Origin of the sequence: Moraxella porci DSM 25326 (assembly GCF_002014855.1) — a bacterium.
GTDB lineage: Bacteria > Pseudomonadota > Gammaproteobacteria > Pseudomonadales > Moraxellaceae > Moraxella > Moraxella porci.
This window is the reverse complement of record NZ_MUYV01000011.1, coordinates 230,687-285,063: the sequence shown is the minus strand read 5'-3', so window position 1 is coordinate 285,063 and position 54,377 is coordinate 230,687. Positions and strand designations below refer to the sequence as shown.

Annotated in this window: 48 protein-coding genes and 1 pseudogene (1 of these 49 cut by a window edge); 30 read left to right on the top strand and 19 right to left on the bottom strand. The window is 46.2% G+C overall.

All coding sequences use genetic code 11. The features are described 5' to 3' along the window. Positions 1 to 292: 292 nt before the first annotated feature. A complete protein-coding gene (gene tyrS / locus B0681_RS09070) occupies positions 293 to 1,501 on the bottom strand; it encodes a tyrosine--tRNA ligase (RefSeq protein WP_078318407.1) in 1,209 nt (402 codons plus the stop codon). A gap of 162 nt (positions 1,502 to 1,663) precedes the next feature. Between tyrS and B0681_RS09065 the strand changes: the two genes are divergently transcribed. The 15 genes and pseudogenes from B0681_RS09065 to B0681_RS09000 all read left to right on the top strand — a co-directional run bounded on the left by B0681_RS09065 (position 1,664) and on the right by B0681_RS09000 (position 17,188). Then, a complete protein-coding gene (locus tag B0681_RS09065; protein ID WP_078318406.1) occupies positions 1,664 to 2,893 on the top strand; it encodes an anhydro-N-acetylmuramic acid kinase in 1,230 nt (409 codons plus the stop codon). Positions 2,894 to 3,006: 113 nt separating this feature from the next. Beyond that, the gene (locus B0681_RS09060) at positions 3,007 to 3,306 is read left to right on the top strand and encodes a DUF2218 domain-containing protein (protein WP_078318405.1); all 300 of its coding nucleotides are present in this window, start codon (positions 3,007 to 3,009) and stop codon (positions 3,304 to 3,306) included. Between the two features lie 210 nt (positions 3,307 to 3,516). Beyond that, the gene (locus B0681_RS09055) at positions 3,517 to 4,464 is read left to right on the top strand and encodes a LysR family transcriptional regulator (protein ID WP_078318404.1); all 948 of its coding nucleotides are present in this window, start codon (positions 3,517 to 3,519) and stop codon (positions 4,462 to 4,464) included. Positions 4,465 to 4,723: 259 nt separating this feature from the next. Continuing rightward, on the top strand, positions 4,724 to 5,614 hold the full coding sequence (gene prpB, locus B0681_RS09050; RefSeq protein ID WP_078318403.1) for a methylisocitrate lyase: 891 nt from the start codon (positions 4,724 to 4,726) through the stop codon (positions 5,612 to 5,614). Positions 5,615 to 5,629: 15 nt separating this feature from the next. Next, on the top strand, positions 5,630 to 6,403 hold the full coding sequence (locus tag B0681_RS09045; RefSeq protein WP_078318402.1) for a sulfite exporter TauE/SafE family protein: 774 nt from the start codon (positions 5,630 to 5,632) through the stop codon (positions 6,401 to 6,403). 70 nt (positions 6,404 to 6,473) lie between these two features. Next, positions 6,474 to 7,625 carry a bifunctional 2-methylcitrate synthase/citrate synthase gene (gene prpC / locus B0681_RS09040; protein ID WP_078318401.1) on the top strand — a complete coding sequence of 384 codons (1,152 nt, stop codon included), beginning with the start codon at positions 6,474 to 6,476 and terminating at the stop codon, positions 7,623 to 7,625. Positions 7,626 to 7,747: 122 nt separating this feature from the next. Then, positions 7,748 to 8,476: a YqcI/YcgG family protein gene (locus B0681_RS09035; protein ID WP_078318400.1), complete on the top strand. Its 729-nt coding sequence runs from the start codon at positions 7,748 to 7,750 to the stop codon at positions 8,474 to 8,476. 9 nt (positions 8,477 to 8,485) lie between these two features. Further along, positions 8,486 to 9,121: a LysE family translocator gene (locus B0681_RS09030; protein WP_078318399.1), complete on the top strand. Its 636-nt coding sequence runs from the start codon at positions 8,486 to 8,488 to the stop codon at positions 9,119 to 9,121. Between the two features lie 63 nt (positions 9,122 to 9,184). Then, complete coding sequence (gene acnD, locus B0681_RS09025) at positions 9,185 to 11,782, top strand: Fe/S-dependent 2-methylisocitrate dehydratase AcnD (RefSeq protein WP_078318398.1); 2,598 nt, start codon at positions 9,185 to 9,187, stop codon at positions 11,780 to 11,782. Positions 11,783 to 11,862: 80 nt separating this feature from the next. Then, a pseudogene (locus B0681_RS10345) lies at positions 11,863 to 11,952 on the top strand (PrpF domain-containing protein); the annotation flags it as partial. Between the two features lie 62 nt (positions 11,953 to 12,014). Further along, entirely contained in the window at positions 12,015 to 12,908 is an 894-nt protein-coding gene (locus B0681_RS09020; RefSeq protein WP_078318397.1) for a DMT family transporter, read from the top strand. A gap of 45 nt (positions 12,909 to 12,953) precedes the next feature. Beyond that, entirely contained in the window at positions 12,954 to 14,120 is a 1,167-nt protein-coding gene (gene prpF / locus B0681_RS09015; RefSeq protein ID WP_078318396.1) for a 2-methylaconitate cis-trans isomerase PrpF, read from the top strand. A 198-nt stretch (positions 14,121 to 14,318) separates the two neighbouring features. Continuing rightward, on the top strand, positions 14,319 to 15,131 hold the full coding sequence (locus B0681_RS09010; protein ID WP_078318395.1) for a glycosyltransferase family 2 protein: 813 nt from the start codon (positions 14,319 to 14,321) through the stop codon (positions 15,129 to 15,131). Between the two features lie 73 nt (positions 15,132 to 15,204). Then, positions 15,205 to 15,810, top strand: a complete 606-nt coding sequence (locus B0681_RS09005) for a class I SAM-dependent methyltransferase (RefSeq protein WP_078318394.1) — start codon at positions 15,205 to 15,207, stop codon at positions 15,808 to 15,810. Positions 15,811 to 15,838: 28 nt separating this feature from the next. After that, positions 15,839 to 17,188 (top strand): deoxyguanosinetriphosphate triphosphohydrolase, encoded by a 1,350-nt coding sequence (locus B0681_RS09000; RefSeq protein ID WP_211271527.1) that lies wholly within the window; start codon positions 15,839 to 15,841, stop codon positions 17,186 to 17,188. A gap of 77 nt (positions 17,189 to 17,265) precedes the next feature. Here the strand turns inward: B0681_RS09000 and B0681_RS08995 are convergent, their stop codons facing one another. Both B0681_RS08995 and B0681_RS08990 read right to left on the bottom strand, forming a co-directional pair. Beyond that, entirely contained in the window at positions 17,266 to 17,574 is a 309-nt protein-coding gene (locus B0681_RS08995; RefSeq protein WP_078318393.1) for an autotransporter domain-containing protein, read from the bottom strand. Further along, the gene (locus B0681_RS08990) at positions 17,574 to 18,047 is read right to left on the bottom strand and encodes a type IV secretion protein Rhs (RefSeq protein ID WP_211271526.1); all 474 of its coding nucleotides are present in this window, start codon (positions 18,045 to 18,047) and stop codon (positions 17,574 to 17,576) included. Before B0681_RS08990 ends, B0681_RS08995 begins: the two co-directional genes overlap by 1 nt. Before the next feature lie 94 nt (positions 18,048 to 18,141). Here B0681_RS08990 and B0681_RS08985 point away from each other — a divergent pair, with 94 nt between their 5' ends. The 3 genes from B0681_RS08985 to B0681_RS08975 all read left to right on the top strand — a co-directional run bounded on the left by B0681_RS08985 (position 18,142) and on the right by B0681_RS08975 (position 21,023). Beyond that, the gene (locus B0681_RS08985; RefSeq protein WP_078318424.1) at positions 18,142 to 19,389 is read left to right on the top strand and encodes a replication-associated recombination protein A; all 1,248 of its coding nucleotides are present in this window, start codon (positions 18,142 to 18,144) and stop codon (positions 19,387 to 19,389) included. An 83-nt stretch (positions 19,390 to 19,472) separates the two neighbouring features. Continuing rightward, entirely contained in the window at positions 19,473 to 20,570 is a 1,098-nt protein-coding gene (gene ribBA / locus B0681_RS08980; RefSeq protein ID WP_078318392.1) for a bifunctional 3,4-dihydroxy-2-butanone-4-phosphate synthase/GTP cyclohydrolase II, read from the top strand. A 201-nt stretch (positions 20,571 to 20,771) separates the two neighbouring features. Further along, positions 20,772 to 21,023 carry a GlsB/YeaQ/YmgE family stress response membrane protein gene (locus B0681_RS08975; RefSeq protein ID WP_078318391.1) on the top strand — a complete coding sequence of 84 codons (252 nt, stop codon included), beginning with the start codon at positions 20,772 to 20,774 and terminating at the stop codon, positions 21,021 to 21,023. Positions 21,024 to 21,138: 115 nt separating this feature from the next. On the opposite strand, the gene B0681_RS08970 is transcribed toward B0681_RS08975, so the two are convergent. From B0681_RS08970 to B0681_RS08960, 3 genes are all read right to left on the bottom strand, one after another. Continuing rightward, positions 21,139 to 23,748, bottom strand: a complete 2,610-nt coding sequence (locus B0681_RS08970) for a prolyl oligopeptidase family serine peptidase (RefSeq protein WP_078318390.1) — start codon at positions 23,746 to 23,748, stop codon at positions 21,139 to 21,141. Positions 23,749 to 23,848: 100 nt separating this feature from the next. Further along, complete coding sequence (locus B0681_RS08965) at positions 23,849 to 25,069, bottom strand: porin (protein ID WP_078318389.1); 1,221 nt, start codon at positions 25,067 to 25,069, stop codon at positions 23,849 to 23,851. Positions 25,070 to 25,100: 31 nt separating this feature from the next. After that, positions 25,101 to 26,402, bottom strand: coding sequence for a porin (locus B0681_RS08960; protein WP_158077932.1), 1,302 nt, complete (start codon positions 26,400 to 26,402; stop codon positions 25,101 to 25,103). A 391-nt stretch (positions 26,403 to 26,793) separates the two neighbouring features. Here B0681_RS08960 and B0681_RS08955 point away from each other — a divergent pair, with 391 nt between their 5' ends. Next, on the top strand, positions 26,794 to 27,285 hold the full coding sequence (locus B0681_RS08955) for an Rrf2 family transcriptional regulator (protein WP_078318387.1): 492 nt from the start codon (positions 26,794 to 26,796) through the stop codon (positions 27,283 to 27,285). A 161-nt stretch (positions 27,286 to 27,446) separates the two neighbouring features. After that, a complete protein-coding gene (locus B0681_RS08950; protein ID WP_078318386.1) occupies positions 27,447 to 29,684 on the top strand; it encodes a nitric-oxide reductase large subunit in 2,238 nt (745 codons plus the stop codon). A gap of 187 nt (positions 29,685 to 29,871) precedes the next feature. Here B0681_RS08950 and B0681_RS08945 read toward each other — a convergent pair whose 3' ends face one another. From B0681_RS08945 to rpmH, 13 genes are all read right to left on the bottom strand, one after another. Next, on the bottom strand, positions 29,872 to 30,486 hold the full coding sequence (locus B0681_RS08945; protein WP_078318385.1) for an L-threonylcarbamoyladenylate synthase: 615 nt from the start codon (positions 30,484 to 30,486) through the stop codon (positions 29,872 to 29,874). After that, the gene (gene dprA, locus B0681_RS08940) at positions 30,473 to 31,654 is read right to left on the bottom strand and encodes a DNA-processing protein DprA (protein ID WP_078318384.1); all 1,182 of its coding nucleotides are present in this window, start codon (positions 31,652 to 31,654) and stop codon (positions 30,473 to 30,475) included. The genes B0681_RS08945 and dprA overlap by 14 nt, the downstream gene beginning before the upstream one ends. Positions 31,655 to 31,657: 3 nt before the next feature. After that, complete coding sequence (gene thrC / locus B0681_RS08935) at positions 31,658 to 33,073, bottom strand: threonine synthase (RefSeq protein WP_078318383.1); 1,416 nt, start codon at positions 33,071 to 33,073, stop codon at positions 31,658 to 31,660. An 84-nt stretch (positions 33,074 to 33,157) separates the two neighbouring features. Further along, positions 33,158 to 34,498 (bottom strand): 16S rRNA (cytosine(967)-C(5))-methyltransferase RsmB, encoded by a 1,341-nt coding sequence (gene rsmB, locus B0681_RS08930; RefSeq protein ID WP_078318382.1) that lies wholly within the window; start codon positions 34,496 to 34,498, stop codon positions 33,158 to 33,160. Further along, on the bottom strand, positions 34,491 to 35,504 hold the full coding sequence (fmt, locus tag B0681_RS08925) for a methionyl-tRNA formyltransferase (RefSeq protein WP_078318381.1): 1,014 nt from the start codon (positions 35,502 to 35,504) through the stop codon (positions 34,491 to 34,493). Before fmt ends, rsmB begins: the two co-directional genes overlap by 8 nt. Before the next feature lie 130 nt (positions 35,505 to 35,634). Beyond that, entirely contained in the window at positions 35,635 to 36,300 is a 666-nt protein-coding gene (locus tag B0681_RS08920; RefSeq protein WP_078318380.1) for a riboflavin synthase, read from the bottom strand. Positions 36,301 to 36,589: 289 nt separating this feature from the next. Then, a complete protein-coding gene (gene ribD / locus B0681_RS08915) occupies positions 36,590 to 37,645 on the bottom strand; it encodes a bifunctional diaminohydroxyphosphoribosylaminopyrimidine deaminase/5-amino-6-(5-phosphoribosylamino)uracil reductase RibD (protein WP_265734161.1) in 1,056 nt (351 codons plus the stop codon). Then, on the bottom strand, positions 37,642 to 38,112 hold the full coding sequence (gene nrdR / locus B0681_RS08910) for a transcriptional regulator NrdR (protein ID WP_078318379.1): 471 nt from the start codon (positions 38,110 to 38,112) through the stop codon (positions 37,642 to 37,644). Before nrdR ends, ribD begins: the two co-directional genes overlap by 4 nt. 99 nt (positions 38,113 to 38,211) lie before the next feature. Further along, positions 38,212 to 39,597: a tRNA uridine-5-carboxymethylaminomethyl(34) synthesis GTPase MnmE gene (gene mnmE, locus B0681_RS08905; RefSeq protein WP_078318378.1), complete on the bottom strand. Its 1,386-nt coding sequence runs from the start codon at positions 39,595 to 39,597 to the stop codon at positions 38,212 to 38,214. Between the two features lie 115 nt (positions 39,598 to 39,712). Beyond that, positions 39,713 to 41,362 carry a membrane protein insertase YidC gene (gene yidC, locus B0681_RS08900; protein WP_078318377.1) on the bottom strand — a complete coding sequence of 550 codons (1,650 nt, stop codon included), beginning with the start codon at positions 41,360 to 41,362 and terminating at the stop codon, positions 39,713 to 39,715. Positions 41,363 to 41,598: 236 nt separating this feature from the next. Then, positions 41,599 to 41,925: a membrane protein insertion efficiency factor YidD gene (gene yidD, locus B0681_RS08895; RefSeq protein ID WP_078318376.1), complete on the bottom strand. Its 327-nt coding sequence runs from the start codon at positions 41,923 to 41,925 to the stop codon at positions 41,599 to 41,601. Between the two features lie 17 nt (positions 41,926 to 41,942). Further along, positions 41,943 to 42,350, bottom strand: a complete 408-nt coding sequence (gene rnpA, locus B0681_RS08890; RefSeq protein ID WP_078318422.1) for a ribonuclease P protein component — start codon at positions 42,348 to 42,350, stop codon at positions 41,943 to 41,945. Positions 42,351 to 42,482: 132 nt separating this feature from the next. Continuing rightward, the gene (gene rpmH / locus B0681_RS08885) at positions 42,483 to 42,617 is read right to left on the bottom strand and encodes a 50S ribosomal protein L34 (protein ID WP_003662232.1); all 135 of its coding nucleotides are present in this window, start codon (positions 42,615 to 42,617) and stop codon (positions 42,483 to 42,485) included. 591 nt (positions 42,618 to 43,208) lie between these two features. Between rpmH and dnaA the strand changes: the two genes are divergently transcribed. The 10 genes from dnaA to B0681_RS08835 all read left to right on the top strand — a co-directional run. Next, on the top strand, positions 43,209 to 44,603 hold the full coding sequence (dnaA, locus tag B0681_RS08880; RefSeq protein ID WP_078318375.1) for a chromosomal replication initiator protein DnaA: 1,395 nt from the start codon (positions 43,209 to 43,211) through the stop codon (positions 44,601 to 44,603). 51 nt (positions 44,604 to 44,654) lie between these two features. Next, positions 44,655 to 45,812 carry a DNA polymerase III subunit beta gene (gene dnaN, locus B0681_RS08875; protein WP_078318374.1) on the top strand — a complete coding sequence of 386 codons (1,158 nt, stop codon included), beginning with the start codon at positions 44,655 to 44,657 and terminating at the stop codon, positions 45,810 to 45,812. Positions 45,813 to 45,824: 12 nt separating this feature from the next. Further along, on the top strand, positions 45,825 to 47,012 hold the full coding sequence (gene recF, locus B0681_RS08870) for a DNA replication/repair protein RecF (protein ID WP_078318373.1): 1,188 nt from the start codon (positions 45,825 to 45,827) through the stop codon (positions 47,010 to 47,012). A 200-nt stretch (positions 47,013 to 47,212) separates the two neighbouring features. Continuing rightward, complete coding sequence (gene gyrB / locus B0681_RS08865) at positions 47,213 to 49,669, top strand: DNA topoisomerase (ATP-hydrolyzing) subunit B (RefSeq protein ID WP_078318372.1); 2,457 nt, start codon at positions 47,213 to 47,215, stop codon at positions 49,667 to 49,669. 99 nt (positions 49,670 to 49,768) lie between these two features. Then, entirely contained in the window at positions 49,769 to 51,328 is a 1,560-nt protein-coding gene (guaA, locus tag B0681_RS08860) for a glutamine-hydrolyzing GMP synthase (protein WP_078318371.1), read from the top strand. 180 nt (positions 51,329 to 51,508) lie between these two features. Next, a complete protein-coding gene (locus B0681_RS08855) occupies positions 51,509 to 52,699 on the top strand; it encodes an esterase-like activity of phytase family protein (protein WP_228143897.1) in 1,191 nt (396 codons plus the stop codon). A 233-nt stretch (positions 52,700 to 52,932) separates the two neighbouring features. Then, a complete protein-coding gene (locus tag B0681_RS08850; RefSeq protein WP_078318369.1) occupies positions 52,933 to 53,421 on the top strand; it encodes a septal ring lytic transglycosylase RlpA family protein in 489 nt (162 codons plus the stop codon). Then, positions 53,418 to 53,786, top strand: a complete 369-nt coding sequence (locus B0681_RS08845; protein WP_078318368.1) for an FKBP-type peptidyl-prolyl cis-trans isomerase — start codon at positions 53,418 to 53,420, stop codon at positions 53,784 to 53,786. Before B0681_RS08850 ends, B0681_RS08845 begins: the two co-directional genes overlap by 4 nt. After that, positions 53,779 to 54,024 carry a DUF1653 domain-containing protein gene (locus tag B0681_RS08840; protein ID WP_078318367.1) on the top strand — a complete coding sequence of 82 codons (246 nt, stop codon included), beginning with the start codon at positions 53,779 to 53,781 and terminating at the stop codon, positions 54,022 to 54,024. Before B0681_RS08845 ends, B0681_RS08840 begins: the two co-directional genes overlap by 8 nt. Before the next feature lie 178 nt (positions 54,025 to 54,202). Next, positions 54,203 to 54,377, top strand: partial view of a type III PLP-dependent enzyme gene (locus tag B0681_RS08835; protein ID WP_078318366.1) — the beginning only. Its footprint extends 1,001 nt past the window's final position; only the first 175 of its 1,176 coding nucleotides appear in the window; it begins with the start codon at positions 54,203 to 54,205; its stop codon lies off the right edge, out of view.

Sequence of the window (54,377 nt, the reverse complement as noted above, 5' to 3'; positions counted from 1 at the left end):
AGCTTTTTTTGAATTTTTTTCAATTCGTTTTGACTTTGACTGTTTGATGATCTTGTTGTTCATCGCTGTGTCGCTGTCAGTGATGGCGTATTATACGCTGTTTTGATGGGGAGTCAAGCAGTAATTTAAAAAAAGTTGGGATATTTGACAGAAAGTTTTTAAGTATATGATTTTATTTATATTTTTCTATTGAAAAAAGCCAAGCGTGTAATCTTGGCTTTTTCGTTTACTTTATCAGTGCTTATTTAACTGCTCATTGTGAGCTTGTGTTGCACTGAGTTTGCGTCGCACTTTAGGCAACAGTCACTTTGGCATACGCCTTTTTACCTGCTTGGATCACCACCGTCGACCCTGCTGATAGTGCAAAGCTGGCATCGACCACTTGACCATCAACCTTGACTGCACCACGAGATAGCATATCTTTGGCCTGAGCGCTGTTTTTGGCAAGATTGGCACCGTTTAGCACTTGGGTGATAAATAGCTTGTCTTGTTCGCCAAGGGCTAGGGTCACTTCTGGTAAATCGACTGGCAGCTCGCCATCAGCTAGGCGGTTGCCGGCTGATTTATGGGCGTTTTCGGCAGCTTCACGGCCGTGGAAACGCTCAATCAGCTCAAGTGCCAAGATACGCTTGATCTCTTGGGGGTTGCGACCATTTGCCATCTCATCAAGCAGTGCATTGACTTCATCCATCGGCTTAAAGCTTAATAGCTCAAAATAGCGGGGAATCAGCGTATCTGGCATGGAGAGAATTTTTTGGAACATCACGCCTGCGGCATCGTCGATACCGATATAGTTGCCCAGTGATTTACTCATTTTTTGGACACCGTCCAAGCCTTCTAGAATCGGCATGGTGATGCACACTTGGGCTTCTTGGTTGTAGCGGCCTTGCAGCGTGCGACCCATCAAGATATTAAAGGTCTGATCGGTACCACCAAGCTCCACATCAGCCTGTAGCGCCACTGAGTCATAACCTTGCACCAATGGATACAAAAATTCGTGAATCGCAATCGGCGTCTGCGTCGCATAACGCTTACTAAAATCATCTCGCTCAAGCATACGAGACACCGTCACCTGACTTGCCAAGGCAATCATGTCCCCTGCTGACATTTTGCCAAACCATTCTGAGTTAAAGACAATCTTGGTCTTATCTTTATCCAAAATCTTGAACACCTGCTCGGCATAGGTCTTGGCGTTTTGCTGGACTTGTTCTTCAGACAGCGGTGGGCGGGTGTTATTCTTGCCGGTCGGGTCACCGATGCGCGCGGTATAATCACCAATCAAAAACAGTACTTCATGACCCAAATCCTGAAAATGACGCAGCTTATTGAGCACCACGGTATGTCCAAAGTGCAAATCTGGTGCGGTCGGATCCATACCAAGCTTGATGCGTAGCGGGCGATTTTCTTTGAGTTTTGCCAATAGATCTTCTTCAGAATAAATGGCTTCAACGCCACGCTTAATCAAGGATAATTGTTCTTCTGGGCTCAAAAAATTACTCATAATCACGCCTATTGATTGTCGATTAATAAAAATTGCCTTGATTATAGCAAAATTGCACAAAAAGTCATCCCCACATTGCCACCAAATCAAAAATTCATACCGCTTCACCCAAAAATTTGCTATGCTAAGCGGCGAAATTTTTAGCTAAATTTGGACAAACCAATGACGCACTCTGATGATTTTTTTGAGCAGATGACCCACTTATTTGATGATAGTGGCGCCAATTTATTGGATGAAGCACCGTATTTTATTGGCATGATGAGTGGCACCAGCCTTGATGGCATGGATGCGGTGCTGTGCGAGTTTTTTGATGATGCTGCGCCAGTGGTCATTGCAAGTCATAGCCTGCCTTTTGATACAGATTTGCGTGCTGCCCTACTTGCTTTGACTGCACCAAATGGAGTAGTGGATTATATTAAGGATAATCAGCTGGGTTTTGAAAGTGAGCTGGATGTCTATGGCTGGGCAAGTGTGTATTATGCCAATTTTGCCGCACAAGTGGTGCTAGAGCTACTTGCCAAAGCCAATGTCGATAGCGACAAGGTCAGCGCCATCGGCTGTCATGGTCAGACGGTTCGCCATCGTCCAAAGTGGTCGTTTAGCCTACAATTACTTGATCCTAATGTGCTAGCCGAGCGCACAGGCATCGCTGTGGTGAGTGATTTTCGTCGTCGTGATATGGCAGTGGGCGGTCAAGGTGCACCGCTCGTGCCTGCTTTTCATCAGGCGATGTTTGGCACAGATAGCAGCGTCAAAGCCGTGCTCAATCTCGGCGGTATCGCCAATATCACCGTACTTGACCATGACGGTACAGGTACGCCGATGGGCTTTGATACTGGGGTTGCCAATCTGCTCATGGATGCATGGGTGGCTCGCCACACAGGGGCAAGCTATGATAAAGATGGTGAGATGGCGCGCTCAGGCGTGGTGATTGAGCCACTGCTGACGCTGCTGCTTGGTCATCCGTTTTTTGAAAAACTTCCCCCAAAAAGCACAGGCCGTGAAGAATTTCACTTGGCGTGGCTCGATGAGATGCTCGCCAAACTCAATCACGATCATCCAGAGCTACGCTACAGCCCTGCTGATGTCCAAGCCACACTTGCCGAGCTCACCGCTGTCAGCGCCAGTCGTGATATCGCTCGCTTCATCAGCTCAGGTACGCTCATCGTCTGCGGTGGTGGCACATTGAATACCCATCTGATGACTCGCCTACAAACGCACTTATCAACACTCAACGTCATCAACAGTCAGCAGTATGGCGTGCACCCAGCACTCATCGAGGGCATGGCCTTTGCTTGGTTGGCTCGCCAAAACATCCTAGGCCGCACGGGCAATGTTCCTGCCGTGACTGGTGCGGATAAGGCGGTGGTGCTGGGTCAGGTGTGTTTTTAAGCATAACCCTTGAATAAATAATAATCATTCCCATTTAAATCATGCCGAGACAGTTGTCTGGGCGCTTTAGGTATCAAAGACCAAAGCTTACATTTTAAATAGGACAAAAAATTATGTTAGTCAGCACCCTTCAACTTAGCACCGAAGACGCCGCGCGCATCATCAAACGCTTAGCCAACCATTGGCGTCACAAAATGACCGTCAGCGAACAGCCTCAAGGCACTGTGTTTGAATTTTCGCCGACAGCCACCGCCACTTTGGCATCCGATGAGACCACCTTAAAAGCCACGCTTGTCATCACCGATGAGGATGCTGATAGCGCCCATCAGCAGCAGCTCAAATTGCAGCAAGTCATCCTTGGCCACATCAATCGCATGGCAGGTGTTGACTTTGATGCACAATGGCAAAACTAATCAAGATCCATCACGAGTCAAAACACCCAAACCAAGCACAGCATCAGTCCTAAAGCCGCCCTAAGCTGATGCCTCCAAACGCCATCATCCGTCTTAGATTGATCTAAGCAGGTGGCCTTGGCCGGCTTGTTAAAGGATTGGCAATTTGCTCAATTAATGGTATCATCACTTATTAAAAATGTAACAAGCTAACAGCTTTTGGGAGGGGTTATGGAATTTCGACAACTTGGCTACTTCATACACCTAGCAGGCACAGGCAGTGTCAGTCAGTCCGCTAAAGTTTTGGGATTATCACAACCTTCTTTAAGCCGTCAAATTCAGCAACTTGAAGAAAATCTACAAGTAGAGCTGTTCGAGCGCCATCATCGCCCAATGGCGCTGACCGATGCCGGTGAATTTCTTTATCGTCATATCAAGCAGCCTCTGCATGAGCTTGAGCAGGCGATGGCATTGACGCGCCGATTCGGTGACGGTCGCCAAAATCGTCTGATCATCGGCTCTGTGGTCTCTGTGCTATATGGTCTGCTGCCCGAAGTCATCTCGCAGCTGCGCCAAGACATCGATGGTAAGCATCCTGATTTTGATATCAAGGTCATTGAGATGAGTTTTGAGCAGCAGGTCACTGCCCTGAAATCTGGCGAGATCGATGTGGGTTTTGGCCGTTTCGTCTGTCATGATCCTTTGATTCATCAAACCTTTTTGCGTCATGAGCCATTTGTCTTGGCAGTACCCAAATGGCATCCTTTGGCACAAAAGCACGAGGCCATCTCGCTGTCTGACTTGGCGAATGACACATTGATTTTGTACCACAAGACCCCAAATCCGCATGTCAGCCTGACCGAAAGCGATCCGCTGCTGCAGCTATTTGAACAAACCCAAACCCAACCCAAAAATCACATCCGCGTGCGTGACATCCAAGTGGCCTTGGCGATGGTCGCTGCCAGCGAAGGCTTTACCATCGTCCCTGATAGCCTAAAAACCGTGCGTACTGAGCAGATTTGCTATCTGTCATTGGCGCATGAGTTCACCTCCCCGATGTACATCAACACACTGGCGCATAATCCCATCCCACATTTGGCCGCCCTGCATGGTGCGATATTAAGCGTCTATGAACGGCATCATATCCAAGCGCCAGTTCCTTTTACTGAGGATCACTGAAGCTTGGGCGCATAATTGTATGTTTTTTGTAACCAAAGATCGATCCTACTATACATTTTGTAAATATCGCATGGGCAGTTTATGTGAATTTTCTAAATTTGTATGCATAATTTGCATAATATTTTGAATTAAAATCCATTATTTTCGCATTTATAAAACTGCTGTGCTGACAGAGAATGAAATTTCAGGTATAGTTAATCCAAGGGATTTACCCACCAATTAATTCATTATCTATAGCCAAATTCATAAGGGACATGATATGAGCCAGTCAGCCGGTCGCCGTTTCCGCGACGCCATCGCTAGCGAAAAAGCCAACAACAAGCCACTGCAAATTGTCGGTACGATTAATGCCTACACCGCAATGATGGCAACCCAAGTCGGCCACAAGGCCATCTATCTATCTGGCGGCGGTGTCGCCAACGCTTCATTTGGTCTGCCTGACCTTGGCATGACTAGCCTAAACGATGTACTCACCGATGCCACTCGCATCACCAATGCTGTCGATACCCCACTACTGGTGGACATTGACACTGGTTGGGGTGGTGCATTCAATATCGCCCAAACCATCAAACAAATGGAAAAAGCCGGTGTCGCTGCCGTGCATATCGAAGACCAAGTCGCCCAAAAACGTTGCGGTCATCGCCCAAACAAAGAAATCGTCTCAACTGCTGAAATGGTCGATCGCCTAAAAGCCGCCTTAGATGCCAAAGTCGATCCTGACTTCGTGGTGATGGCGCGCACCGATGCCCTATCGGTCGAAGGCTTGGATGCGGCGGTTGAGCGTGCTGTGGCTTTCCAAGAAGCCGGTGCTGACATGATCTTTGCCGAAGCGTTGACCGATATCTCAATGTATCGCAAATTCACTGATGTGCTAGACATTCCTGTACTTGCAAACATGACAGAGTTTGGTCAAACTGACCTATACACCACCGATGAGCTATATGCGGTGGGTGTGGACATGGTACTGTATCCACTATCGGCTTTCCGTGCGATGAACAAAGCAGCACTCAATGTCTATCAAGTGCTCAAAAATGAAGGCGTACAAACTTCTGCTGTCGATACCATGCAAACGCGTATGGAGCTGTATGATTTTCTCAATTATCACAGCTATGAGCAGAAACTGGACGCCCTATTCGCCAGTAAAAAATAATCGGCACGCCTGCCTGTGTTAGATACCATCCAACTGATTATCTTTGCCATCGCAGGCATTCTGCATGGCATCACAGGCATGGGCTTTCCGATGATAGGGACAAGTGCATTATCCTTTAGCCTACCCCTATCACAAGCTGTCGCCATCGTCGCCATACCTAGCCTATTGATGAGCTTATTGGTGCTGTGCTCAAACAACAAACAAGGCATCTGGCGTGAGTTGACAGACTATTTGCACCAATACAAACTGCTTGCCATCACAAGCGTCATCGGTGGCATCATCGGTGTCAAGCTACTACTGATTTTGCCTGTGGCGTATCTGTATCTGATGATGGCTGCGGTGACTGTGTATTATGCTGTACATGGGCTATTGACGCTCATGAACAAAGCCAAACCGCTCACCGTCCCAACAGGTAAGCTTAGCATGAGCCTATTTGGGCTAGCTGCAGGGATGGTCGGTGGTGCAACCAACGCCATGTCGCCGATTTTGCTGATTTATCTATTTAGCAAAACCGACGACAAAACCACCATCGCCAAAGCCAGCAACCTCTGCTATCTGCTTGGCAAAGTGGTACAGGTGGTGATGCTGTGGGGGCAATATGCGGCATTTGATCAGCGTCAATACACCTTACTTGGGCTATTGACCATCGTCTCGATGCTGGGGCTATTTGGTGGCATTTGGCTTCGAGCATATATCAGCGGCACGGTGTTTAAGCTGATGATTTATTTGATATTATTGATACTTGCACTGAAAATCGGACATGCAGGTATCATCAAATTTGGAATTTAACCTAAATTGGAATTAACCTAAGCAAGCTAAGCCATTAGCAAGCGAATCGCCATCAATAAGGAGATATGACATGGCAGACACCACCCCAACCACCCCAAAACCAAAAAAGAGCGTTGCCCTATCTGGCGTCGCTGCTGGTAACACCGCCCTATGTACTGTCGGCCGCTCGGGTAACGATCTATCCTATCGTGGTTATGACATCTTAGACCTTGCCAAGCATTGTGAGTTCGAAGAAGTGGCTCACTTGCTGATTCATGGTCATTTGCCAAACCAATTTGAACTGGCTGCCTACAAGAAAAAACTCAAAGCCTACCGCAACCTGCCGATGCGTGTCCGCCATGTTCTAGAGAACCTACCTGCCCACACGCACCCAATGGATGTGATGCGTACTGGCGTATCAGCACTGGGCTGTACCCTGCCTGAGCGTGAATCTCAGCCAGCATCAGAAGCTCGTGACATTGCTGACCGCTTGATCGCTTGTCTAGGCTCAATCTTGCTGTACTGGTTCCAATACACCCAAAACGGCAAAACCATCGACCTAGAGAGCGATGAAGACAGCATCGGCGGTCACTTCTTACACCTACTGCATGGCAAACGCCCAACCGAAGCACAAATCAAAGCGATGCACATCTCGCTCATCCTATATGCTGAGCATGAGTTCAACGCATCGACCTTTACCGCGCGTGTCATCGCAGGTACAGGCTCAGACATCTACTCTGCCATCTCTGGTGCGATCGGTGCACTAAAGGGCCCGAAACACGGCGGTGCCAACGAAGTCGCTTATGACATCCAAAAACGCTATCGCAGTGCGGACGAAGCCGAAGCAGACATCCGTGAGCGTATCGGCCGTAAAGAGATCGTGATTGGCTTTGGTCATCCTGTCTATACCGTCAGCGACCCACGCAATGTCGTCATCAAAGAAGTGGCTCGTGAGCTGTCACAAGAAAGTGGCGATATGCTACTGTTTGATGTCGCTGAACGCCTAGAGACCCTGATGTGGAACGAGAAAAAAATGTTCCCGAACCTTGACTGGTTCTCAGCCGTGTCATACCAAAAACTAGGCGTACCGACAGCGATGTTCACCCCATTGTTTGTGATTGCTCGCACCACAGGCTGGTCAGCACACATCATCGAACAACGCCAAGACGGCAAAATCATCCGCCCATCAGCCAACTACACTGGCCCAGATGATTTGGCATTTGTACCGATGGATGAGCGTTAATCATTGATTAACCTGATATCATAGACAAAAGCCACCTAAAGCCCAAGTGTTTTGGGTGGCTTTTATGTTAGTATATTATATCATATCATTTAAATTTATAACTTGTGATAGGGTGTAAGTGTATGAACTTTCGGTTTATTAAAACAGCAGAATACATGAGTAAGGGTGAGTTGGATATTTTTCAAAGCACATTAAATATTATCAAGCAGGAAGGTTTTCCTTGTATATTTGCACAACGTGTTGCAAATAATATGAGTGCCTTTGCCATTTTTGTATCAGACATTAATCAATACAATGAATTCTTAAATGGAGTTACTGAATACACAGAATTTATAAAACAAAATGATCCATTGGTGAGAATTCTAAATCCGCTCATTGTTTTTATTGATGACAATAGCAGCAGTCTAAAAGAACAACATGATAAAGCTTGGTTTCTTATTCAGACCCTAATTGATAACAATCCGTCAGAAGTACCAATAAATTATCACGATACAACAAATCCGCAATGGTGTCTGCTTTTTAATGATATCCAGTTATTTGTAAATATTAGTGCTTCAGAGCATAGCCTTTTAAAAAGCAGAAATATAGGAAAAGGAATACACCTTATCATTAACCCTAGAGAGATATTTGATGTTGTTGCACCTTACAATAAACCAAAAGGCTTAAAAATTCGCAATAAAATCAGAGAGCGCATTGTATCATTTAACAAGCAACCACTACCTGCAGAACTTGGATTTTATGGAGATGAAAATAATTTTGAATGGAGGCAGTATCAGTTATACGAATTTGGTGGCAAAGATAATACCAAATGTCCCTTAAATTTTAAAAAATACACCGCAAATTATAAATAAGGAATTATTATGTTGAATGGCTATTTACTCTTATCTTATATTCTTGCGATTTTATTATTTTTGGGGACTCCTGGACCTGTAACAGTAATGGTGGTTAATTCAAGCATTAAAGGTGGGTTTTTATCCGCTTTGGCTACCATTGCAGGTACAAATACCGCATCATTGATTTTAATAACAATCTCTTTTATTGTTATTTCTGGTGTGATTTCTGTTAATGAAAGTTACCTTACTTGGCTGACTATGATAGGTGCTTTATATATTATTTATTTTGCTATTAATATATTAAGAACAAAATCAGAAGAATTGCATATTTGTCAGCATGACACCAATAACAAAAAACAGCTGATTGAATATTTTACTCAAGGATTTCTAGTAGGTATTTCAAATCCAAAAGATATTTTGTTTTTTATTGCATTTTTTCCAACATTTTTTGCGATATCAAACAAACCAATTATTTCAATGGTGATTCTTACTGGTATATGGATAGTATTGGATTATGGTATTTTGTCCATTTATGCAAAAATATTTTCCACCATCAAAAAATCATCAGTTATCAATGCAATCAATAAATTATGCGGTGTTATTTTATTAATGATTGCTTTATACGCATTTTTTAGCACTTTTTCAAAGATTTTTATGTTCTAAGATTTTTTAGAAAGCATGAATATATTTGAAGACATTTATTTTCACAGCCAAAAGGAAACAGCAATGAAAAACTACCGCAAACCCCTAACCGAAAACATTGATTTTTATGATGTTCGTCAAGCCGTTGAAGATGTCAAAGCAGGCAGTTATGATGGCTTGCCCTATACTTCTAAGGTCTTGGCAGAACAGCTCGTTCGCCGTGCCGAACCTGAAAAGTTGGCTGATTACTTAGGTCAGCTCATCAACCGTGAGCAGACACTGGATTTCCCTTGGTACCCTGCTCGTGTGGTGTGCCATGACATTTTAGGGCAAACGGCATTGGTCGATTTAGCAGGTTTGCGTGATGCCATCGCCGAGCAAGGCGGTGACCCGTCCAAAGTCAATCCTGTTGTACCAACTCAGCTCATCGTTGACCACTCATTAGCCGTAGAATATGGCGGTTTTGACCCTGACGCATTTGCTAAAAACCGTGCTGTTGAAGACCGCCGAAATGATGACCGTTTCCATTTTATTGACTGGACAAAAACCGCATTTAAAAATGTCGATGTGATTCCAGCAGGTAACGGCATTATGCACCAAATCAATTTGGAAAAAATGTCGCCTGTGATTCAAAATCGCCCAGACGAAAACGGCAGGGGTGTTGCTTTCCCTGATACTTGTGTCGGTACCGATAGCCATACGCCACATACCGACGCATTAGGGGTCATTTCTGTGGGTGTGGGCGGATTAGAAGCAGAAACAGTCATGCTTGGACATCCGTCAATGATGCGTTTACCTGACATCATTGGTGTAGAATTGGTTGGTCAGCGTAAAGCAGGCATTACCGCAACGGATATTGTCCTTGCTTTAACTGAATTTTTGCGTAAAGAGCGTGTCGTCGGTGCGTATTTGGAATTTTTTGGTGAAGGTGCGGATAGTATGTCTGTTGGCGACCGTGCGACCATCTCCAATATGACACCTGAATATGGGGCAACCGCTGCCATGTTCTACATTGACCAAAATACCATTGATTATTTGACTTTGACTGGTCGTGAGCCTGAACAAGTTAAATTGGTTGAGCAATATGCAAAAACAACTGGTCTTTGGGCAAGTGATATGGTCAAAGCCGAATATCCAAGAGTATTGCGTTTTGATTTATCAACCGTAACACGCAATATCGCAGGCCCTAGCAACCCACACGCACGTGTCTCTACCAGTGATTTAAAAGCTAAAGGCATTGCAGGTGTCGTAGAAAATCGTGAAGATGGCTTAATGCCTGATGGTGCGGTCATTATCGCAGCGATTACGTCTTGTACCAATACATCAAACCCACGCAATACTGTCGCAGCTGGCTTGCTTGCTCGTAAAGCCAATGAGCTTGGTCTGACTCGTAAGCCTTGGGTGAAATCATCGTTTGCCCCTGGGTCAAAAGCAGCAGCATTGTACCTAGAAGAAGCTGGCGTACTTAAAGATTTAGAAAAATTGGGCTTTGGTATCGTGGCGTATGCGTGTACAACCTGTAATGGTATGTCTGGTGCCCTAACGCCGAAAATCCAACAAGAAATTATTGACCGTGATTTATATGCAACAGCGGTACTGTCTGGTAACCGCAACTTTGACGGACGTATTCACCCCTATGCAAAACAAGCATTCTTAGCCAGTCCGCCACTTGTGGTTGCTTATGCGATTGCGGGCACGATTCGTTTTGATATTGAAAATGATGCGTTAGGGTATGCACAAGATGGTCGTGCAATTTATCTAAAAGATATTTGGCCTTCTGATGAAGAAATTGATGCTTTGGTACAGTCTTCTGTGAAACCTGAACAATTTAAGCAAGTCTATATCCCAATGTTTGATTTGGGTCAAGCCGAGCAAGCAGAAAGCCCATTATACAACTGGCGTGAAATGTCCACTTATATCCGCCGTCCACCATATTGGGAAGGGGCTTTGGCTGCTCCACGCACGCTCACGCATATGCGTCCGCTTGCCATTTTGCCTGATAATATCACAACCGACCATTTATCACCATCAAATGCGATTGTGCGTAATTCGGCAGCTGGGGAATATTTGGAAAAAATGGGCGTGCCTGAAGAAGATTTCAACAGTTATGCAACGCACCGTGGCGACCATTTAACGGCTCAACGTGCAACCCTTGCCAACCCTAAATTATTTAATGAAATGGTGTTAAATGATGATGGTTCGGTAAAACAAGGCTCGCTTGCTCGTGTTGAACCTGATGGCAAAGTCATGCGTATGTGGGAAGCGATTGAAACTTATATGAACCGTAAACAACCGCTGATTATTGTCGCAGGGGCGGATTATGGTCAAGGCTCAAGTCGTGACTGGGCAGCCAAAGGCGTGCGTTTGGCAGGGGTTGAAGCGATTGTGGCAGAAGGGTTTGAGCGTATTCACCGTACTAACTTAATTGGTATGGGCGTGTTACCACTTCAATTTAAAGATGGGGTAAACCGTAAAACGCTGAAACTTGATGGTACAGAAACTTATAGCGTGATTGGTAATTTAACACCACGTGGTGATGTGATTCTTGTGGTGGAACGTGCCAATGGTGAAATGGTTGAAGTACCTGTTACCTGTCGCCTAGATAGTGATGCTGAAGTCAAAACGTATAATGCAGGTGGTGTGTTGCAGCAGTTTGCGAAAGAGTTTTTGGCGAATGGGTAAGCACTAGCCGCCCAAAAGCAGCATTGGGCAAGTGATTGTTCAATGCTGCTTTTTAGTAGTTTCAATTAGGGAAATAAAAAATGCAAACATCAGTCAAAGCCACATACATGCGTGGCGGTACTTCAAAAGGTACATTTTTTAACTTAACCGACTTACCAGGGCGTTGCAAGTAGCAAGTCTTATCTGCGATAATTTCAAGGTTATCAAAGTAACACGCAACAAATGCAGTGATATGAATACCAACTCAAAACCAATTAATATTATTCTTGCAACGCTGTTTATTATCATTTGGTCATCAGGCTTTATTGTCGGTCGAATGATTGTGGATGTGGTTGCACCCAATATTTTTTTGGTTTTGCGTTTTGCTTTATCGTTTCTTTTATTTGCTATCTTGGCAATTCTTCTGAAACGCAACTACCCTGCTATAAATGATTGGTCAAAGCATTTTTTGATTGGTGTTCTTAGTAGTGGTTTGTATCTTGGCGGTGGTTATTGGGCAATCAGTCAAGGTATCAGCGCATCACTGATGGCATTGCTCGGTGGATTACAACCGATTTTCACCCTGCTGATTATGTTCATATTTTTTGGTGAAAAGCCACCCATCACAGCCATTTTTGGCATGATATTGGGAATTTTGGGTATTTATTGTGTTGTTTTTCCTTCTTTATCATTGAGTGCAGAATTTTCTATCACCGTCTTTATTGTGGCAATTTTATCTGTGATTAGCATTACGGTTGGGATGGTGTTACAAAAACAATGGGTTGGCTCATCTGATATTGTATCATCATTAGCACTACAGAATCTCTCTGCTGCCTTTGCCGTTGCTGTACTCGCTTGGATAATGCAGGAACATTTACTCATTATCAGTATCCAATCCATATTCGCGCTATTTTGGGCGGTAGTGATTTTATCCGGCTTGGGTGTATTTTTATTCATCAAACTCATCAAAGATATCGGTGCTGTCAAAACCACATCATTGGTACTGCTTGCACCCCCATTAGCAGCAATCCAAGCAAAGCTTTTCTTTGATGAACACTTATCACTGCTACAAATCTTGGGTTTTGTATTAGCATTGCTTGGGGTATGGCTCTGCCAAAAATCCAATCTTTTACAACCAAATCGTTGATTGTAGTCATTAAACCAAGATTACAAGACAACACAAGGAGTAGTCATGCAAACATCAGTCAAAGCCACCTATATGCGTGGCGGTACTTCAAAAGGTACATTTTTTAACTTAACCGACTTACCTGAGCGTTGCCAAGTAGCAGGTTCTGCCCGTGATAACTTTTTATTACGTGTGGTTGGTAGTCCAGACCCGTATGGCAAGCAAATTGACGGCTTGGGTAACGGTTCATCATCAACATCAAAAGTGGTGATTTTATCCAAATCGGACGTAGCAGGTCATGATGTCAATTATCTATTTGGGCAAGTTGCCATTGACAAAGCGATGATTGACTGGTCAGGAAACTGTGGCAATCTCACCGCAGCGGTTGGTAGTTTTGCCATCATGAATGGCTTGGTATCAGCGGATAAAATTCCTGAAAATGGCATTTGTGAAGTCAGAATTTGGCAACAAAATATCAGCAAAACCATTATCGCTCATGTGCCGATAGCGGGTGGTCAAGTGCAAGAAACAGGCGATTTTGAGCTTGATGGCGTAACCTTCCCTGCAGCCGAGGTCAAGATTGAATTTATTGACCCTGTGGACAGTGATGGCGATATGTTCCCAACAGGTAATTTAGTCGATACTTTAGATGTGCCTGATGTGGGTACATTTGATGTCACCTTGATTAACGCAGGTATTCCAACGGTCTTTTTGCGTGCCAAAGACTTAGGCTTTACAGGTACGGAATTACAAAAAGACATCAACTCAAATAGCGAAATTTTAGCAAAATTGGAAAAAATCCGCAGCTTTGGTGCCCTCAAAATGGGCTTAATTTCCGACATCGTCGAGGCCGAAACTCGCCAACATACGCCAAAAATTGCTTGGGTTGCGTCTGCTGCCGATTATGTGGCATCAAGTGGTAAGACCGTCAAAGCAAGTGAAATCAATTTACTCGCTCGTGCTATGAGTATGGGGCAGCTGCATCATGCGATGATGGGGACAGCTTCGGTTGCGATTGGTACAGCAGCGACGATTGTGGGGACACTCGTCAATGAAGCAGCTGGCGGACAGGCGATGAGTGAGGTGCGTTTTGGCCATCCATCAGGGACGCTACTGGTTGGCGGTCAATCTGAACTCACTGATGGTAAATGGCTTGCCCGTAAGGTTTCGATGAGCCGTTCGGCTCGCCGTCTGATGACAGGTGAAGTGTGGGTGCCTGCCGATAGTTTTTAATCATCGGTGATGCATGATGGTGTCGGTGGCATTGTCACTGACGCTTTTTATTGCGCATTGATTGTCGGTGATTTATGTATCTAGCCAAGCTAATAATGCATGGGATGGTGCTTTGCCCACACCGCGCATAAGCCAAAACTCTGGTATTTATCCGACCACTCGGCATATAATAAGCCATCCCCCACACGATAGCTGTTCATGAATTTACCCACGCTCGATGTCATCATCCCCTGCTATAATACCGCCGCTACACTAGATCGTGCTGTGCACAGTGTCCTTAGCCAAACTGCCTGTCGCCATATCATCTTGGTCGATGATGGCTCAAGCGATGACACGCCCATTATCATCACCAAACTACGCCAAGAATTTCCCAAGAAACTCATCAGCTTATCCATGCCGACCAATGGCGGTGTCGCCAAAGCTCGCAACTATGGTGCATTATCAAGCACTGCTGATTTGGTGGCGTTTTTGGATGCCGATGATGCCTATGAGCCGACCGCACTTGATGTCGTGCCAAGTGTGTTTTATTTTATGCCAAACCTAAGCCTGCTACGACTTGCCCTGCGTCCTGTGGATTTGGCAGCTCGCTATGCCAATCATCCAGACTTGGCTAAGGTGTGGGATATTTTGCAGATGACCGTCGGCGGTAATATGATTTTTCGCCGTAGTGTGTTTTTGGCGTGCGGTGGCTTTCCCCAAGATGAGCTATTTCGCACGCTTGGTGGTGAAGATGGCGCACTGGGCATTGCCTTGGCTGAGATGACGGCGGTTGGTACGCTGTTTGATGACAAGCACAAAGGTGTATTGCATTATTGCCGTGATGGGATGCACGCCGAACGACTGCTGGATGCTTATTTATTTGGCAAACACGATCCACGCATCACCCCCGATGCTACCGCCTACGCACGCGCCACCACCGATCGCATCAAGGCACAATTATCCGCCATCACCCCCATCGTCAATGAAACCGCCATCGGTCGTCGTCCCCTGATTATCGAATATGGTGATTAACCGATTTTCTGCACGGCGTTTGTATGTTACAATTTGACCCATCGCCGTTTGGCATTTTTATAAAGAGTTTATCATGCACCAAATCGATCCTGAGCTACTTGCCAAATCCAAACACTGGCGTCAAGACATCCAATTCACCCAAGAAGTCCTTGGCAAGCCATTTCACTTCACCAGCACTTGGGGGATTTTTAGCCCAGAAAAGTTGGATGAAGGCAGCCTGATGCTACTTGATTATATCGATTTTAAACAAGATGACAGCTCCATCGATCTTGGCTGTGGCTATGGCGTGCTTGGCATGACTGCCGCTCGTGAATGCCCAAACGGTCAGCATTTGCTGATTGACAAGGATTTTGTCGCTGTCGAATATGCCAAATTAAATTGCCAAAAAAATCATCTGACCAATGCCGAAGTCATGCTCTCAAACGGCTTTTATCATGTCGATAAAACGCGTCAATTCAGTCTTGTGATGAGTAACCTACCTGCCAAAGCCAGTAAAGAGCAGCACTATCTGTACTTACTAGATGCTTACAATGCGATGGCAGATGGCGCTAGATTTTATGTCGTGACCATCAACGGACTCAGAGATTTTATGAAACGCTCATTCACCGAAGTATTCGGCAATAGCGATAAAATCAAACAAGGCAAAACCTACACCATCACCATGGCAATCAAGGAATAAACCGCCATCCATTCACCAAAGGGACTCTATGAACACCGCCCAACTGCACTGGCAACACAGGCTGTCCACCAAGCGATTTCGATATCATCACGATGGTCAGATATCACCGGCCATCCCCCAAGATACGGATGATAGCAGCCGTACCAATTTTCATATCGACTATGATCGGGTGGTGTTTAGCCGAGCTTTTCGCAGACTGGGTCGCAAAACTCAAGTACATCCCTTTGCCAAATCCGACCACACGCACAACCGCCTGACGCATAGTGTCGAAGTCGCCAGTGTTGGGCGTAGTATCGGCAATCATGTTGGCAACGCTTTGCTGCAAGCAGGCTATCTGCCTGATGGCTACACGCCAAGCAATATCGGCACCGTGGTGCAGGTGGCGTGCCTTGCCCATGACCTTGGCAATCCGCCATTTGGGCATACAGGCGAAGCAGCGATTCGAGAATGGTTTGGCGATCCCAAGCACGCACATTTTCTGGATGGTCTAACCGCTGACGAACGGGCAGATATCTGCACTTATGAAGGCAATGCTCATAGCCTGCGCACGGTGCTTAGCCTTGAGATGTACAAAAACCAAGGCGGTATGCGCCTGACTGCCGCCAGTGTCGGTGCGTTGATCAAATACCCTTGGGGTAGCCGTCATCCAAGCGGCAAAGGGCAGAAGTTTAATATCTATCAAAGCGAACTTCCTCTGTTTCATCACATCGCTGATGCCCTGGAATTACCAACACTCGATGACAATCGCTGGGCAAGACATCCGCTGTCGTATCTGATGGAAGCTGCTGATGACATCTGCTATGCCCTGCTTGATCTGGAGGATGCGGTCGAACTTGGCTTGATTGGCCTAGATGAATTTAGCCAGATTCTAAAGCCACTGATTGATGTTGATAAACTTGCCACCATCAAGCACCCTGACCAGCGCTGTGGTGCGATGCGTGGCTCTGCCATCGGTCGTGCGGTCGAAGGGGTGGCAACCGCCTTTATGGCACATCATGATGAGCTGCTCACAGGTGCATTTATGCACAAAGATCTGCTTGCTGTCTGTGATGACGCCATCCAAACCACGCTCAAAAATGCCAAAACACTCGCCGCCGCCAAAATTTTTCGCCACGACAGCAAGCTTACCACTGAGATTGCCGCCTTTGGCTGTCTGGGTGCGATATTGGATCTGCTGATTCCTGCCATTCATGCCAAGCATCAAGGCAGTTATCTTAGCACCAAGCATGAGCTGGCGTTGGATTTGCTTGGCTTTGATCAATCAGCCGCTCACACGCTGTATGATGACTATATGAGCGTACTGGATTTTATCTGTAGTCTGACGGATAACACCGCTGCTAGACTGGCTCGTGACATCTCAGGAGTTGGGATGATTTAGATATTAATAAATCCAAAGCCTGCCAAATAAAAAAGCTGTTTTGCACCCAAAACAGCTTTTTTTGATTCATTGAGCCATCAAAACTGTGCTTGTACCCCAATCACGCCTGCGATGTCTTTTTCATCACTGTTGGCGTGGTTTGCCGATACAGTGGCATTGATGGCAAACCGATCATTCACCTTGGTCATCACACCCAAATGTGCATGAACGCCACTGCTGTCAGCTGTCGCCACAGGTAGGCTAAATCCACGTGTGTACTGCGGGATAGAAGTCAGTGATGCACTGACTGCTCGGGCATCATCCTTGAACTCATGTGTATAGCCGATACCACCGTACAGGCGATGATTACTGGTAAGAAGACAGTGCATCATGATCACTGATGGCATCAAACCGTCGCCTGCTGACCATCCCCCACAAACGGTACGCACGCCTGCCACGCCGTGCAGTCTTGATTTGTCTCACGGCGGATATAATACTCCTCAACCATGCGCGCCTGCTGTTCGATGCCATAAGCAAAAAAGCTTTTGCCATCACGCAGTGTATAGCGATATCGACGGTTCAAGAGCGCCCGCCAAAACACCGCCTTACCCTGCTGCACCTGCCACACATGGGTCAGCTCATGGATAAACCACGCACGCTTGGCCAAGGTTTCACATGAAACATCTGCCATCCAGTCATCAGGATGAAAATAGATATTGCCATCTGGTGACACCGCATAGCCTGACAGCACCCACCATGCGGTCTTCAGTCGAACGCTCTCAAGGTCGATGGCATCGCCAAACACACTTTTGGCAAGCTGTTTTTCGCCATCGCTCAAAGCTCTGCTCTGCGGACGAAAAGTAAAAGGATTACTAAACATATGAATTGCTAAACACCGATATGGCTGATGTGCGGATGAATAAAGGCTGTCAAATGTGCTAAAATACCACAAACCACAACCAAAACCAACCACGATGAAACCCTTAGCCGAACGAATGCGTCCCACCACGCTTGCCGATGTCATCGGACAGACGCACCTTTTGGGGGAGAATGCCCCTTTGACCAACATTATCCGCCAAGGGTTCTTGCCATCAATCATCTTGCATGGCTCGGCAGGCATCGGCAAGACCACCATCGCCATGCTGCTCGCCCATGCGGTGAATCGCCCCTTTCGCCCCTTATCTGCGGTCAGTAGCGGTGTCAAAGAGCTACGAGAAGTGCTCAGTCATGACGATGGACTGTTTCATGAGCCGCCTGTGGTGTTCGTCGATGAGATTCACCGCTTTAATAAAGCCCAACAAGATGCGCTGCTACAAGCGGTCGAAACTGGCGAGATTACCTTTATTGGTGCAACCACCGAAAACCCATCATTCAGCGTCAATAATGCACTACTCTCCCGCTGTCAGGTGTATAAGCTACATCCACTTGAGCCGCATGAAATCACCGCACTGATCAAGCGTGCCATCCAAAAAGACGCCATACTTAAACAAAAACAAATTATTATCAATGACTTAACAGCACTGATCGACCTATCCCAAGGCGATGGACGGCGAGCGATGAATTTACTGGAGCTCGTCGCTGCAGGCAGTGAGCCTGTGATTGTTGATAATGACAGCGTCACGGCGGTGGCAGGTCAATCCTTGGTACGCTATGACAAATCGGGTGATAATCATTATGACCTAGTATCAGCGATGATCAAATCCATCCGTGGTAGTGATGCTGATGCTGCCTTGTACTGGATGGCTCGGATGCTCACAGCAGGCGAAGATGCCGCCTTTATCGCACGTCGCCTGGTCATCGCCGCCAGCGAAGATATCGGACTTGCCAACCCAAACGCCCTATTGATCGCCGATACTGCTTTGCGTTCGGTACAGTCAATCGGTATGCCAGAAGCTCGGATTATTCTTGGTCAAGCGGTGGTTTATCTTGCCAATAGCCCCAAATCCAACACAAGCTACAACGCCATCAATGCCGCCATGAAGCTTGCTGAAAATGACCAATCGCCCGTGCCACTGCATCTGCGAAATGGTGTCACCAAGCTCATGCAAGCGGACGGCTATGGTGTCAGCTACATCTATCCACACGACTATCCCAACCACTACCACCCACAGCAATACCTGCCAGATGCCCTGCTCGGCACTCGCTTTTATCAGTTTGGTGATAATCAAAAAGAACAAGCCAACTATGCTTTTATCAATTGGCTAAAACAAGGCAGTGCATGAAAATTTCCCAAAATCCACTGACAATCCTTTATAATAACTCAATCGCCCCGATATAAACACGATAATCACAACAGGTAATTATTATGACAATGAACAGCATCACCGAGATCATCGAAGACATCAAAAATGGCAAAATGGTCATTCTCATGGATGACGAAGACCGCGAAAACGAAGGCGATTTGATTATGGCGGCAAGCCACATCACCCCTGAAGCGATCAATTTTATGATTACTCATGCGCGTGGGCTTGTGTGCTTGACACTGACCGAAGCGCGTTGTCAGCAGCTTGATCTACCATTGATGAGTGATAAAAATGGCGCCAAATTCAGCACCAATTTCACCCTATCCATCGAAGCTGCCGAAGGCGTCACCACAGGCATCTCAGCATCAGACCGTGCCACCACCGTGCGTGCAGCCGTCGCCCCCAATGCCAAGCCAACCGACATCGTACAGCCAGGGCATATTTTCCCGATCATGGCAAGAAAAGGCGGTGTCTTGCACCGTGCTGGACACACCGAAGCGGGCTGTGATTTAGCACGCCTAGCAGGACTTGAGCCAGCATCGGTGATTGTTGAGATTATCAAGCCAGATGGCGAGATGGCACGCCGTGATGACTTAGAAATCTTTGCCAAAGAACATGGGCTAAAAATCGGTACCATCGCTGATTTGATTCAGTATCGCATGGCAACTGAGCAGACGGTGAGCGAAGTTGAGCATTTCCCAATCACCACCGAGTATGGCGAATTTACCGCTTATCGCTTTAGTGAGTTTGGCTCAGAGGATGTGCATTTGGCATTTGTCAAAGGCACACCGACTGCCGATGGCATCAGCACTGTGCGTGTGCACAGCTTTAATCCGATGAAAGATTTGTTCGGCATCCATGCCACAGGTAGCCACTGGACCATCCAAAACGCCCTTGCGAAGATTGCCGACAGCGAGCATGGTGTGCTGGTGTGGATTGGTCATGGTGATGAGATGGGCGTGGCAGATGCATTCGATGCATTAAAGGCCACCACCAATCCTAGCAGTCAAAACCGCCGCGCCCCGTATCAAACCATTGGAGTCGGCGCGCAGATTCTAAAGCACCTAGGCGTGACCAATATGCGTCTGCTGTCGAGTCCAATTAAGTTCAATGCCTTATCTGGCTTTGATTTGAACATCGTTGAGACGGTGGATAAATGAGATAAAATAAAACAGCCAGCACGGCTGTTTTTTACAGTTCTGTAAGGTTGTTAAGCCACTACAACCGAACCCATACCACACTTACACAGCTACAACCCACAAGGCCAATTATCTTAGCTACAATACACTTAAGGCATAAGTTTGGATCAAATGACGCATGGTTATTTGACTTGCTTATAAAGTAAATTAGGAGTAATAATTATGATTTGGACATTGATTGTTGGTTTTGTTGTCGGTCTGCTTGCTCGCGCCATCAAGCCAGGTGCTGACAGCATGGGTTGGATCCTAACCATTGTTTTGGGTATCGCTGGTGCTTATGTCGGTTCGTTCATCGCTGGTTTGTTTGGCATGAGTGCCAATCAGGGCTTTGGTTATCTGGTGTTCTCGGTGATCGGTGCCATCATCATTTTGTTCATTTATGAGCTATTGACTGGTAAGCGTCGTCGTCCATAATCCTTGAATATCAATTATCTGATATCTAAAGTCCCTAATAAATGATGAATCATTCATTCTAAAAACAAACCCCGTACCAACTAAGTACGGGGTTTGTTTATTAAGCAGTCTATAATTACTGCTGATTTTCGAGTAATTTTTGACGATTTTTCAAAAATTCTTCGTGCTCTTTGGCTTCTTCTTCCAAGCGCTTAGCACCTTTGAGTTCATCTTCGCTTGGTCGGTTGGTGATGGTAGAGACGCTCGTGATGCCCATCTCATGCAGGCGGAAAGCTGTCACAATTTGGTAATTATTCTTACGATCAACCCAAGTTCGTGCACTATGGCCTTGGTTTTCGGCAGCATGCAAGAACACTGGTCTGTCACAAGCTTGATGCCCTTGTAGGGCAGCGGCAAACTTATAAGAATGCGATGGTGTCACACGGTCATCACGCTTTGAAGTCATCACGATGGTTGATGGATAGCAAGTACCTGCCTTGACATTGTGATATGGTGAATAACTCTTCAACTTCTCATACATCTCAATGCTGTCGTATGGCGTGCCGTATTCATCCACCCAGTACCCAGTGTGATAATTGTCCTGATGGCGTAGCATATCCAGCACGCCGACTTCTGGCAGTGCCACACGGTATTTACTTGGATTGAGTGTCATCGCCGCACCAACCAATAGACCACCATTGGACGCACCAGAAATTGCCAAATAGTCAGGCGATGTATAGCCTTGATTAATCAGATAATCCGCCGCTGCTTCAAAGTCATCAAAGACATTCATCTTATCCAGACGCTTACCAGCCTTGTGCCACTCTTCACCGAGTTCAGCGCCACCGCGCAGGTGTGCTGTCGCCCAAATACCGCCATGCTCAAGCCAAGTCGCACGATCAAAGCGGAAATAATGATCTGATGCCAAGCTAAAACCGCCATAACCATACAGTACAGTTGGATTTTTGCCATCTAGCACCGTGCCTTTCTTATAGCTGATCACCATTGGGATTTTGGTGCCATCTTTGGATGTGTAGGTCACATTCTTGGTTTCGTAATTTTCAGTCACGAACGGATACAGGTCACGACGGCGCACATCGATCATTTGTCGCTTGGTTGGGCTGTATTTATAAATCGTGCGTGGCTGAATGGTGCTATAAAAACGGAATGTTACATAGCTTTCATCGCTATCATCATTGGCAATCAGTGGATCATGCACAGGCTTGCCGTGACTACCTTCTTCGGCAACAACCGAATACAGATCGTCCGCATTACCCCCTGCTGACGGTGTCAAATCCTCAATCATGCGCCCTTTTGCATCTGCAATCACGACACGGTGCTCGCCATTTTTGGAATAATTGATCAAGAAATAGCCATCGCCCTTATCATGATAAACAGCTTCTAGAATTTCATCATACTCGGCTGGTGCAGGGACGACCACTTCTCGTTTTTTTAGGTTATTAAGATTAGACTTAATAATCTCGCCTTTTGGATTATTTTCTTCAGAAATAAACCACACATCCAGCGTTTTTGGATCAAAGTGGACATATCGCGCCAAGAAACCATGTGTAAAGGCATCAGGATTGTGATATTTTTTATCAAAAAACTTTTGATTGTGGATGCGATAATATTTGCCTGTGTGCAAATCTTTGATATAAAAATTCTCAACAGGTGATGAATGCTGAATTACCAAATAGCGATTGTCATCGCCCTCTAGCCACAAATCTTCAATCCACTGCTGTAGATGCTTTTGGCTCACTTCAATCTTATCATTGAAGCTGTTTTTGCTCACATCACGCATATGCACTTCAGGCCAGCCGCCGTTCGTGGTTGGGAAGTAGAATCTGGTATCATCCAGCCAAGCAATCGCTAGGCCCGAATAAGAGATATTTTGGATTGGCGTGGTAACATCTTGACCAGTTTTTGAGTCAAGCACACGGATATAATACTTGTTCGAATCGGCATCACCATCACGCATGATTAAGGCGACATAAGTACCATTTTCGCTAGGATACATATCACCATCAGCGACACTGACTCGGCCATCTGAAGACAATAGGCTTTCATCATAAATGATGGTTTGGTTGCCCAAAGGGTCTGTAGTACGAATACGGTTAAAGCCATCTGGCCCGCGGTACATATATAGTTCACCGATGTTATCAAACTTGTATCTGCGAATCAGATGCTCACGATCCATCAGGCTATCGATGTTTTTGCGGATTTGATCATAATAAGGAATATTATTCAGATATTCATTGGTGGCCGCATTTTGGGCATTGACCCAGTCATTGACTTCGCTTGATGTCGGCTCGGCGACGGTTTGTAGCGCCTTAGTGGTACGATTATCAAATTGATCATCTGGTACTTCATTTTCTAGGCGAGTACCGATCAAATTACGCTCACGATCAGCACTGGTTTCTTTGGCATATTCTGGATTGATCGGATCAATGTCTTCTAACCAGCGATATTTATCCACGACCGTCTCGGTAAAATACTGATCAATACCATCATCAGGACGAGGAAAATCTGAAGTATCACTAAAGCTTGTGCTTGATGAGCCAACATAGTTACTTGGTCTGCCATATTCACCAAACATAAAATGATCTTGTTGTTCTTGGTGAACACGCGTGGTTGGATATACCAGCTTTTGACCAGTCGCCTGAGTTTCTTGGGCAAAAACCACATTCGGCACCGCATATGCGCCAGAGACGACCGCCATCAAGACAGCGAGTTTTTTTAGTTTCATGGAATGCTCCATACTCCATTTGTAGAGTAAAATCTATACATCGCCACCGATTTTATTTCAGAAAATCGGTGGTACTTAATAAGTCCAAAATTGCTTTGAATTAGAAAGTGAACGACACGCCAGCACGATAGGCGGTGTTTTCTAAATTTGCAAAATCCTTGCCGTCAAGCTCGTGTTGCAACTCAACACTGTCAATGCGCCCATATAAGCGTACATTATCACGCAGATAATAATCGCCACGAATATATGCACGAGTCTCTTCAGTCTTGGGGAATAAGAATGGTTCATAAGCAGCAGCAACATTTTGCCGGATACCTGTAGCACCAACACTACCGCTTACTACCGTCACGCCCTGTTGATTTTTGCGCTTGGTTTCTTGTTGACCATAGCCTGCGGTCATACTAAAGCGTGGTGTAAATTGATAGCCCAATTTCACACCTACAAAATCAGTTTTTGCGCTGTCAATAACATTACCACTTAAATCATCCTCACCGCGCCCTGCATCGACAGCTGCCAAGAAGTTGCCATGGCGATATTCGACAGAACCTGCATAGCCTTTTGAATCAACAGGCACCTGATTGCCATTTCTTTGTGGAACATTATTATTATTCACCAGTTGTGGATTGGCGCGAGAGTCTGAATAACCTGCCGCAAAGCGTACGCTGTGATTGTCAGCAATCGGATAACGATAGCTGGCTGATGCACCCCAGCCCTCCACTTCATCATTGCTATTTCGACGCACATCGCTGCTTGATGGTGTGCTATAGTAGGCGCTTAGGTGTAGATTTGGGATGGCAGTATAGTCGGTACGGATTGACGCACCACTAAAAGTATCCAGCGTGGTAAACGTACCTGTACGAGTCACATAGCCGGTGTGTAGGTACTGACGACCCAATGAGATCGAGCCGACATTTAGCTTATCAAAAGCTAGGTTGGCACTATTTAGATACATGCCACTGCCGCTATCAGCATAACCAAAGCCAATGGTGCCAGTTACACGCCAGTCCTGTGGTAGCTTTTGAGAGCCGCGAATATCCATCCATGATGCACCATCATCTTGGCCCAAACGAGTGCGGCGATCTGTGCGCTCCTCATAAGTACCAGTTACCAGTTGTCTTGGATCGCTTGTAATACTTGTCCAACCTGGTTGATCATATTGATAAGTAAATTGCTCGCGGTCATTTTTGAAATGCACATTCACTTCACCATTGACATCTAGGCTAAGACCGTCTTTTTTGTACAGATTATATACCGCTGATGACTGAGTAGAAATCACGCCTGATGCGACAGCGACAAATAGTGCTAATGCTTTTAGTTTCATAATAAATCCTTAAAATAAAATCAATATCAAATTAGAAGCTAAAACTCACGCCTGCAAGATAGTTCAGCGAATCACGCTTACTAAATGCACCTTCGGCGATATAGTTTTTGGTCTTGATGCCAGAGACTTCACCTGTGAATGTGATGTTGTGATACAAATCATAAGAAGCACCTACGGTGTATTGCTTTTGCTTGACTTCATCAAATACCAAAGTCTCATTCACTCCAAGTACGCCTGCACTTAAGAAGTCTTGATAACTGATTTGATTGCCATCCACGCCATCTTTTTTCGATTTACGCTCACCATAAGACGCATAGGCAGTCATGCGTGGGGTAAACTCATAATCCACTCGTACGCCATAGTTATCGGTCTTGGCACGGTTATAAAATTCACCAGTAAATTCTTCAGTAGATTTACCACCATCGACAGACAGCGTCCAATCATCCAGCTGATAGCTTAGGCCAATTGCTGTTGCTTCTTTTTCTTTTGGCGCGGTATAAAAAACCTTTTCCCAATAATCCGTGTAGCGGTCAGCAGGGCCATAGGTCCAAGTTGAACCGTCACCATAAAAGTCCACTTCACGCTTGCCCTTGGTATGACCTGCACCAATGGTAATATTATGGCGAGGTGCAAATGAATGCGTATAAGATGCTGCCAAACCATAGCCTGAATGCAGTCCAGCATCTGCCGTTGAGCGTGTATCACCCGACTCTGGGAATGCGTGGTACGCCGATAGTGTCAGATTAGGAATCGCTGTATAAGATGCCGATACTGCCGAACCAACAGTATCCAATGGGTTATAGGTGCCTGATGTCGCAATGTCCGCTGTCGCAAACGCACTGTTTGAATTGACACCCAATGAACCGATCTTGCTGTGCGTGATGGTTGCACCATAAGAGTAGCCGCGGCGAGCGCTTTCTGATGGCATCGTCCACAGACCGACTGTACCGTAGATGCTTACATCACGAGTCAGCATCTGATTGGCAGAGAAATTCACCGTCGCACTATCTAGTCCTGATAACCGTGTACGCTCATCCGTGTCGCGGCGGTCTTGATCGGCAAATACATCGGCCATCGTACCGATATAGCTTTCATCCACATCTGTAGTCTCAGGATTGTCAGCAACATCATAGACGCTTGGATCGCCATACAGATAGGTAAATTTGCCAGAATCTTTGGTAAAGCTTGGGCTAAGCGTGCCTGAAATACCAAGCTGCAAACCATTACGCAGATTATTATCAAGCCATACAGCCGATGCCGATGTAGAAATCAGACCAGCACTTACCAAGGCAGCAGATACCGCTAGCGGCATTGAAAGGATTTTAAACAACATAAAACAAGCAGTCCTTAACTTGTGGGTGTCACAGAACAGCATAACAATTTGGATTTTGTAACAAACTGTTATAACCTTGAAAGGTTGGATAAATATATCGCCATTTTTATAAAAATGCAAACACAATCGGCCTGATTTTTATAAATATTTTCTATAGGTATTATTATTTATTGGCATATATCTTAAATTTTAAATAGTAATCATGTATAATATGAATAATAATAGTTGAATCACGCAAAGTGTTAGCGGTTGTTATGCTGTATTTTTTCAAGCCTTACTGTAGTATTTTTATGAGTGATGATCTTATTATTCTCATGAAAAAAGGTTTGATTATTTTCACTATTTTTGTCATCATACCTGCAAAATTTAGCTCAATTATTCCAGGACAGTCATGAGATTGACCAGTTATAGCGATTATGCGTTGCGCTCATTGATTTATTTGGCGGTCAAACCACGCAGCGATGAGATCGTCAACATCGCTGACATCGCTGACAGTTATCGCATTTCAAAAAACCATCTCACCAAGGTTATCCATCAGCTGGGAAAGCTTGGATATATAGATACCGTGCGCGGTAAAAATGGCGGGATTCGCCTGTCGATGCATCCCAAGCAGATCAATATCGGCCAATTAATTCGACACACAGAAAGTGACTTTGCGCTGGTGCAATGCTTTGAGGAAATCAAAGATAAAAATAAAGACACCACCTTAATACCGACCGTGAATTTTAGCACCACAAGCACCAGTTACTGTGCCATCGCCCCTGCCTGCACCCTAAAGTCTGCCATTGCTGAGGCCGCTGAGGCTTTTATTCGGGTGCTTGATGGCTATAGCTTGGATGATTTTTTGAAAAATAAAGACGAGCTGCTTGTGCTGCTTAACTGAGCGATTTTTAAGATTTTTAAACACGCTTACTTGATTTTTTCTACCAATGCTCGTAAAATTACGCTTGTAAAGATGTATTTTATATATATCTTTTAATTTTTCCAAGTTGATCCACACTTTTTTCTGATCATTTTTCCCTATCAAGCCACAAGGAGCAAGAGATGGGTAATTATAAAAAGCATTGGTATTGGCTGATCGGCACCCTGCTCATCGCCTTTACCCTATTGGGCTGGGGTGGTGTCGAAGTCTATCGCCAAGCACCGCCAATTCCTATGCAGTTCGTCAGCAGTCAGGGCGATGTCATCATGACCGAAAAAGACATTTTGGATGGTCAATCGGCATGGCAGACCACAGGCGGTATGCAGCTGGGCTCTGTGCTTGGTCACGGCGCGTATCAAGCGCCTGACTGGACAGCCGACTGGCTGCATCGCGAGCTTGTCGCTTACCAAAATATCCAAGCCAAAGCACTGTACAATAAGGCATTCGATGAACTGAGCTTCGCTGAACAAGCAGGCATCAATGAGCAGATGAAGCAAGAATATCGCAGCAGCGCCGCTAATGGCACTGAGACGGTTGTGCTGTCTGATGCGCGCATCCAAGCGATCGAAGCGGTTGCGCCGTATTACATCGATCTGTATGGTGATACACCTGAGCTTGTCGGTACGCGCGAAAGTTTCGCGATGAAAAACAACACCTTACCTGATGTCACTGCGCGTGAACGCTTGGCGGATTTTTTCTTTTGGACCAGTTGGATCGCATCAGCTGAACGCCCTGGTACGGATGCGACTTTTACCAATAACTGGCCGCATGAGCCATTGATTGACAATGTACCGACCGCCGAGAATATCATTTGGTCGATCGCATCGGTGGTATTTTTGATCGCAGGTGTGGGCTTTATGATTTGGATTTGGGCGTTTAAAAAACCCGAAGAAGAAGTTATTCACACGCCAAGTGCCGATCCTTTGACCAAGCTTGCACTAACCCCATCACAAAAAGCACTGGGCAAATATGGCTTTTTGGTCGCGGCATTATTCGTCGCCCAAGTCTTCGTCGCTGGCGTCGTCGCGCACTATACGGTCGAAGGTCAAGCCTTCTACGGCATTCAGCTGTCTGATTATCTGCCTTATTCGCTGCTGCGCACATGGCACATTCAGCTTGCGCTGTTTTGGATTGCGACAGCATTTTTGGCAGCGGGTCTATTTTTGACACCGATTATTAATGGCGGTAAAGATCCTAAGTTCCAAAAGCTTGGTGTGGATATTCTATGGGTAGCTCTCGTCATTGTCTGTGTCGGCTCGTTTGCGTCGCAGTACTTCGCCATCGCACACATTTTGCCTGCTGATCTGAATTTCTGGTTCGGTCATCAGGGCTATGAATATGTCGATTTGGGTCGTTTTTGGCAAATCCTAAAATGGGTCGGTGTGCTGATTTGGCTTGTACTGATGATGCGTGGCTGGGTCAATGGCTTTAAACAACACGGCGACAAAAACCTGCTTGCCATCTTCGTCGCATCAGTACTGTGCGTGGGTCTGTTCTATGGCTCAGGGCTGTTCTACGGTGAGCGCACCAACATCGCCATCATGGAATACTGGCGCTGGTGGGTGGTTCATCTGTGGGTAGAAGGCTTTTTTGAAGTCTTTGCCACCGCATCATTTGCCTTTATCTTTTATAATCTGGGTTTGGTCAGCTATCGCACTGCCACAGGTTCTGCCATCGCATCAGCGGCGCTGTTCTTGGTCGGCGGCATTCCAGGCACTTTCCACCACTTGTACTTTACAGGTACGACCACGCCGATTATGGCGATGGGTGCGTCATTCTCAGCCTTAGAAGTTGTGCCATTGGTGGTGCTTGGCTATGAAGGCTATGAGCATTATTCTAAGCAGCATCAAGCGCCTTGGATGCAAAAACTGAAATGGCCAATCCTATTCTTCACCGCTGTGGCATTTTGGAATATGCTTGGTGCGGGTGTGTTCGGCTTTATGATCAACCCACCGATCTCACTGTTCTATCTACAAGGCTTGAACACCACCGCAGTGCACGCACACGCTGCCCTGTTCGGGGTGTATGGCTTCTTGGCGCTAGGCTTTGTGCTGCTGATTGTGCGCTATCTGCGCCCTGAGCATCGCTTTGATGATAAGCTGATGAAGCTTGGTTTTTGGGCACTGAACATTGGTCTGGTACTGATGATCGCCACCAGTCTGTTGCCAATCGGCATCTTCCAAGCGCACGCCGCCATCACCGAAGGCTTGTGGTATGCGCGTAGCGAAGGCTTTATGCAGCAAGGGTTTCTTGAGATCTTGCGTTGGGTGCGCACCTTTGGTGATGTGGTATTCATCATCGGTGCGGTGGCAGTAGCTTGGCAGATTGTCAAATTAGTCTTTGCCAAAAAATCATCCTAACCACCCCCTTGTTTAGCACATAAAAACAAAACACCGCTTATTCACTAGGCGGTGTTTTTACTATAAATTAAGATGCTTTAAAAGCATAAAAAATTTGAAAAAGATCAGGAATAAGCGAAGTTGTACGGTTATTACTGCAAGTGATTTTGACTTAAGTATATTTCAAAGTTGGCAGACGATAAAAAATTCAACGCAAAACCTTACCCGTCACCAAATCCATGATACAGCTCGGCTGATCAAAGCCCAAACCATCAGCATCCAGATATGCTACACGATCGCCAAATGCTGCCATCGCTGTATCAAGCGTCGTGGCAGGTGGCTGACCTGAACGGTTACAACTCGTTGACACCAAAAAGCCATAAGGGTTTTGGTGAGAGACCAGATGCCGACACAGCTCACTTAGTAGCGGATGTGTGGTGATACGCACCGCAAGCGTATCGTGATCGCCTGTAAGAATCTTTGGCAGATGACCAGCTTTGACAGGCATAAGCCAAGTCAGCGCTCGTTGATGAGAGGCGGTATAAGCCATTGCAGCCTGTTCAAGTTTCTCCCAATCAAAAGTTTCATGTGAAACATCAAGCAGTGGCTGCAGTCGGCAGGCGGTATCGCTCAGCACGATCAGCCCCTTACCCAAATCCCGATTTTTTAGGCTGATGACTTGATCAAGCGCGTGTGGGTGACTGGCATCACACCCCAAGCCCCAGACACTTTCGGTTGGATAAGCCAAAACACCGCCAGCCTTGAGATAAGCACTGACAGCATCGATATCCTCGGCAGCAAAGATGTGTTTAACTTTTGGCATATCTGCCGCCTGTTTGTTGAATCAAGCCCAAGATTTCAAGCTCCATCAGCGCAGATAACAGCTGTGCCACTGGATGGCCACTCATCATCACCAACGCATCCAGATCGCGCGGCTCATCCATCATGTCATAGACAGCTGACAGATGTTCAGGGACAATGACAGTGGATTTGTTGGGCGTGGATACAGCAGGCGTTGTCGCTGATGACAGCTCGGCATAGACCGACATGCCTTGGCTGAAAGTTTTTGGCAAAGCATTAAAAAAACCCCCACCTTGATTAAGATCTTCGATGATCTGCTCAGGATGATAAATCAGCGTCGCACCCTCACGGATCAAATGATGGCAGCCCTCAGCATTGGGATTATTGATACTACTTGGAATTGCAAAGACTTGTTTGCCCATTTCGGCAGACAATCTGGCGGTGATGAGCGAGCCGCTTTGTAAGGCTGCTTCTGTGACCACGGTGGCCAGTGATAGGCCTGCCACCAGCCGATTGCGTCTGGGGAAAGTATGTTTGCTGGCTGGCGTCGATGGCAGCAGTTCGCTGATCAAGCAGCCACCTTCAGCCACGATCTGTGCAAACAGTGCGGTATGATTTCGCGGATAACACACATCGATGCCAGTTCCCATCACGCCAATGGTGCGCCCAGACAGGGCAGGCAGCTGCGCCAGCGCCCCCAAGTGCGCCTGTCTATCCACACCTTGAGCCAGACCACTGGTCACCACAAATCCAGCCTGCACCAAGTATTGTGCCAAATCAAAAGTGATTTTTTGGGCATCTTCGGTAGGGGTTCGGCTGCCGACGATGGCAATTTGGCGTTCGTTGAGTCTGGATAAATCCCCTCGATAAAACAGCACCGGTGGCGGATCATAAATCGCCATCAGCGCCTGCGGATAATCCTCATCGCCCAAAAAACACATTGAATAACTGCCGATCGACACATCATGAGCGACTTTATCGATGAATGCCAATGTATTGGCCTCATCTTGCCAGCGATCGATGTGCGCTGCATGGATGCCCAGCGCCTGCCAATCGGACTTGGCAGCCGTCAGCGCTGACTTAGCATCACCAAAGCGCTCGCTAAGCTTACGATACGAGATCAGTGAGGCATTGGTCACATACCAAAGCGCCAACATCGACTGTTGACGCGTCACAGTTGCATACGCCATCGATCAGCGCGCAGTCACATACTGCTCGATCAGCGCTGCCACCGCTTTGGCATCATTATCCACCACCACCACGCGCTGCGGCTTATCCTCAAGGCCGATGGTATGCTCAGGGCGTGGCAGAGTGATGTCGCCCACCGCTTCGATGATGGTATCTTCAAATTTGGCAGGCAAAGCAGTTTCGGCCACCAAAATCTGCTCACCTTCATGCTGCAGATCCATTGCCACTTTTACGCCATCGGCAGTGTGCGGATCGATCAGTCGGCCTGTTTGTTCATAGACTTGCTTGATGGTATTGATGCGATCTTGGTGTGTAGATTTGCCTGCAGCAAAACCAAATTGGCTCGTCACAGTAGCAAGTTTATCAGACAAATCAAACCCCTTGCCAACTCTCACATCGCCGAACAGCTGCGCGACTTGCTCGCTGTTTTTATCCAATAATAAAAACACAAAACGCTCAAAATTTGATGCCTTTGAGATGTCCATCGAAGGGCTTGAGGTGACATAAGTTTCGTTCGATTTGCGCGGTGTGTATTTGCCAGTATTAAAAAATTCATTCAGCACATCATTTTCGTTGGTCGCCACAATCAAGCGATCGATTGGCAATCCCATCTCACGCGCGATGTGACCTGCACAAATATTGCCAAAATTTCCCGATGGCACACAAAAGCTGATTTTTTGGCTGTTATCAGTTGTCGCAGCAAAATAACCTTTAAAATAATAGACGATCTGCGCCAAAATACGACCCCAGTTGATCGAATTGACAGTGCCTAGGCTGTATTTGGCCTTAAATTCAGCATCTTCTTGTAGTGATTTGACAATATCTTGACAGTCATCAAACATGCCATCGACTGCAATATTGTGGATGTTGGCATCATCTAGACTATACATTTGCGCACGCTGAAAAGCACTCATTTTGCCATTCGGCGACATCATAAAGACCTCGATGTTGTCTTTGCCGCGTAGGGCATATTCAGCCGCACTGCCTGTATCACCAGAAGTGGCACCGATGATGGTCAAGCGTTCGCCTTTTTGTTTGAGCACATATTCAAAGGCATTGCCCAAAAATTGCATCGCGACATCTTTAAAGGCAAGCGTCGGGCCATTGGACAATTCAAGTAATGAGATATTATCATAAAGCTTGGTCACTGGAATGATCTCATCACTGCCAAAGGCTTGTTTGGTATAGGTTTTATTGATAATATTACGCAAATCCTCAGCAGGAATGTCGGTGGCGTACAGCGACATGATCTCATATGCCAGCTCAGTGTAGTCAAGTTTGCGCCACGCATCCAAAGTGCTCTCATCAATGGTTGGGTAAGATTGCGGCAGCATCAAGCCACCATCTGGGGCAAGACCCATCAAAAGCACATCACTAAATGCCATCGGTGCCGTATTGCCACGGGTGCTGATATATTGCATAAGATCTCCAATTTATAAAGTTTTGATTGACTCAATTTTAGCACAATTTTATCATAAAATGCGATAAAATCAGCCAGATGTTAATTAAGTTCGTGATGATTTTTTGAGCAATGCATAATAAAAGCCATCGCCACCACCAGCCTCTATGGGCAGGCATTGATAGCCCACCTGCTGTGGTATTTGATGGGCTAAATCAAGCTTGAACGGCAGCGCCATGGCATCATCATGACAAGACAAAAAATCCACCAGTTGTGACTCATTTTCCACCTTTAAAATCGAGCAAGTCACATACAACAACACACCGCCATCAGCCAGCTGTGGCCACAGATTTTCTAGAATTTCGCGCTGCAAACGCTGCGTTTTGGCGACATCCTCGCTTTGGCGCAGCAGAGCAATATCAGGATGACGACGCAGCACACCTGTAGCCGTACAAGGCGCATCCAGCACGATCACATCCAACAAGCCGTCCGCCTGCCACGCTGTGCCATCAGCCTCAATGATGGATAGACGCTCATCGACCAAGCCCAGCCGATGCAGATTATCATGAACACGGCTAAGACGATCGGCATCATGATCGACGGCATATAAGTGTTTCATGTGAAACTTTTCTAGCAAATGCGCGGTTTTGCCTCCCGGCGCGCAGCACATGTCCAAGACTGTGCTATGTCCATCGATATATGGCTCAAGCAAATGTGCTGTCAGCTGAGCATGAGCATCCTGAACCGATACCCAGCCATCGACAAAGTGTGGCAGCTCAGTGATGCGCTGCACCTGATCCAAGCGGATGGTTTGCTTATCTTGATAACCCAATGCCACAAGGCTGTGTGCGATGCCATGCTCATCAAGCAAACGGCCATACTGCTCGATGCTGCATCGGCGCTCATTCACCCTCAAAAACACAGGCGCAGGCTGCTTTAGGGCAGCACCCAATGCGTCATAATACTGCGGCCAATCACTCTTGAGTGCTTTTGCTAACCAATTTGGCAGACTGTGATTTTTATTGATTTTTTTGGCAAATTTATTGGGCGTCTTTTGAACTTTTCGTAATACAGCATTTAATAACCCTGTACCATAATCTTTGCCCAGCTCTTTAAGCGATTCTACCGTCTCATGAACCGCTGCATGCTCAGCGGTATGCATGTATAACAGCTGATACAAGCCGACATGCAAAGCTGCTACCACCCCAGGATCGCTGATCGGTCTTGGCACCAAGCTTTCGGTGATGCGTGACAACGCCCACCATTGGCGCAAAGTACCCAATAACAGCTCATGCACAAAGCCACGACTGTCAGCATCAATGGGGGACAATAAGGGATCCAGCAGTGAGGATAAAGACTTACCTTGTAGAATCTCTTCAATAACAGCGATAACTTTTGCGCGATTTGACAGCTTTTTATTGTTTAATTTTTTATAAATATCATTCATCAATTTTTATCTCAAAAATATCGCCATCGTTAATTTTATTCCCATGAGCGATTTGTTCAGCTGTCAGCGGCTTACCACCCGGCCATTGTAATGTGGTTAAATTGATCAAATGCTGCACATTGTCAGCAGATGTTCCACATGAAACCAGTATGGCATTTTTACCAACACTCACCACTTGGCCTGCGCATACTGTTGTGGTTTGATCATGCTTAATTGGCAGTGCACTGATGATTTTGATGCGTTCGCCATTTAGATAAGTATACGCATTGAGCGCGCGAATCTGACGCGCGATATGATACGCATTGTCATGCCAATTTATCTGGCCTTCTTTGGTATGCACTTTCTCGGCATAATTAGCCTGATCTTCCTGCTGAGGCACTGCTTTATCTTGATACGCGTGCAGATTTTTTAGTACCTCGGCGATGGCCTCAGCACCCAATGCAGCCAGCTTATCATGCAGCGTCTGTGTTGTGTCTGTTTCGTCGATTGGGCAAGACACACGATACAGCATATCGCCTGTGTCCAGTCCTTGTGCCATCTGCATGATGGTGATGCCAGTCTCTTGATCGCCTGCCAATATCGCTCGGTGGATCGGTGCAGCGCCACGCCATCTCGGTAGTAGCGATCCATGGATATTCAAGCAGCCATAAGTTGGGGTATTTAGCACGCCCAATGGCAAAATCAAACCATAGGCAGCAACAATCATCACATCTGGTTGATAGGCAGCCAGTGTTTCGCGTGAAACTTTACCACTAATGCCATCATCAGGCGCATATCTTAGACTAAAGCTGACAGGCTGCTCAACTGCAATGCCATGCGCCATCGCCACCTGCTTTACCGGTGATGCGGTAAGCTTTTGACCCCTGCCAGATTTGCGATCAGGCTGGGTATAGACCGCGACGATCTCAATATTAAGTGCCGCCTGATGATCGATCAGATGCTGCAAACTGACAGCAGCAAATTCTGGCGTACCTGCGAAAATGACTCTAAGTGGTGACAAATTCATTATTATTCATCCATCAAATTTTCTTAATTATCTAAAGTATAAAACAGATTTTTATTGAATTATTTATCTAAATATATAAAATCATAAATTTTAATAATAAAAATAAATTTTATATATTAAATCTAATCAATTATAAATAAAATCCCGCCTTGGCCAGTGTCTCTTCGGTGATGCTGCTGACAGCCTGTGGCGCTTGTTTAGATAACAATAATCGCTCTAAATATCTTGCCACCAAATCCACCTCGATATTCACCAGCGCGCCCACCGACCAATGCTTATCAATGTTGGTACGCTCAGCTGTGTGCGGGATGATATTTAGGCAGACCAAATTTTGGTCTGGCTTGATGGCATTGGTAGTCAAACTGATGCCATCGACAGTGATCGAGCCTTTATCGGCGGTATAACGCATCAGCTCGCTTGGAAGCTCAATCTCGATATAGATCGAGCGAGCATCTTTGGCCATATGACGCACGACTCCGACGCCATCGACATGACCTGCGACGATGTGTCCACCAAATCGCGTGGTGGGCAGCATGGCTTTTTCCAGATTGATGATATCGCCGACACGCCAGTTTTGCAGGGCAGATTTACTGAGTGTTTCCCGTGAAACATCGACAGCATAGCTTTGATTGCCGATGGCAACCACAGTCAGACAGATGCCATTTGAAGCGATCGAATCGCCTAATTGCACATCAGAAAAATCCAAGTCTGGGGCGTGAATGTGTAGCTGAATATCACCACCGATTTGACTGATGGATTTGATACTGCCAGTGGTTTCGATAATACCTGTAAACATAATGATCTCTGTGTGTACTGTGGATAACTCCAAACTGAGCTTGATCGTCAATCTACAATCAAATAGCACTCGATGAGTTATCCACAGGTGTCAGTTAATGAATGATTCGCCAAAGATAAATTTTAAAATTATAATAAAATCAATAGTTTATATCTTTATTTAGATGAAAATACCACTGATATTTATAATTTATCCACAGCCTAATTTGATCAGCATATCCATCAGATTAGGATTAGTCATTGAATAATCAAGCTGTGGATAACTTCATATTATAAAATTTAAATTAAAATTATGTATTCAGTGTTTTATAAATCATGCGCAAATCTCGACCGATTTTATCCACTGAAGTTAAGTCAAAACGATGCTGATGTGCTAGTGTCTGAACCTCACAAGCAAACATCGATCGCGCTGTATGACCCAATATGCACGGTGCTTGATAAACGATCAGCTCATCCACCAATCCTGAGGCAATGAATGCACCAGACAATGACGCTCCTGCCTCAACCATCACATCGTAACACTGATGCACCGATACCAACTGCTTGAGCAGCGTGGTCAGATCTTCACGCCATAGCAGCACATCATGGTGATTGAAGATCTGATGAGCACCCTTTTGGATGCGGCCACGGCGATCGACAACGACGATCTTAGGGGCTGGTATCTGATCAATGGCCACTCCCAGCTGCTGACTTCTGACTGTCAGCAGCGGATCATCTGCTAGGATGGTGCCTGAGCCTGTGATGATGGCTGCGCTCATAGCGCGCAGTTTTTGGACATCCTCACGCGCCTCGTTACCAGTGATCCATTTGGATTCGCCCGAGGCCATGGCGGTGCGGCCATCGATGCTGCCAGCCATTTTTAGGCGCACATAGGGCATGCCTGTGGCCATCGCTTTTAAAAACCCAGCATTCAGCGCCATCGCTTCATCAGCACAGACACCGACGATGACCTCAATGCCAGCCGCTTTGAGTTTTTTGATGCCATTGCCTGCGACTTTTGGATTGGGATCGAGACTTGCAACGACCACGCGGCGGATGCCAGCGTTGATCAATGCGTCCGCGCATGGTGGCGTGCGTCCGGTATGGCTGCATGGCTCGAGCGTCACATAAGCGCACGCACCTTGGGTGTCAAAGCCAGAATTCCTTGCCTGTCTGAGTGCAAAAACTTCTGCGTGCGGCTGTCCTGCCTTAGGATGAAATCCTGTGCCGATAATCCGACCATCTTTGACGATCAACGAACCCACTGCAGGGTTTGGGCGAGTGGTATAGATGCCTTTTTTGGCCTCGCTAATGGCAAGCTGCATATAATAAATATCGCTATTATGCCAATGATTCAAAGGGTTCACAAGCCTTCACCTTGCTTTGGTAAATTAATTTTATCAAGCTCTGCACGAAATTCGCTGATGTCCTGAAAATCACGATAGACACTGGCAAAGCGAACATAAGCGACATCATCGAGTGATTTTAAGGCACTCATCACAATCTCACCAAGCACCTTACTTGTGACCTCACGCTCACCTGTTTTGCGTAGTGCTTGCTCGATGCGACTGATGCTGGCTTCGATCTCATCGGCACTGATGGGGCGTTTTTGAAGCGGTAGAGCGATCGAGCGGCGCAGCTTACTTTGATCATAAGGCTCGATGCGGCCACTGGATTTGATAATCCTAGGCATCACCACCTCACAGACCTCAAAAGTTGTAAAACGCTCTCCACAGGCTGCACACTGCCGACGACGACGCACTTGGGCACCCTCAGCCGCCAGACGCGAATCCATGACTTTGGTATCATCTGCATTACAAAAAGGGCAGTGCATGACGACTCCTTTATTATTTTTTAATTTTATTGATCAATCTGACATGTCCGATACATTTATCCAATTATGTATATTTTAGAAAATGTATCCAATTTATGCTCATTTACCAATACAGAAACTTGAAAAAATCTTGCCCAATAACTCATCGGCACTCATCTGACCTGTGATTTCACCAAGCGCCAGCTGTGACTGTCTTAAACTGTCTGCCACCAGCTCACCGGCATGATAGATCGTCAGCTGATCGCGCGCTTCGATAACAAAAGCCTTGGCGCGGTTCAGTGCATCGATGTGTCTGGTACGAGCGATCAAGCTGTTTTCGGGTGGGTGAAAGCCGACTTTATCACTAAGTACTTTAATTAAACTATCAATGCCATCGCCAGTTTCACATGAAACATAAACGGTTTGGATGGCCAATTCTGTTTCATGTGAAACAACATGCATCGGCGGATCTGGCAACAGGTCGCTTTTATTGGCGACCATGATCAGCTTTTGGGTGAATAGCATATCATCCGCTGTCATCACCTCTGCAAACAACTCTTTGGCCAGTGCCAATGGATCGCGCTCTTGGCTAGCATCATACACCATCAGCAGCACATCCGCCTTATGAATCGCCTCAAGCGCACGAGCGATGCCGATTTGCTCCACCTTATCAATCGTGTCACGCAGGCCAGCAGTGTCAGTCAAATGCACCGTCAAACCGCCCAATACCAATGTCTCCTCCAGAGTATCGCGCGTCGTGCCAGCGATATCTGTGACGATGGCGCGCTGTGTGCCTGATAGGCGGTTTAGCAGGCTTGATTTGCCAGCATTTGGCTTACCGGCCAGTACCACATGCACACCATCTCTGAGCAGCTGACCTTGCTTGGCGGTGGCTAATATCTCATCGATGCCTGATAACACCGCATTTATCTTGGCCAAAATCACGCCATCGCTTAAAAAATCCACATCCTCTTCATCTGGAAAGTCGATCGCCGCCTCGACATACAGTCGCAGGTGAGTCAGATCATCATGCAGTGCATTGATTTTATTAGAAAATTCACCAGTCAAAGAGCGAATGGCGCTGGTCGCTTGGGCAACTGAAGTGGCTGCAATGGCATCACTGATGGCTTCAGCTTGCACCAAGTCAATTTTATCATTTTCAAAGGCGCGATATGAAAATTCACCTGCGGTAGCTTGTCTGGCACCAAGCTCAAATACTCGCGCCAACAGCAGATTTTGAAGAATCATGCCGCCATGCCCCTGCAATTCCACCACATCCTCGCCAGTAAATGAATGCGGTGCCTTAAAATAAATCACCACCCCTTCATCGATGATGCCATCATTGCCAAAAAATCCACCAAAGTGCGCCACTCGCGGCGTCAGCGACTCTCGCTGGGTGATGGCGCAACCAATCTGATAAGCATCCTTACCCGACAGGCGAATGATGCCCACGCCCCCTTGTCCGATGGGTGTGGCGATGGCGGCGATGGTGGGTTGTTGTATCATATTCATGGCTTTATTAAATTTATCAATTAACCTTTTATTTTATCACCATTGGGCGAATAATTGCCAATAAAAAATCCCACAAACTTAAGATTTGTGGGATTTGGGCATTGGCTGCTTATGCTTGCTTGGCTTGCATTTCGCGCGCCACACGCTTATTAACAAGGTGCTGATGGATCATGCTAAATAGGTTATTCACCGTCCAGTATAGCACAAGACCTGCTGGGAACCACAGCATAAAGATTGCAAACACCAGTGGCAAAATTTTCATCATCTTCGCCTGCATAGGATCGGTCGGCTGCGGGTTTAGTAGCTGCTGAACATACATGGTCACGCCCATAAAAATCGGCAAAATAAACCACGGATCCATCGCAGACAAATCGGTGATCCAGCCAATCCACGGTGCATGGCGCAACTCAACTGACTCAACCAGCATCCAGTACAAACCTAGGAAGATCGGCATCTGAATCAAAATCGGCAAACAGCCCGCCATCGGATTGACTTTCTCATCGCGATATAGCTGCATCATCTCTTGACTCATCGCCATGCGATCGTCGCCATGCTTATCTTTTAATGCTTGCAGCTTTGGCGCGATGGCACGCATTTTTGCCATCGATACATAGCTTTTGTTTGACAGCCAAAACAGAGCAATCTTGATGATCAAGGTCAACACCACGATTGACCAGCCCCAGTTGCCGATAAACTTATGAATGCCATCCAAAATGGCAAATAATACTTTTGAGATCGGCCACAGCAGACCATAATCCACTGTCTTGTTCAAGCCTTCAGCCACAGGCGCCATCTCTGACTGGATTTTTGGGCCTGCATACAGCGTGCTGTTTAGGGTGATTTGTTTGCCTGCATCGACATTAATCACAGGGCTGTTATAGCCAATAAAATGCTCATTGCCGGTGGTGCGTGTAAAGAAATCAGCCTCAAAGCTGTTTGATGGCGTCCAAGCTGAGACAAAATAATGCTGCACGATCGCTACCCAGCCGTCTTTGCTTTTGACATTCAGGCCATCGCCAAAGTTTGAAAATTTCAGCTTATTATAAGGATCATCTGGCGTACCCCAAGCACCACCCAGATAAGTAGCCATGCCCAGCATGCCTTTATCATCCAGACCAGGATCTTTGCTATTATCACGCTTTAGCTGAGCATACATCTGACCTTGCCAAGCATTAGCAGAGGTGTTGTTGATGTTGTAGCTTAGATTAATCGGGTATTGACCTGCGTTGAATGTATAGGTTTTGGTGATGGTAACGCCGTCTTTTTGATAAACCAGCGGCACCTGCAATGAGCCTGCACTTGGGTTTAATTGATAGCTTGTGCGCGGACTGGTGTACACCGCACGGCCTTGGGCGGTATCGATGCCATCACGACCCATCAAGCCTGATTGCGCCACATAAGTACGCGTCGCATCATTTTCTAGCAGTACAAAAGGAGTGTTGCTGTCTTTGGTGGCATTGTGCTGCTTGAGTGCTGCATAAACGATGTCACCACCAACAGGGTTAATCTTAATCTCATAGCGGTCGGTATCGACGCTGATCAGATTGGCCGTTTGCTGATCGGCTGGCGCACCTGCACTGACACTTGGTACATCGCCAGTCATTTGTGCGCTAGGCACATCGGCGCTGCTGCTGGTTTGGGTCGCCACAGGTGCTGTGGTTGCAGGTTTTCCTGCGTAATCATCACGCCATGCCAAGATCAGCAAATAGGCTGTAATGAGCATCGCCACGATGATTAAAATCCGAAGAATTTTTTGCATAAAGTTCAAATCCGTTAAGCATAAACAACACAGGCTGGCGCCCAGGTTATGTTCAAACCCTTTATTGTACTAAAAATATGCCAAAAATCCTAGAAAATATTGCTATTTTATCTCCCAAGGCTCTCATAAACACAAATAAATCCAACCATCCACAGTGTTGATGGCAGGATGTTAGGATATGGCACGCTGTATAGATCAAATCTGAACGAATAAAACCCGCCACGATACACCCATCATCAATCCTTAGCCTTATTCATCCACAGATTTAGCCGATATGCATAAGTCAGCCGATCCTGATACACCAGTTGCCAGTGATGACAAGCAGGCAGATATTGATAGCGATCAAGCGGCAATGGCACAAAATCCACCCCCGAGCCGCCCCATGGATGGCAGCGGGCAATACGCCCTAAGGTAAGCCATGTACCTTTGGCTGCGCCATGCCATAATAGCGCCTGCCGACCATAACTTGAACAAGTCGGATAAAAGCGACATCTGGGCGCCATCATAGGACTCAGATGTCGTCGATAGCAGCCGATCATCCATAGCAGTAGATTTTTTATCATATCTAAATAGTTAAAGGCTAAGCTGTTTTTGATTGACAAAATTTTTGATGAATTTTACTAAACAATTCATCGACTTCTCGGCCAATATCAAAGCTTTTATCATAACTGGCTTTAACGATGACAACAATGTCAATGGTCTCAAATTGGCTGCGCTGCTGGCGAAATGCCTCACGCGTTAAGCGCTTAATGCGGTTGCGCGCTACAGCATACTTGAGCTTTTTTTTGGTGATGGCAAGCCCAAGTCTGGATGAATCCGCACTGCCTTTGGCAATAAAAGCCAGCAAATGCGCGGTGTGAATTTTTTTGATGGGTGCATCAAATACCGCCTTAAAGTCATCAGATCCCAAAAGTCGATACCGCTTAGGAAAATCATGGCTTGGTGTGTGGTTTGATGATGGGATTGTTGGCTGCTGTCGGATGGTCATAATCTGGCTTTTTTTAGGGATTTTGGCTGATTTTAGCACGAATATCTGTCTTTTGGTGGTGATAACGGCTGGATTTGTCAAAATTTTGGTATAAAAAAGCACCGTTTGACGGTGCTTTTGGAATGGCTGTGATTACACAGTCAAACGATGACGGCCTTTGGCGCGACGACGAGCCAAAACTTGGCGGCCTTTTTTGGTTGCCATGCGTGCACGGAAACCATGAGTGCGTTTACGCTTTAAAACGCTTGGTTGAAATGTACGTTTCATAAATCACCTGTAAAAGATGTGCACCATTGCTGGTGACTGTTTGGGCGACTCATCAAAGTTGATAAACTGCCCAAATATTGACAATTAACTAGTTAATGTTTTGCTTTGATAAGCGAAAAACCCGACAATCTTATCAAAATATTCATCAAAAGTCAACATAAGTTTGTTGATATTAAGTGCTTAATGCCACTGTGTATGATGATGACTGACTGTATTAAGTTGCTATTTTATTCATCCATCTTTTGTTATACTAAAGCTTGCTAAGATATGATATTGAAAGTTATCCACAGATTGTTGATTTGCTTATTAGTTAAAATAAGACCCAAATATAATAATAATATAAGCGAAAAAATTCTGTTGATAAGTTGATTTTATTATTAAATATCATATATTTATCCTGTGGAAAGTGATGTTTATAAAATGTTGGTGAAATGTGGAAAAGTCGATTTTTAAAGTTATCCACAGAGTTTTTCATAAAGTTATCCACAAAAAATAATGCTTGAAATTTGACAAAATTGTGATACTATTTGACACGCTTGAGCAAGTTAATTGATGGCTGCATCATGCAGTGTATTTTTTTTGAGGTGGGTCATGAGTCTGTTTGAAGATATGCCAACAGCTGGCAATCCGTTATCGGTAGATGATGGCGAAAGCGTGTGGCAAAAATGCCTGCCTGATTTGCAATTTATGATGGAGGATAAGGACTATCGCCAGTGGATTGCGCCCTTAAAAGCTGAATTAAGCGGTAATGAATTGCTGCTTTTGGCGCCTAATATGATGTGGGTCAAGCATGTCAAAGAGCGCTATTTGGCACAAATCAGTGAACTTGCCTTACAGCACGCCCCAGATAAAGTGCAAACGGTGCGTATTGAAATGGTCGTCAGTACCACCCCAAGCACCCCTGCCAAAAAACCAAAAGCCAAAGACAAAAACAAACCTGGCATGGTTGAGGGTCTGCCGATCGATCCTGCTTTTACTTTTGATGCCTTTGTCAAAGGCAAATCCAATGCCTCAGCTTATAACGCTTGTAATGAATTGTCCAAAAAAGACAGCAAGCACAATTATGGCCCGATTTTTATTTATGGTTCATCGGGTCTGGGTAAGACGCATTTGATGCATGCCATGGCGCACCGCTATCAAAAATATGGCAAACGCTATTTTTATTTCACCAAAGATCATTTTTATAAAATTACTTTGGAGGCATTTCGCACCAATGACATCGTGCAGATGGAAAAAGAAATCTGCCAAGCTGATCTATTAATCATTGATGATGTACATATGGTGAGTGGTTCAAAAGCGCCAAAAGTGACTGAGATTTTGATGAAGCTGTTTGATGCTTTTTCGGGCAGTGGCAGCAATAAACAAGTGGTGCTGGCCTCCGACCGCCCGCCTTCGCAGATGGTCAGCTTTGGCGAGCGCTACATCTCAAGGCTTTCAAGCTGTCTGCAGCTATCCATCGAGCCACCTGATATGGAAATGCGGGTACAGATTTTGGAGAAAAAAGCCAGTATTTTGACGCTGGATTTGCCCAAAGAATGCGCATTGTATATGGCGCAAAACCTGCCGCCAGATGTGCGCGGTCTTGAGGGCGCCTTAAAGCGCGTGCAGCTGTCAGCCACCATTTTAAGAAATGAGCCTGTATCACTGCCATTGGTCAAAGATGCCATCAAAGACCAAGTGCAAGCGCGGGCTCGGGCGCTCAATGCTGAAAGTATCCGAGATTTGGTGGCGGAATATTATGAAATCTCACCCAAGGATCTGATGGGCAAAAAGCGCGCTCGTCACATCGCCAGACCCAGACAGATGGCGATGGCATTGATCCGTGAATTGACTCGCGACAGCTTTCCTGAGATCGGCCAAGTGTTCGGCGGTCGTGATCACACCACTGTGATGCATGCTTGTGAAAAGATCGAAGAGCTGCGAGTGTCTGATGCCAACATCGACAAAGACTATCATTCGCTAAAAATGATGCTAGAATATGTCTGATAAAAATTCACCAAATTTTAGTCAATCACCCCATAAATCATGTGAGCTTGTATGAAATTATCCATCAATCGTGAGTTGTTAATCAAAGCCATCAACATGGTGGTCAAGGCGGCGGATAAGCGCCATCGCTTTGTTATTTTAGGTAATATCAAACTGGTGCTTGAAGAGGGGTATTTGACACTGACAGCATCGGATTTGGAGCTTGAGCTGACCACGCGGTTTGCCATTCCATCGGGTGCTTGTATTTTGGCAGGCAGCACCACTTTACCAGCTGAGATGTTTTTTAATATCTGTAAATCATTGTCAGCTGACACGGTGACGATCGATGCGCCTGAGAATACGAGTCGCTGTGTGATCACCAGTGGCAAAGGCCGCTATACGCTAAGCAGTTTGCCTGCCCAAGATTTTCCAAGTATTGGTGCTGCACTGCCATCGACAGTGGTGAAGATCAGTCAAGGCGATCTGACCAGCCTCATCCATCATACGCGGTTTGCGATGGCGACCCAAGATGTGCGCCACTATCTGACGGGGATGTTGTTTGACATCAATGACAGCAAGCTCACCGCGGTTGCCACCGATGGCCATCGTCTGGCCGTGGCGCACCGCTTATTGTCTGATAGCTATCAGGCCAATCAGGTGATCATCCCTGGTAAGGCGGTGGCTGAGCTTGAGCGTTTATTACTGGAGCTTGCCAAGACCACAGATGATGCGACGATCGTTGAGCTTGGGTTTGATGCTGAGTTTTTGCATGTTGGCTTGACACTCAGTGATGAGGAGACGGATGCGGTGCTTGAGGTAAGCTTATCGGCGCGTCTGATCGAGGGTAAATTCCCTGACTATCGCCGCGTGCTACCGACCAATAACATCAATGCCGCCAATTTTAATAAAGATGAAGCCATGGATGTGCTAAGACGCATCTCGGTACTAAACAGCAAAGCCAATCCTGGGGTGCTGCTTAACTTTGATACTACCGATCAATGCAAAATCAGCGTCAGCGACAAAGGTGAGGGTGAGGCTGAAGAGGTGCTGGGTGTGCAGCACGAGGGCGATGTGATTGAGCTGATTTTTAATGAAGCCTATCTGCGTGCTGTTTTAAGTGTGCTTGAGGGTGAAATCCGCATGGAGATGAATCAGCCAAGCTCGCCGGTGCTGATCTATCAAGTGGGTGATGATCTGCATCAGTACATCATCATGCCGATGCGCCTATAGGATGCAGCCTGAGTGATCCAGCAGCTAAACATCCATAAACTGCGCAATCTTGGGCAGGCTGAGCTGACTTTGGCACGATGCAATTTGATCATCGGTGCCAATGGCAGTGGCAAAACATCGCTATTAGAGGCGGTGTTTTTGTTGTCTCGGGGCAAAAGTTTTCGCCATCATGAGCCGCGCCGCTATATCCGCCATCATGAATCCGACTGCACCATCTGGGCAAAAACCTTCGGTGATCCCAGCAATACTTTGGCGATCCAAAAAAAGCTTGATATGCAGGGCAAGTCAGACACGCTGCTGCGTTTTAATGGTCAGACAGCAGCCAGCCAAAGTGTGCTTAGCTTTCAGCTGCCGACTTTATTGATCGATCCTGTTGGGATGAGTCTGCTTGATGAGGGCAGTGGCACGCGCCGCCAGCTGCTTGATTGGCTGGTGTTTCACATGAAACCTGAGTTTTATCAGCAGTGGCTACAATACCAAAGACTGCTCAAGCAGCGAAATAGTTTATTAAAACAGCCCAGTATCCAACATCGCCTTAATGAGCTTTTGGCTTGGGATGGGCAGTTATCTTATTATGCCCATGCCCTGCACGAGCATCGTCAAGAGATTTTTTTGGCGTGGGAGACCCATTTTCAGCAAATGCTCGGCCTGCTACTGCCTGAATATCAACACAGCTTAAGCTTGCAGTATGTGGCTGGATTTGACACCAAAAATCCTCTGATCGATACACTGAGATCACGCATCGATCAGGATATTGAATTGGGATATACACGCATCGGTGCGCATCGTGCTGATGTGTCGGTGCTGTTCAAATCCACCAACGACCAAGGTCAAAAGATCCGCGAACAAGCCACACACATCTTATCCCGCGGCGAAAAAAAGCTATTAATTACCGCATTAAAGTTGTCACAACTACAGCTGATCTGCAATGCCATCAGTCACTCAAATAGCGACGCCACATTCCCCGTGGTATTGATCGACGATATCGATGCTGAGCTGGATGACGCTGCGATGCAAATCCTGCTAAAGACAGCGTTATCATTACCTTGTCAACTGATCATCACCAGTTTAACTGCTGACACGCATCACAAAATCTTAGATATTCTGAAACACTTGCCATCACACAACACCAGTGAGCAGGCGGTGTATCATATGTTTCATGTGGAACAAGGCCAATTTTTGCCGATGCATCAGCTTTGATGCTACTGTGACAAAATCCTTGCCAAAATCCACCAAAAAAGCAGCAACAAGTGCATCATGGCGCAAGCTGTCGCCTAAACAATAAATCCTGTGGCAACTTGTTAGCACACTGACTTTTTATAAAAAAAATGCTATAATATGGTGGTTTTTATTCCTGCTTTGGATGATGATCAGCCAAGCACCCGTTTTAAGGATTACCCATGACCGACACCATCAACCAAAACCAGCACACTGGCGGTGATGCCTATACCGCCAAAAATGTCCGAGTACTGCGTGGACTTGAGGCGGTGCGTGTCCGCCCTGGTATGTACATCGGTGATACTGATGACGGCACAGGCTTGCATCACATGGTCTTTGAGGTGGTGGATAATGCCATCGATGAGGCGTTGGCGGGACATTGTGATGAGATCAATATCATCGTGCATGATGATGAATCGGTATCGGTGATGGATAATGGTCGTGGCATCCCTGTGGATATCCACCCTGAAGAAGGTGTATCAGCGGCTGAAGTCATCATGACGGTGCTACACGCTGGTGGTAAGTTTGATGATAACTCCTACAAGGTCTCAGGTGGTCTGCATGGCGTAGGTGTCTCGGTGGTCAATGCCTTGTCTAAGAAGCTTGTGCTCAACATCTGGCGTGATGGCTATGCACACAGCCAAAGCTACACCGATGGCGTAGCAGATGCACCGCTTGCCAAGCTTGAGCCATCGACTCAGACAGGGACGCAGGTGCGTTTTTATCCAAGCTTTGAGATTTTTAAGGGTGTGACGACCTTTGATTATGACATCCTTGCCAAGCGTCTGCGTGAGCTATCCTTCCTAAACTCCGGCGTGCGTATCGTACTGACAGACGAACGCACAGGCACCACTGAGGTATTTGAGCATAAAGGCGGTTTGTCGGAGTTTGTTAATTATATCAATGGTGGCAAGCAAACCTTAAACGACATTTTTCATTTCACTGCCGATGGTGCTGAGGGTATCGGTGTGGAAGTGGCACTACAATGGTCGGACAGCTACAACGAAAAAGTACTGTGCTTTACCAACAACATCCCCCAAAAAGACGGTGGCACGCACTTGTCAGGCTTTCGTTCGGCACTGACACGCTGCCTAAACGCCTATATGGACTCAGAAAATATCGCCAAAAAAGAAAAGGTGCAAGTCACTGGCGATGATGCTCGTGAAGGTCTGACTGCCATTATCTCGGTCAAAGTGCCTGATCCAAAATTCAGCTCACAAACCAAAGATAAGCTTGTCTCAAGTGAAGTCAAATCGGTGGTTGAGACCACCATGCACGAACGCTTGTCTGAATATCTGTTAGAAAATCCAGCTGCTGCCAAGTCCATCGCCGCCAAGATCATCGATGCCGCCCGTGCTCGTGACGCTGCTCGTAAGGCGCGTGAAATGACGCGTCGCAAAAGCTCGCTGGACATCGCAGGCTTGCCAGGTAAATTGGCGGACTGCCAAGAAAAAGATCCTGCATTATCCGAACTGTTCATTGTCGAGGGTGACTCGGCAGGTGGTAGTGCTAAGCAGGGTCGCAATCGTAAGATGCAGGCAATTTTGCCGCTGAAGGGTAAGATTTTGAATGTCGAGCGAGCTCGATTTGATAAGATGCTCTCAAGTGCCGAAGTGGGTACGCTGATCACCGCACTTGGCACAGGTATTGGCCCTGATGAGTACAATCCTGATAAGATTCGCTATCACAAAATCGTCATCATGACTGATGCTGATGTCGATGGTTCGCACATCCGCACACTGCTTTTGACATTCTTCTTCCGTCAAATGCCTGAGCTGATTGAGCGTGGCTATATCTACATCGCTCAGCCGCCACTGTATAAGGTCAAGCGTGGCAAGCAAGAGGTGTATCTCAAAGATGGCGAGGCGTTGGACTCTTATTTGTTGTCTTCGACCATCGATGATCATCAGCTGTTTTTGAGCAAAGATACGCCTGCCATCACTGGTGTGGCACTTGAAAAGCTACTCAAAGACTACAGCCAAAGCCAAGTGGTCAAAAACCGCTTGCAGGGCAAATACCCATCTGAGCTGCTTGATGCACTGACCTTTATTCCAAAGTTTGACACCACCGCCACAGGCGATCGTGATGCGATGCAGGCTTGGGCAGATGCGCTGCAGATGAAGCTGTCCAAGCTTGCACCGAAGCTTGAACCATCGGTTGAGCTTGTCGAAGTGACAGGTGCTGAGACCGAAAGTACTGGTCAGTGGCTACCACGAGTGACGATTTATATGCACCGCTTGCCACAGCATTATCTGCTGGATTTGGGCTTTTTGGGTTCATCAGACTATGCACGCCTACTACGCCTAAGTGGTGAGTGGAATACCGTGCTGACCGATGAGGCGTTCTTGCGCCGTGGCGATAAAGACAGTGCCATCAAAGATTTTCACCATCTGTGGGAGCAGCTGATGCAGGCGGCTCGTCGTGGCGTGGATGTTCAGCGTTACAAGGGTTTGGGTGAGATGAATAAGGAGCAGTTGTGGGAAACCACCATGGATCCTGAAAATCGCCGTATGCTCAAAATCACCATCGAAGACGCCATCAAAGCCGATCATCTATTCAGCTGTCTGATGGGTGATGATGTCGAGCCACGCCGTATCTTTATCGAAGAAAACGCCCTAAATGCAGACATCGATGCGTGATTAGCCAGTATTGCCCGACGAGATGTTGGGCATTCTTTATCTTTTACATTTTAACCATTTGATCATTTGCCATCATCTTTTACCATTGCAGGAAAGACCATGACCAACATCACCACCGATCGTATTTTAATTTTAGACTTTGGCTCACAATACAGCCAACTGATTGCCCGCCGAGTGCGTGAAGCAGGCGTATATTCTGAAATGTATGCTTATGATATGTCAGCAGATGACATCAAAGCCTTTAATCCAAAAGGCATTATTTTATCAGGGGGGCCTGAAAGCGTCCATATTGAGGGTAGCCCACGAGCACCGGAAATTGTGTTTAATTTAGGTGTACCTGTGCTTGGTATTTGCTATGGTTTTCAGACCATGGCTGAACAATTAGGCGGTAAGGTTGAAGCAGGTGTCGTGCATGAATTTGGCTATGCAGAAATTAACATCACCCATCAAGACAGCCTACTGAGCAAAGTCGGCGATGAAAAAAATCAATCTCAAGTGTGGATGAGTCACGGCGATAAAGTGGCACGATTGCCCGAAGGCTTTACTGTGACATCCTCCACGCCAAGCTGTCCTTATGCGTCTGCTAGTGATGAAACCCGTCAATTTTATGGCGTACAATTTCACCCAGAAGTCACGCATACCGCTAAAGGTACAGAATTGATTTCAAACTTTGTACATACTATTTGTGGTTGTGGTAATGCGTGGAATTCAGAAAATATTATTGAATTACGCATTAAACAACTCCAAGAGCAAATTGGCGATCAAAAAGTATTGCTAGGTTTATCAGGTGGTGTCGATTCATCGGTAGTAGCAGCCTTGTTACACCGTGCCATTGGCGACCAATTAACCTGTGTTTTTGTGGATAATGGCTTATTGCGCCTACACGAAGGCGACCAAGTGATGAAGATGTTTGCCGAAAATATGGGCATCCGTGTCATTCGTGCCGATGCAGAACAACGTTTCTTAACCGCACTATCTGGCGTAACTGACCCTGAAGCTAAACGCAAAATTATTGGACGTGAATTTATTGAAGTATTTAGCGAGGAAGCCCGTAAATTAGATGGCGTAAAATTCTTGGCACAAGGCACGATTTACCCAGATGTGATTGAGTCAGCAGCCAGCAAACAAGGTAAAGCTCATGTGATCAAATCCCATCATAATGTGGGCGGATTGCCGGAAGATTTGGCATTTGAACTCGTTGAGCCATTGCGTGATTTATTTAAAGATGAAGTGCGTAAACTTGGCGTGGCGCTTGGTATTCCACATCATATGATTTATCGTCATCCATTCCCAGGCCCAGGTCTTGGTGTGCGTATTTTAGGCGAAGTGAAAAAAGAATATGCAGATATTTTACGCCTTGCCGATGATATTTTTATGCAGGAGCTGCGTGCAAGTGGTTGGTATGATAAAACTGCCCAAGCTTTTGCTGTGTTCCAACCTGTAAAATCTGTTGGTGTGGTGGGTGATGGCAGACGTTATGCGTGGGTGATTGCGCTTCGTGCTGTTGAAACGGTAGATTTTATGACCGCTCGTTTTGCTCACCTGCCATATGAGCTTGTTGATAAAATCTCAACTCGTATTATGAACGAAATTAAAGATGTTTCTCGTGTGGTTTATGATGTAAGTAGTAAACCGCCTGCAACGATTGAGTGGGAATGATTATTTCACTTAACATTAAAAAATCGCTCAAAATTTTGGGCGATTTTTTTGTTCATCATTAAAGTGTCACAAAGCTGACCTTAGATTGCCATCAAATCAACATAGTTTCGTCATAATCCTTTGCTAAAATCCTGACAGTCTTTGAAAAACAACATAAGGATTTTTATGAAAAATCGTGTGATGATTGGTTTGTTTATGGGTTGTTTGTCTGTGTCTGCGATGGCTGAAGTACCCAAAGCAACATTGACAGGCTTTGCCAAACTGGATGTAGAAACTTATGCCGCAGGGCCTGTGTCAGGTAGTGCGGTGAAGTCAGCCAATGGCATTGCACCGCCCTTTAAGGCTCAGCCAGTTCAGGGCTTTTCAGGCGCCTTAAAAAACAGCGATGGTAGCTATACGGTGCTTGCTGATAATGGCTTTGGTGCCAAGGACAATTCGGCAGATTTTTTGCTGAGAATTTATCAGATTGCAGTGGATTTTCGCACTCAAACAGGCGGCACAGGCACGGTAAAAGTGCTTAATCACATCCAGCTAAAGGATCCCAAGCGCTTGATTCCCTTTGAAATTGTTCATCAAAATACAGCCGAGCGTCTGCTGACAGGTGCTGATTTTGATCCTGAATCGATTCAGCAAGCCGCTGATGGCAGTTATTGGGTAGGCGAAGAATTTGGGCCTTATTTATTGCATTTTGATAAAAATGGCGTACTCTTACAAGCACCGATTGCCTTGCCCGATCCTTATCAGACAGGTCGTATACTGCATTCGCCACAAAACCCATTGATTGGCGATGCGGCTACTGCCACCGTGCAACGCAGTGGTGGCTTTGAGGGAATGGCCAAATCGGCTGATGGCAAATTTTTATATCCTATGTTAGAAAAACCACTGACCGATGCCAAAGGCAAGCAGCTGTTGATTTTCCAATTTGATATCGATAAAAAAGCCTATACGGGTAATTATTATATCTTTGAATTAGATGCGCGTGCCACAGCCATTGGGGATTTTCAAATGATTGATGAGCGCTCAGGGATTTTGATTGAAAGAGATGATAGTGAAAATCAGCTGGATGGCTATAAAAAACTGGTTCGCATCACGCTAGGTGGGTCAGGTGAAGTGGTTCGGCGTACAGATGTGGTGGATTTGATGAATATTCACAATCCGCATCGTTTGTATGGTGCCGCACGCGCAGGCGATATCGGCGTCAGTGAGAGATTCGCTTTTCCGTTTTTTACCATAGAAGATGTGATCATTGAAGATGCGTATACGCTAACGGTGTTTAATGACAATAACTTTCCCAGCTCATCGGGACGCAATGCCAATTTGGCAGATGATAATGAGATGATTCAGATCAAATTGCATTATCCTTTATATTAACTTTTGATTATAGCAGTTAATACAACCATCTAAAGCCGCCATTTTAATGGTGGTTTTTTTGAGCCGCTGTTGAATAGCAACAATCCAGCAACTTTAAATAGTAAATGTTATAAAAATGTCAAAAGATATGTCATTCCTTGTAATCGAAATGGGTTTTGGCTATGATACATCATCATTTTTAATTCAACATGCTAAAAACAGCATTGACCAAGGGTAAATCCCGAGGAGATTTTATGAAAAAATTACTACTGGCCAGCACTGCCCTGCTTGCGCTATCTGCCCAAGCTGCCACCGTGACTTATTATGGTGATAAATTTCATGGCCGTAAAACTGCCAATGGCGAGCGTTTTAACCAAAACGCCATGACCTGCGCGAGTAATACGCACAAATTTGGCACACACCTGAAAGTCACCAATACCGCTAATGGCAAATCAGTTGTCTGCCGTGTGAATGACCGTGGCGGTTTTAGCAAATATGGTGTGACTTTGGACTTGTCAAAAGGCGCGTTTGCTCAGATTGCCCCGCTAAGCCAAGGCCGCGCGCGCGTTACCATCGAGACGGTTAGTGGCGGCACAGCAGCAGCCCAAACACCAGCCAGCACTTTGGCTCAGGATGCTTTGGTTGCGCAGCAAGTTGCTGAAGCGTTATCTAAAGTCGAGACTGTGACCACGCAGCGCACGCAGACCATCACTTTGGCAGCTAATGTCTCAGCGACCCAATGATGACAGACATCACAGTTACTGACATTATCGTTGGCACCGGCAAAACTGCTGTCAAAGGTGCTTTGATTGTCACCGAATACACCGGTAAGCTTGAAGATGGCACGGTGTTTGATTCGTCCATCAGTCGTGGGCGTGCCTTTGAGTGCGTCATCGGTACAGGCCGTGTGATTAAGGGTTGGGATATGGGTGTGCTTGGCTTTAGTACCGATGATGTGGTTGTCGCACCGATGCAAGTTGGCGGTAAACGACAGCTAATCGTCCCTGCGCACTTGGCCTATGGTGAGCGTACGGTGGGTAAGATTCCGCCGAATTCGACGCTGTATTTTGAGATTGAGCTCTTAGAAGTGCGTACGCGTGATGACTGATGTGAAGCCTAGCATCCAAAAGGGCGTCTATCGACATTATAAGGGCAATCTGTACCAAGTGATCGATGTGGTGCGTCATAGTGAATCGCTTGACTGGTTGGTGCTGTATCATCCGCTGTATGGCGATCAGGTGCAGCAGTCCACCTTGTGGGTGCGTCCCTTTGCGATGTTTGTGCAGATGCTTGAGCAAGGGGGTGAGTGCATTCCCCGCTTTGCCTATGTGGGTGATGATGTGTGAATGTGTATCGCATCCACGAAAACTATAGCCCCAACCCCAAAAGCTTGCTATAATATTGATAGCAAGCTTTTTAACATTTTATGGCATTTTTAACATCGAAATGATCGATATTAAAGGTGCTTTTTCTTTTAGATTTTGGCATACAAAACCAAAGCCATGTCCACAGGAGTAAGCTTTTGTGATTAAGATTGATCAATATTTTGACCAAGCCCAATGGCAAAAATTCACCCAAGCGGCAGCAGGCGAAGAAACGCCACTACTGGTCGTGGATCTTAGCCGTATCAAGACCAAATATGAAGAGATGGTCAGTCTATTTCCTAAAGCAAAAATTCACTATGCGATGAAAGCCAGCC

Coding starts and splice junctions, on each gene's coding strand:
- thrC (WP_078318383.1), bottom strand. CDS start 33,073: ATGCAATATATCAGCACCCGTGGCAATACGGCACCGATGGCATTTAGT.
- B0681_RS09035 (WP_078318400.1), top strand. CDS start 7,748: ATGAACTTTCGGTTTATTAAAACAGCAGAATACATGAGTAAGGGTGAG.
- B0681_RS08840 (WP_078318367.1), top strand. CDS start 53,779: ATGACTGATGTGAAGCCTAGCATCCAAAAGGGCGTCTATCGACATTAT.
- dnaA (WP_078318375.1), top strand. CDS start 43,209: ATGAGTCTGTTTGAAGATATGCCAACAGCTGGCAATCCGTTATCGGTA.
- dnaN (WP_078318374.1), top strand. CDS start 44,655: ATGAAATTATCCATCAATCGTGAGTTGTTAATCAAAGCCATCAACATG.
- prpF (WP_078318396.1), top strand. CDS start 12,954: ATGCAAACATCAGTCAAAGCCACCTATATGCGTGGCGGTACTTCAAAA.
- B0681_RS08975 (WP_078318391.1), top strand. CDS start 20,772: ATGATTTGGACATTGATTGTTGGTTTTGTTGTCGGTCTGCTTGCTCGC.
- ribBA (WP_078318392.1), top strand. CDS start 19,473: ATGACAATGAACAGCATCACCGAGATCATCGAAGACATCAAAAATGGC.
- B0681_RS09010 (WP_078318395.1), top strand. CDS start 14,319: ATGAATTTACCCACGCTCGATGTCATCATCCCCTGCTATAATACCGCC.
- rsmB (WP_078318382.1), bottom strand. CDS start 34,498: ATGAATGATATTTATAAAAAATTAAACAATAAAAAGCTGTCAAATCGC.
- yidC (WP_078318377.1), bottom strand. CDS start 41,362: ATGCAAAAAATTCTTCGGATTTTAATCATCGTGGCGATGCTCATTACA.
- B0681_RS09055 (WP_078318404.1), top strand. CDS start 3,517: ATGGAATTTCGACAACTTGGCTACTTCATACACCTAGCAGGCACAGGC.
- B0681_RS08920 (WP_078318380.1), bottom strand. CDS start 36,300: ATGTTTACAGGTATTATCGAAACCACTGGCAGTATCAAATCCATCAGT.
- B0681_RS08850 (WP_078318369.1), top strand. CDS start 52,933: ATGAAAAAATTACTACTGGCCAGCACTGCCCTGCTTGCGCTATCTGCC.
- B0681_RS08995 (WP_078318393.1), bottom strand. CDS start 17,574: ATGCCATCAGTGATCATGATGCACTGTCTTCTTACCAGTAATCATCGC.
- B0681_RS08990 (WP_211271526.1), bottom strand. CDS start 18,047: ATGTTTAGTAATCCTTTTACTTTTCGTCCGCAGAGCAGAGCTTTGAGC.
- rpmH (WP_003662232.1), bottom strand. CDS start 42,617: ATGAAACGTACATTTCAACCAAGCGTTTTAAAGCGTAAACGCACTCAT.
- rnpA (WP_078318422.1), bottom strand. CDS start 42,350: ATGACCATCCGACAGCAGCCAACAATCCCATCATCAAACCACACACCA.
- B0681_RS08965 (WP_078318389.1), bottom strand. CDS start 25,069: ATGAAACTAAAAGCATTAGCACTATTTGTCGCTGTCGCATCAGGCGTG.
- tyrS (WP_078318407.1), bottom strand. CDS start 1,501: ATGAGTAATTTTTTGAGCCCAGAAGAACAATTATCCTTGATTAAGCGT.
- B0681_RS08845 (WP_078318368.1), top strand. CDS start 53,418: ATGATGACAGACATCACAGTTACTGACATTATCGTTGGCACCGGCAAA.
- B0681_RS08955 (WP_078318387.1), top strand. CDS start 26,794: ATGAGATTGACCAGTTATAGCGATTATGCGTTGCGCTCATTGATTTAT.
- B0681_RS08970 (WP_078318390.1), bottom strand. CDS start 23,748: ATGAAACTAAAAAAACTCGCTGTCTTGATGGCGGTCGTCTCTGGCGCA.
- guaA (WP_078318371.1), top strand. CDS start 49,769: ATGACCAACATCACCACCGATCGTATTTTAATTTTAGACTTTGGCTCA.
- prpC (WP_078318401.1), top strand. CDS start 6,474: ATGGCAGACACCACCCCAACCACCCCAAAACCAAAAAAGAGCGTTGCC.
- acnD (WP_078318398.1), top strand. CDS start 9,185: ATGAAAAACTACCGCAAACCCCTAACCGAAAACATTGATTTTTATGAT.
- nrdR (WP_078318379.1), bottom strand. CDS start 38,112: ATGCACTGCCCTTTTTGTAATGCAGATGATACCAAAGTCATGGATTCG.
- B0681_RS09030 (WP_078318399.1), top strand. CDS start 8,486: ATGTTGAATGGCTATTTACTCTTATCTTATATTCTTGCGATTTTATTA.
- dprA (WP_078318384.1), bottom strand. CDS start 31,654: ATGGCGTATGCAACTGTGACGCGTCAACAGTCGATGTTGGCGCTTTGG.
- fmt (WP_078318381.1), bottom strand. CDS start 35,504: ATGAATTTGTCACCACTTAGAGTCATTTTCGCAGGTACGCCAGAATTT.
- mnmE (WP_078318378.1), bottom strand. CDS start 39,597: ATGATACAACAACCCACCATCGCCGCCATCGCCACACCCATCGGACAA.
- B0681_RS09060 (WP_078318405.1), top strand. CDS start 3,007: ATGTTAGTCAGCACCCTTCAACTTAGCACCGAAGACGCCGCGCGCATC.
- prpB (WP_078318403.1), top strand. CDS start 4,724: ATGAGCCAGTCAGCCGGTCGCCGTTTCCGCGACGCCATCGCTAGCGAA.
- B0681_RS08985 (WP_078318424.1), top strand. CDS start 18,142: ATGAAACCCTTAGCCGAACGAATGCGTCCCACCACGCTTGCCGATGTC.
- B0681_RS08960 (WP_158077932.1), bottom strand. CDS start 26,402: ATGTTGTTTAAAATCCTTTCAATGCCGCTAGCGGTATCTGCTGCCTTG.
- gyrB (WP_078318372.1), top strand. CDS start 47,213: ATGACCGACACCATCAACCAAAACCAGCACACTGGCGGTGATGCCTAT.
- B0681_RS08945 (WP_078318385.1), bottom strand. CDS start 30,486: ATGCCAAAAGTTAAACACATCTTTGCTGCCGAGGATATCGATGCTGTC.
- B0681_RS08950 (WP_078318386.1), top strand. CDS start 27,447: ATGGGTAATTATAAAAAGCATTGGTATTGGCTGATCGGCACCCTGCTC.
- B0681_RS09065 (WP_078318406.1), top strand. CDS start 1,664: ATGACGCACTCTGATGATTTTTTTGAGCAGATGACCCACTTATTTGAT.
- B0681_RS09000 (WP_211271527.1), top strand. CDS start 15,839: ATGAACACCGCCCAACTGCACTGGCAACACAGGCTGTCCACCAAGCGA.
- yidD (WP_078318376.1), bottom strand. CDS start 41,925: ATGATAAAAAATCTACTGCTATGGATGATCGGCTGCTATCGACGACAT.
- B0681_RS09005 (WP_078318394.1), top strand. CDS start 15,205: ATGCACCAAATCGATCCTGAGCTACTTGCCAAATCCAAACACTGGCGT.
- B0681_RS09020 (WP_078318397.1), top strand. CDS start 12,015: ATGAATACCAACTCAAAACCAATTAATATTATTCTTGCAACGCTGTTT.
- B0681_RS08855 (WP_228143897.1), top strand. CDS start 51,509: ATGATTGGTTTGTTTATGGGTTGTTTGTCTGTGTCTGCGATGGCTGAA.